The sequence below is a fragment of the Cognatishimia sp. F0-27 genome (assembly GCF_020667845.1).
Lineage (GTDB): Bacteria > Pseudomonadota > Alphaproteobacteria > Rhodobacterales > Rhodobacteraceae > JAFMPQ01.
In genome coordinates this window covers 55,788-113,458 of record NZ_JAFMPQ010000009.1, presented here as the reverse complement: position 1 = coordinate 113,458, position 57,671 = coordinate 55,788, and the positions used below count along the sequence as shown (strand labels likewise).

The following is a 57,671-nucleotide window of genomic DNA, read 5'->3' as shown; positions in this document are numbered from 1 at the left end:
CACGATGAGCCACATCATGTTGTTGAACATCGCTTCCCAGAATTTCGGGTCATCCGCCATCTGGGCGTAGTTCGCCAGCCCCACGAATTGATAGATGGTCGACCCGTCCGATTGGGTCACGCGCTCTGTCAGGGAGAGCCGGATCGTCTCGATCACCGGATAGGCGAGGTAGAGCGACAGCGCGAACAGGGCCGGGAAAAGAAAGAGCCACGGCCGGATCTGGTTGGCGCGGTTGATGTTGCGCCCGGCATTGGGCCCCCTTGCGGGAAAGAGCACTTTGTCGAGAAACTGGTTCGACAACCAGAAATAGGCAAGACAGCCACCCACTCCGATGACAATGGTCACAAGACCTGCGAACGCTGGATGCATTCTATTCCCTCCCCCCGGTTTGGCGGTGATACAGATGTCTATTGAAGGTCTTCTGTATTCAGACGCTCCCCGGGTCGTTGCCCGGAGAGCATCTTGGCTTTGGAACCGTCGCGCGTGATTACTTCAGCGCGTCCCAGCTTTCCTGGATGCTGGTGGCCACGGCCTCGGCATCCGCACCGCCGGTGTAGTCAACCATGCCGGTCCAGAAAGACCCCGCGCCCACGCCGCCGGGCATCAGGTCGGAGCCGTCAAACCGGAACGTGGTCGCACCCAGAAGGATGTCGTTCATCTTACGGGCCGCATCGGAGGAGAACTTGGAGGTGTCCACGCCCTTGTGCGGCGTCAGGAAGCCACCGGCCTCCATCCACATCTCGTGCGCCACGGGTGACTGGATGAACTCGATCAGCTCATGCGCTGCCTCGTTCTCGTTGGTGATCGCCCAGAGCGTGCCCGCACCCAGGACCGGCGCGCCAAGGTCCTGGCCCTCATAGGCCGGGAAGTAGAAGAAATCCGCATCGAGGCCGATTTCCGTGCCTTCGGGGAAGAACGCCGGGATGAACGATGCCTGCTTGTGCATCAAGCACTGTGCGGGCGTGTCGAAAAGCCCCTTTGGGCTGTCGCGGAAATCGGTCGTTGCGACCGCACCGGCACCACCGGCCACGTAATCGTCGTTGCGGGCGAAATACCCGAATTCCTCGATCGCGTTGATGATGGCGGGGTCATTGAACGGGCGCTCGTTGCTCACCCACTCGTCATAGACCGCCGGCGGCTGCGTGCGCAGCATCATGTCCTCGACCCAGTCTGTCGCAGGCCAGCCGGTCGCCGCCCCCGATCCCAGACCGATGCACCAAGGCGTCTCGCCATCGGCAACCATCTGGTCGGTCAGCGCCTTGAGCTCTTCCATGGTTTCGGGGATCTCATAACCGAAATCCTCGAAGTTCTCGGGCACATACCAGACCAGCGATTTCACATCGACGCGGAAGAACATGCCGTAAAGATCTTCTTCGCCATCCGGGCCGGCATAGGTCGCAAGATCCACCCAGGACTGACCGGCGGCGTAGTTCTCGCGGATCCAGTCGGCCGTGCCGTCACGCAGCGGCGTCAGGAAACCGCGTGCGGCCATGTCGGAGGCCAGACCCGGCTGCGGGAACACGGCGATGTTGGGCGCGGAGCCCGCTTCGGCATCCACGACAATCTGTTGTTCGAAACTGTCGGAGCCGACATAGCTCACATCGTGGCCGGACTGCTCTGCAAACACGGCCAGGATGCGCTCGACCGTGGCTTGCTCTTCTCCGAGCCAGGTGCCGAAGACGGTCAGCTGCTCTGCGTTTGCTGCCTGACCGGCGAGCGCCGCGACGGTCGCCGCACCAAGGATGTACGTTCTCTTCATAGGGGTGATCCTCCCGATCATGTGAATGTCTTGCGTGTTTCCGCATGCGCTATTTCAAAGCGCTTTGAACGGCGCGACATTTTCTGATGTCGCTAACACTGTCAATGAGTCGGACGGGTTTTGCCAATGAAAATTTATGCTGCGGCGCGGCATGTTGCGGGATTTGCGCGCCCTCTTTTCGACGCTTGCAAAAGATGTAACCCTGACACGATCCCGCGCCCTGTCCGATGAGTGATCCCGCCTGATGAACCTGAAGGAACTGTCCCACCATCTCAACCTCAGCCAGACCACCGTCAGCCGCGCGCTCAACGGCTACCCGGAGGTCAGCGAGGCCACCCGCAAACGTGTGCAGGAAGCCGCGCATGCGCTGCACTACAGCCCGAACGCGCGAGCAAAAGGGCTTGCGACGGGCCGCGCTCAGGCCATCGGGCATGTCCTGCCGGTCAAGACGCGGCTCGAAATGGTCAACCCCATCTTTGGCGATTTCATCGCCGGCGCCTCGGAGACCTATGCCGCTGCAGGCTACGAGATGTTGCTGAGCCTCGTCGAAGAAGGCTCGGAAGAGGCGCTTTACCGGTCGCTGCATGCCCGTGGCAGCGTTGACGGGATCTTGCTGCATGCGCCCAAGATGACCGACACCCGCATCCCGATTCTGCAGGATCTCGGCATGCCTTTTGTGGTCCATGGGCGGGCCTCGGATGTGACCACCCCCTATTGCTGGCTCGACACCGACAACCTGCGCGCCTTTCGGCGGGCCACGGAATACCTGCAATCGCTGGGCCACCGCCGGATCGCGCTGGTCAACGGCATCGAGACGCAGGATTTTGCCCACCGTCGGCGTGAAGGCTATCTCGCCGCGTTGCGCGCCGCCGGCGAGCGCCCGGACCCGGCGCTCATGCGCTCGGCGGAGATGACCGAGAGCTACGGCTTCGAGGCCGCCTCCGACATGCTCGACGCGGCCAACCCTCCGACGGCGATTCTCGTGGCGTCGCTCATCAGCGCGCTGGGTGTGCGGCGCGCGATCGAGGCGCGCGGCCTCACCATGGGGCGCGATGTGTCGGTGATCACCCATGACGACGATCTGAGCTACCTGCAAAACGGCACGGAGACACCGATCTTTACCGCAACACGCTCGTCCGTGCGCGAGGCGGGCAAGCGCGCCGCCGAGATGCTCCTGACGCTGATCCGCTGCCCCGACAGCGCGCCGATGACCGAACTCATCCCGGCCGAACTCGTGATCGGCGCGTCCACCGGTCCGGCCCCGCGGTGAGCTTTCCGCGCCGCGCCGCTTGAACCCGAACCCCCGATCGGCTTATCCAGTGTTAGCCCTAACGGCGTCCGGGTTTGATTCTGCTGCGACCGCGCAGCGCCGCGCTTTTCGGTTCGCACCCTGTCGCCTTCCCGACCGCAAGACACGCCTGCCCTCTTCTGACCCTGCCTGAAAAGGACCCCGGCCATGAAACATGTGCGCTCCGACTTCCCCAAAGGCTTCCAGTTTGGCGTTGCCACGTCCAGCTACCAGATCGAGGGCCACGCCTTCGGCGGCGCGGGCCGCACCCATTGGGATGATTTCGCGGCCACGCCCGGCAACGTGGTGCGCGCCGAAAACGGCGACCGCGCCTGCGATCACTACCACCGCTACGCCGAAGACCTCGACCTGATCGCCGCAGCGGGCTTCGACTGTTACCGCTTCTCCACGAGCTGGGCGCGGGTGATGCCCGATGGCGTGACGGTGAACCCCGACGGTCTCGATTTCTACGACCGGCTGACCGATGCGATGCTGGAACGCGGGCTGAAACCCTGCGCCACGCTCTACCATTGGGAAATGCCCTCGGCGCTGGCGGACAAGGGCGGCTGGCGCAACCGCGATGTTGCCGAGTGGTTTGCGGATTTCACCACGACGATCATGGGCCGCATCGGCGACCGGATGCATTCCGTCGCGCCGATCAACGAGCCGTGGTGCGTCGCCTTTTTGAGCCATTTCATGGGCCACCACGCGCCGGGGCTGCGCGATGTGCGGGCCACCGCGCGGGCCATGCATCATGTGCTGCTGGCGCATGGCCGCGCCATTCAGGCGATGCGCGCGCTCGGCATGGACAACCTCGGCGGCGTGTTCAACATGGAATGGGCCAGCCCCTCCGATGACAGCGACGCCGCCCGCGCCGCCGCCGCTCGCTATGACGGGCTCTACAACCACTGGTACATGTCAGGGGTGTTCAAGAAATCCTACCCGCAGATCGTGCTCGACGGCATCGAAGCGCATCTGCCCGACCGCTGGGACGAGGATTTCGACGTGATCGGAAGCCCCGTGGACTGGTGCGGCATCAATTATTACACCCGCAAGGTCATTGCGCCGGTGCCCGGGCCATGGCCGGGCCTCGAAGAGGTCGAGGGCCCGCTGCCCAAGACCTTCATGGATTGGGAAATCTTCCCGCAGGGGCTCTACAATTTCCTGACCCGCACCGCCAAGGAATACACCGGCAGCCTGCCGCTCTTCATCACCGAGAACGGCATGGCCGCGCCCGATCCGCTCCAGGACGGCGCGGTGCCGGATGCGGATCGCATCGCCTATATCGAGGCGCATATGGACATGGTGCTCCGGGCCATTGCCGAAGGCGTGCCGGTCAAGGGCTACTTCCTGTGGTCGCTGCTCGACAATTACGAATGGGCGCTCGGCTACGAGAAGCGCTTTGGCCTGGTGCATGTGGATTTTGACACGCTTGAACGCACGCCCAAAGCGTCTTACCACGCGCTCAAAGATGCCCTTACGTCCGGATCGGAAACCTGAGTCATGTCCCAAGAGACCACCCGTGCCCGGCCCCTCGCGGAACGCAGCCTTGCCGTGGTGGCCGATGTGGGCGGCACCAACACGCGCGTCGCCCTGAGCCGCGGCACCGCGGTCGAGCCCGGCTCGATCAAGCGCTACCGCAATGCGGACAATGCCTCGCTCGAAGCGGTTCTGTCGCGCTATCTCGATGAGGTCGATGCCCGGCCCGAAGCCGCCTGCGTGGCCATCGCCGGACCCGTGCGCGACGGGGTGGGACGGTTGACCAACCTTGACTGGGAGATGTCGCGCGACAGCATCGGCGCGGCTACCGGTGCTGCGACCGTGGCCATCCTCAACGATTTGCAGGCACAAGGACACGCCCTGCCCTTTGCATCCGCTGACAGTTTCGAAGAGATCCTGCCCGGCACGCACGGCGGCACCCAGGGCGGCGCCCATGCGGCCAAGCTGGTCATCGGCGTGGGCACCGGGCTGAACGCCGCGCTCGTTTACAGGCTTGGCGACCGGACGCTGGTGCCGCCGGCAGAGGCGGGCCATGTGTCCCTGCCCGTGCAATCCGAAGAAGAATTGCGATTGCTCGCCTGGCTGGCCCGCAAACATGGCACACCCGGTGTCGAAGAGGTGCTGTCCGGGCGCGGTTTTGCCAATCTGCACGCCTGGATCTGTCTCGAAGACGGGTCTGGCACGCCGCTCGCACCGGATGCCCTGATGCAGGCCTTTCACGCGGGCGATCCACAGGCCGCGCGCGCCGTCGCGCTTTTCGTGCGCCTGCTGGGCCGCTATGCCGGCAATCTGGCGCTGATTGCCCTGCCCTTCGGCGGGATCTATTTCTGCGGCGGCGTCGCGCGGCATTTCGGCCCCATGCTCTGCGCGCAGGGCTTTGCCGAAGCGTTTCGCGACAAGGGACGCTTCGGCCCGTTCATGGAGCAATTTGCGGTCAGCCTCGTGACGGATGATTACGCTGCGTTGTCGGGCTGCGCGGCCCATCTGGCGGAGCTGGAAACAGCGCAAGACGCGTGAGCGACCCGCTGCGCGAGGCGCTTGGCGCGGGCTGGCGCAACGCGCTCACCAAACCGGCCGGGTGGGCCAAGTTTGGCATGGACCACGGGGCGGTCCAGCGCGGCGGCTGGCCTCGCGGCCCCATGTTTCTCGGCTCCCCAAGCGGCAAAACCATGCACCGCAGCCCCGAGACGCATGGGCAACGGGTTCATCCCCCTGTGTGCCTGCCAGCGCCGCGGCGCGGCAGGATCTGTGGCCGTCGCGATAGCCATTGCGGCCCGGTCGGTCTTGCGGCCTCCCCAAACCCGGCCAGATGCGGTGCAAACCATCGCGCATCCCCCCGCCCGGACTCCCGTGCCCTCTTCGGCCCGGACACCGGGCCGCCTCGGCATTTCCCGGCTCCCTGTGACCCCGGCCACCTAGCCGTGCAGGCGCGCCAACGCGGGAGGCTCTGATGCAGACGCTGCGCGCCATCGGCCTGATGGTCTTTGCCATGGCCGTGCTGGCGGTCGGCGACATGTTCGTCAAACTCGCAAGCCGGCATATGCCCCTTGGACAGATCCTGCTCATGCTCGGCGTGGGGGGCTGGCTCATCTTCGTCGCGGTCTCGCGTCTGCGCGGCGCAGCCATCTACCGCCCGGAACTCTGGCATCCCATGGTGATGCTGCGCAACGCGCTCGAAGTGGTCGGGGCGATCGGCATGGTCATCGGTCTGGCCATGATCCCGCTTTCGATCATGGCCGCCATCCTGCAAAGCGCTCCGCTCATCGTGACGCTGGGCGCGGCTGTGGTGTTGCGCGAAAAGGTCGGTCCGCGCCGCTGGGCCGCCGTGATCGCCGGGCTGATCGGGATGCTCATGGTGATCCGGCCGTTCGGCGCCAGCTTTACCGGATGGGAGCTCTTCGCGGTCATGGGCGTGACCGGTCTTGCCGCGCGCGACGTGGTCACCCGGCTTGCCCCCGCCACCGTGCCCTCGCTCTTCCTGTCGCTCTGGGGCGTGTTGTCCATCGCAATCCCCGGAGGCTTCATGCTGCTGATCTCCGGCACGCCAATGGTTACGCACGCCGCCGCACTCTGGCCCATCCTCGGGGCCATCGTGCTGACGCCCATCGGCTACCTTTCCGTCACGGCGGCCATGCGCATGGCTCCGGCTTCCAGCGTTGCACCGTTTCGCTATTCGCGGCTCGTTTTCAACACGGGCCTCGGCATAGCGGTGTTTGGCGAGAACCTCGATCTGTGGACAATCCTCGGAGCGGGCCTCATCCTCGGATCGGGGCTGTATGTCTTTGCCCGCGAGGCCCAGATCGCCCGGGCCTCTGCGCGCGGATAGGCGCCGGGCATGTGCGGGACGCGCATAACGGCGCAAGGCCGGACCGCTGATCCCCGCAGCCCAGGGGCCAAGACAGGCGCATGCGCTCCTTCGTAAAACCTGCGGCGGCACGATCTGTCCAAGATGCATGATAGAAACACTCGTTAGCGCTACCAGTCACAGTTTACTTATCCGACCACCCTCGCTATTGAGCAGCCAACACGGAACAATCCGACATGAAGGGACCAGATACATGAGCACCATCATCGACATCCACGCCCGCGAAATCCTCGACAGCCGCGGCAATCCAACGGTCGAAGTGGACGTAACGCTCGAAGACGGCACCATGGGCCGCGCCGCCGTGCCGTCTGGCGCCTCTACCGGCGCCTATGAAGCCGTGGAACGCCGGGATGGCGACAAGACCCGTTACATGGGCAAGGGCGTGCTCGACGCCGTGGCCGCCGTCAACGGCGAGATTGCAGAAGCCCTGCTGGGCGCGGATGCGCTCGACCAGGTCGGGCTCGACATGAGCATGATCGAACTCGACGGGACCGACAACAAGGGTCGGCTTGGCGCCAACGCCATCCTTGGTGTCTCTCTCGCCACGGCGAAAGCGGCGGCCGACTTCACGGGCCAACCGCTGTTCCGCTATGTTGGTGGCACCTCTGCGCGTGTTTTGCCTGTTCCCATGATGAACATCATCAATGGGGGCGAACATGCGGACAACCCGATCGATATTCAGGAATTCATGATCATGCCGGTCGCGGCAGCGAATATCCGCGAAGCGGTCCGCATGGGCTCGGAAGTCTTTCACACCCTGAAGAAAGAACTGTCCTCCGCTGGCATGTCCACGGGCCTCGGCGACGAGGGTGGCTTCGCACCCGAGCTTGGCTCGACACGGGATGCGCTCGACTTCATTCTCAAGAGCATCGAAAAAGCCGGCTACACGCCCGGCGACGACATCTGCCTCGCGCTCGACTGCGCCGCGACCGAATATTTCAAGGACGGCAAATACGAGATGAAGGGTGAAGGCGCCTCGCTCAGTTCTGCGGAAAACGTCGACTACCTCGCGGCGCTTTGTGCAGACTATCCGATCATCTCCATCGAGGACGGCTGTGACGAGGACGACTGGGATGGTTGGAAACTTCTGACCGAACGACTCGGCGACAAGGTTCAACTGGTGGGTGACGACCTCTTCGTGACCAATCCTGCACGGCTCGCCATGGGGATCGAGAAAGGGTGCGCAAACTCCATGCTCGTCAAGGTCAACCAGATCGGGTCACTCACCGAAACGCTCAAGGCCGTCGATATGGCTCACCGGGCACGCATGACCAATGTCATGTCGCACCGGTCTGGCGAGACCGAAGATGCGACCATCGCCGATCTTGCTGTCGCCACCAATTGTGGCCAGATCAAAACCGGTTCGCTGGCACGATCGGACCGGTTGGCAAAATACAACCAACTGATCCGGATTGAGGAGATGTTGGGAGAGACAGCGCAATATGCCGGCCGGTCGATCCTGCGCTGACTGTCAGGACGGATTGGGGGCGCTGCCCCCGTCGCGGCAAGCCGCGCCTCCCCCGGGATATTTTGAGCCCAAAGAAGCACACCCGCCAGTCCTTGGTGGTAACGCGATATGAGCTGAGGCGATAACTCTGCGTTAACCTTAATGCACCACAATGGGCGTGCGGAACAGGCGGGGACGCCGATGACCGCGCCCGAAGAAGCCAAGCGCTTCCGGCCCGTATCGCTTTGGCGATGCGGGTCTTTTCTTTTCGGTCTCGTGGGCCGAGCAAAACCGGCCTGTGTTTCTTTGGGCCAGAAATATCCCGGGGGTGAGGCCAAAGGCCGAGGGGGCAGCGCCCCCTGCTACACCTGCCCCAAGGCCAGAACCGCGTTCAGTCCACCAAACGCAAACGCATTGGACAACGCGACCTCCACCTCTGCATCGCGGGCTTCGTTTGGCACCACATCAAGCGCGCATTCGGGGTCAGGCTCTTCATAACCGATGGTCGGCGCAATCACACCGTCCCGAAGCGCCATGATACACGCCAGAAGCTCCACCGCGCCGGTGCCCCCGATCAGATGTCCATGCATGGATTTCGTGGAAGACATCATCAGGTGATCCGCATGCGGTCCGAACACATCCGCGACGGCGGCACATTCGGTTTTGTCATTGGCTGCGGTTCCGGTCCCGTGCGCATTGATATAGCCCACGCGCGAGGGCGCGATACCCCCATCCTGGAGGGCCCCCAGGATCGCGCGGGCCGCACCCTGCTTGGATGGCATAACGATATCGGCAGCATCCGACGACATGGCAAACCCGATCACCTCACAAAGGATCTCGGCCCCGCGGGCGCGTGCATGCTCGTAGTCTTCAAAAACAAACACGCCAGCCCCCTCGCCCTGCACCATGCCGTTGCGCGTCGCAGAAAACGGTCGGCAGGCATCCTTGGACATCACGCGCAGCCCCTCCCATGCCTTTACGCCGCCAAAACAGAGCATGGATTCCGATCCACCGGTGATCATGGCGGTGCAGAGCCCAGACCGCACCATCTGGAACGCCTGACCCATCGCATGGTTCGATGACGCGCAGGCCGTGGCGACGGTAAAGCTGGGTCCGCGCAGGTTGAATTCCATCGAGACATGGCTGGCCGCCGCGTTGTTCATGAGCTTGGGCACAACAAAGGGATGCACCCTGTTCTTGCCCTCTTCATAAACCGCCCTGTAATTTTCGTCCTGTGTCGTCAACCCGCCGCCAGAGGTGCCAAGAACCACCCCCGAGCGATCCGCCAGGGCCCCGGAGAACTGCAGCCCCGCCTGCGCCATCGCCTGGCGCGCGGCGATCAGCGTGAACTGCGTGAACCGGTCATAGAGTGACAATTGCTGGCGGTTGAACACCGCTTCTGCGTCGTATCCCTTGACCTGCCCGCCAATCCGGATCGCCAGCCGCTCCACATCGCGGAACTCAAGCTCGGAAATGCCACAGCGCCCTTCGCGCATCGCCGCCAGCGTCGTCGGAACGTCATGGCCCAAGGCGTTGATCGTGCCCGCCCCGGTGATGACGACGCGCGTCATGCGCGCTGCTCGGCGATCAGGGCTTCGACCCCGGTCACGATATGCGCCACCGTCGAAATATCGAACTCCGAGCCCTGCGGCTCGTTGGCATTGAACGGCACGGAAATATCGAAGGCCTCCTCGATTGCAAAGATCGCTTCCACCAGCCCCATGCTGTCGATGCCAAGCGACTCCGGTGTGCTGTCCATGGCGATATCGCCCGGCTCAAGCATCGCCTGATCGGCAATGATCCCGATGACGGTCTGCTTGACGTCCTGCGTATTCATCGCTCCGGCCTCCTGTCTTCGGATTTGCCGGTGATTTAGTCATTCCCCGTGAGCTTTGAAACCGCTTTCTTGAGGTCGCCGACGTCACGGAAAAGCCGCGGCAGACGACGCAGACCCTTGTAGGTCTCGATATGCGTTTCCATCTTGACCGCCGGATAGCCTAGCATGACCCGCCCCTCGGGCACGTTCGACAGCACCACCGTCGCCCCGCCAAGGATCGCGCGATCACCGACGATCAGGTTGTCGGAGACGCCCGACTGTCCGCCAAGCACCACGTTGTTTCCAATCACGGTCGATCCCGCAACCCCCACCTGCGCACAGATCAGGCAATCACGGCCGATCTGAACATTGTGTCCGATCTGCACGAGGTTGTCGAACTTGCAGCCGGCACCGATCACCGTGTCGCGCACGGTGCCGCGGTCGATGCAGCTGTTGGCGCCGATCTCCACGTCGTCGCCGATATCCACGCCGCCCAACGAATGGATCCGCGACCATGGCTGTGCCGCGTCGGTGCCCGCCCCGCCAAGCGTCGCCCGCGCACGCTCGACGCCGGACGGCTCGGCCGTGACAAAGGAAAACCCGTCTGCGCCGATCGTGGCACCGGGATGCGCAATCACCCGCTCCCCGATCCGCACGCGGGCGCCGATCCGCACACCGCTGTGCAGCAATGCGTTGCACCCGATCCGCGCCTCCAAGCCGATATGGCATTGCGGCCCCACCACGCTGTGCGCGCCGATCTGCGCGCCCGGACCGATGACGCAGAGCGGCCCGATGGAGACCCCGGCGCCAATCTCCGCGCTCTCGTCAATCACGGCGGAGGGGTGGATCGCGCCGGTGCCGTAGCCCTGGCCGGGATCCATCATCTCCGTCAGGGCGGCCATGGTGAAGCGCGGACGCGGGGCAAGGATCGCCGCCGCAAGGCCGTAGCTCTGCCAATCGGCCCCCTCCCAGAGCATCGCCGCCCGAGCCTGTCCGCTGGCCAGCGCTTCGGCGTATTTCGGGCGCATCGCCAGCGCGATGTCTTCCGGTCCGGCCATGGCCGGTTCGGCCACCCGCACTATGGGCAAATCGGCCTGCCCCTGAACGGGCAGACCAAGCGCGCGCGCAATCTCACCAATCGTATGCGACATGAACTCTCCCGGCTTCAGGCTTTCGCCGGGACAGACTTAGCCTTGTCCCGTGCGCAGGGCCACCCCGGTATTCGCCAGAGCGTTCCAGATCTTGGCATCTCTGCCATACATGTCGCGCCGGAAATTCACCTGGCCCTTCGCGCGTGTGAAGGCGGTCCGATAAATCAGATGCACCGGGATCGGGGTATCGAGGTTGACGCGCGTGTTCTGACCCGACCGCAGGATGCGGTTGAAATAGCCCTCGGGATCGTCCTGCTGCTTGGCGAGCAAGGCATAGGCAAAGTCATGCGGGTCATTGAGCCGGACGCAGCCATGGCTGTAGGTGCGCACCTCGCGCGAGAACAGGCTCTTGGCCGGCGTGTCGTGCAGGTAAATGTTGTATTTGTTCGGGAACATGAACTTCACCGTGCCGAGCGCATTGCGCGGCCCCGGAGGCTGGCGCATCGAATACGGGAAGCTGCGTGCGGAGTATCCGGCAAAGCTCTGGCCCCGTCCCACGACGCGCCCACGGCTGTCGATGAGTTGCAGATGCCCCACCGCACCCGGATTGGCCCGCAGCTTCGGCAGGTATTCCCCGACGATGATCGAACGCGGCACGAACCAGTAGGGGTTGATGACCATATGGGTCATCTCGTCGGAAAACTCCGGCGTGCGGCGGTCGTAATCCTGATGCCCGATCACGGAGCGCGTCTGGAAGGTCAGCTTGTTGTCGTCAATGATCTCGGCATGGAAATCGGTCAGGTTCACCTTGATGTGGCGTTCGCCGAGCCCGTCGGGCAGGTTGATCCAGCGCTCCCGCTCCATCGCCACGATCACCGATTTGAGCCGTTCCTCGGGCGCGACGTTGATCTCCCGGATCGTGGACGCTCCCGCGACTCCGTCCTGCTCCAACCCATGGTCCGCCTGGAAACTGCGCACCGCTTCTGTCATGCGCGCATCGTAGGTGGCGCCAAGATGGGGTCGCAGATAGCCCATCGCCGTCAGCCGGTTGCGCAGCGCGACAACGGCGTTGCCCGCCTGCCCCGGCTCCAGCTTGCGTTCCGGCACGGCGGGGCCCCACCCGCCATGCGCGATCCGGTGTTCCAGCATCAGCTTGGCGCGCATGAGCCGCGAATATTCCGGGCTGGACGGGATCAGCGCCCGCATCGCGGCCTGCGGATCGCCAGAGATCAGCGTCGTGAGCAGCGTCTGCGCATCGCGCCGCGGCAAAACGCGCTTGATGTCACTGTCTATCTTGCCGGGATCGAGGATACCGGACTGCAGGTCATGCGCAAACCGCAGATAGGCCTGCGTCAGCGCCATTTCCGCCTCCGCACGCGCGCGGCCACTGCGTGCGCCGCGCATCTGCGCCATCAGCCCGGCCGCATCATACCGCGTGACCGGAAGACCGTGGTCGTCAGCCATGCGGATCGCTTCCAGCAAGGCCGCACGGCGGGCGCGATGGATATCGTCCGGGCCCGTCCAGACCGGCTCGAAATCCCGTGCGCGGTAAAACGCGGCAAGGGTTTCGTCCACGCCGATCGATTCCGCGATGGTCTGCTTGAAGGTGCTGAACGCGAATGAGAAGTCCGGGTCCGCGTTCTGCGCGGCAACCGGCGTCGCCGTCCAGGACGACATGAGCAGCGCCGTGCACCCCGCAGCCACGAGCGACCGCAGAACGGATGCAGAACCTCTGGAAAGAGACGGTTGAACCAAGCGGCGCATCATAATCTTCCTCGCAATCAAGTCATCGAATTCTACAACCGTTCTGAAGGATCGCAAACCGCTCTGTCCATTCACAAAACCGCCAGAACGGCCGCGATCGGGTTGCAATTTCGGATTTGACCGGAAAAGCGGCTTTTTCGCCACAGCTTTTCCAATTCGGCGAGAACCCGCGCATCGACTCTTGATCGTGACAATTTCTCCAAAACGACGCTTTAAGAAAATCTCAAATTGTGCAATGTAGATATGGCATCTGGGGAAGATGGCAGGCGCGCACAACGATGCGTGAAACAGGTAACAGCGACCACGGGACAGGCGCTTCAGACATGGCAGACATGAATTCAGGCAGCATTACGCGGCGTGGCCTTCTCGGTGCATTCGCCGCAACAGCAATCGTAGCAGCTCCAACCTATTCCAACGCGGCCGGCTTCCTGCGTGGTGGTGGCGACATTCGCCGCATCCGCATGCAATCGGGCCGGACCGGCGAGCGGATCGACATGATCTACTGGGTCGAGGGGCAGTATATTGCCGAAGCGGTGAAAGAGGTGAACTTCTTCATGCGCGACTGGCGCACCAACGATGTCAAATCCATCGATCTGCGCACCGTCGACCTCATGGCCGCCGCGCACAACCTGCTCGATGCGACCGAACCCTATCTCCTGATTTCCGGCTATCGCAGCCCGAAGACCAACGCGATGTTGCGCGCCCGCTCCAGCGGCGTGGCCAAGAATTCGCGCCATCTGCGCGGTGAAGCCGCCGATCTGCGGTTGTCGTCGCGCTCCGTAAGCCAGATCGCGCGCGCCGCGTCTGCCTGCAAAGCGGGCGGCGTGGGCCGCTATTCCAAGAGCAATTTTGTCCATATGGACTGCGGCCCGGTGCGCAGTTGGGGTCGCTAGAAACGGCACGGCCCTGCCCCGCATCACCGCCGCACCCTGCCCGTTTTACGACGGACAGAAGAGCGGTGCCGCGGTGGATGGCCCCCTTTGAACCCAAGCCCGGTCACGTCCCATGACCGAGCATAAGGCGCGTTTCGCAACGCGCCTTTTTTGTTGCGCTGTGCAGCCTGTCATTGCGCGGGACATGGGTTGGTATCAACAATCAAGGGGCCGCGCGTCTCTCCGGACGCTGCTCCACAGCCGCGGCTCCGTTGCCACCGTCAAAACCATCCAGATGTAAGGCACAGCCGGAAACCGCTTGGTGCGCAAACGGTTTTCCACGAGGCAAGGATCAAGCTTGGCCATGGCCCGAAGCCCCAAGACCCACGGCCTCCACGATCAAGACGGCCACAGGCAACACCTGCCTAACGCACTTCATCGATCAATCATGAAAGAAGAAAAGTGGCGCGGTTGACGGGGCTCGAACCCGCGACCCCCGGCGTGACAGGCCGGTACTCTAACCAACTGAGCTACAACCGCGCTTTTCATCCGGTCCGATCGTCCCAAGGCAGTGGTGGCGCGGTTGACGGGGCTCGAACCCGCGACCCCCGGCGTGACAGGCCGGTACTCTAACCAACTGAGCTACAACCGCTCACTGCCGTCGGGACCAGTCGGCCTCGGCGTGTGGGGTGTTTATGGCGCGACCTTATCCCCGTCAAGCGCTTTCCCACGCCAAAAGCAGGGAAATTTCAACTTCGCCGCCCCGACCCGAAACACACCGCCCGATCGCCCCGGTTTGCCGCCGGATCACACCCCGGTTGCGACCCTCGGCATACCACCCCACAAAGCGCGTTTGGCGGCACTGCGCCCGAGGCCACGCTGCAAGCCACGCATGGCCACCGCGCCACGCGGACAGACCCATGCGCAACACCGAGCCAGAAAATGCTTGCTTCACAACCAGATGCCGGATTTTATGTGTCGGTCTGCTCATGTTTGCTTGCCATTTCCGGCCTTGGTTTCAAGGATACTGCCTGTATGACTGCCCTCACCCGGCGGAGTTTTCTTTCCGCGAGCACGGCTGCCATCGTGCTCACACGCCCCGACCAGGCGCATGCCGCGCCGCGGATCGCCCTGCCATCCGATGTCGCCCAACGCGATGCCGCCACCGTCACCGCGATCCGCACGCGCTCTCCCGTGGTCGCCATGACATTCGACGATGGCCCGCACCCCAAGCTGACGCCGATCCTGCTCGACATGCTGAGAGCACGCAACATGCGCGCGACCTTCTACCTGATTGGCAATCGCGTGGTGAAATGGCCCGATATCGTGCGCCGTATCGCCGATGAAGGTCACGAAATCGGCAACCACAGCTGGTCGCACCCGGATCTTTCACGCCAATCCGAGTCTCGGGTCATTCAGGAGATTGACCGCACCAGCGATGCGATCTTCCGGGTCACCGGCCGCCCACCCGTGACCTTCCGCCCGCCTTACGGCGCCTTCAGCCGCCGCCAGCGCCTTATGCTCTATGAACAGCGGAACCTGCCGACAATCCTGTGGTCCGTCGATCCACAGGATTGGCGCAGACCGGGCGCCTCGGTGGTGGCAAGCCGGATCCTGAAAGGGTCGCGCCCGGGCGCCATCATCCTCAGCCACGACATCCAGTCAGGCACGGTCAACGCCATGCCCCGAACGCTGGACGGGCTGGCCGCGCGCGGGCTGAAATTCGGCACCATGAGCCAGATGATGGGATGGCCGCTCTGGCAGTCCCGGCGGTTCCGCCGCGTGTCCGCGGGCTGACCGGCACTCCCGGCTTCGCCTGTCTCCAGCAAGGCGCGGGCTCCACCGAATCCGGTCCCGCAGGCCGAATGCTCACCCCGCGAGGGGTGGCCCCGCCCGAGTCTCGCCACACCCAAACCGGCGTGCCACACGCTCACCCCGCGCGAGCTGGCCTCGCGCGAGTCTCGCCACACCCAACCCGGCGTGCCACACGCTCACCCCGCGCGGGCTGGCCCCGCGCGAGTCTCGCCACGTCCGGACGACACGGGAAGGCGCGCATAGCGCTCTCCGCCCCGCGCGCCCCGACGAACCAGGTCACCCGCCGAGGCTCGCTCCCGGCTCCCCGCATCCGCTTGGCACAGGCCGGGTCAACGCTCGGGCAGCGGGATAAATTCCTTGTCATCCCCCGCAGGCAGGGTGAACCGACCATGGGTCCAGTCTTCCCGGCGCCAGGCCTCCTTGGCCTCCTCGATACGCTCCTTCGACGACGCGACGAAGTTCCACCAGATGTAACGCGGTCCTTCCAGCGTCTCGCCACCGAGCAGCATCAATCGTGCGCCCTGCGCCCCGGCCTTGAGAGACACCTTGTCGCCGGGCCGGAACACCATCATCTGCCCCGCGTCAAACCGGTCTCCGGCCACCACAACGGACCCTTCGACCACATAAACGCCGCGGTCCTCGTGGTTGTCAGGCAGCGGGATCGCCGCGCCGGCCTGCAACACCACATCGGCATAGAACATCTCCGACGCGGTCTCCACCGGCGCGCGCGCGCCGTATGCGTTCCCGAGAATCAACCGTAATTCTTTGCCCTCGCCCTCGATCACCGGCAGCTCCCCTGCCCCCGCATGGATGAACTCCGCCGGACGGTCCTCGTGATCCTTCGGCAGCGCCACCCAGGTCTGGATTCCGAAAAAAGGCATCGGATCGGTCTGCGTCACGTCATCCGTGCGCTCGGAATGCGTGATGCCATGCCCCGCCACCATCCAGTTCACGGCCCCCGGCTCGATCCATTGATCCGTGCCAAGGCTGTCGCGATGGTGCATCCGCCCACGGTAAAGATAGCTGATCGTCGCCAGCCCGATATGGGGATGCGGCCGCACATCAAGCCCCCGTGTGGGCAGAAACTCCGCAGGCCCCATCTGGTCGAAGAAGATGAACGGCCCGACCATCTGGCGCTTCGGCGCGGGCAAGGCCCGGCGGACCTCCAGCGCGCCAAGATCACGGGCGCGCGGGACGATCACGGTGTCAATGGCATCCACCTCGTCCCCCGTAGGACAATGCGGATCAAGTGCCGGGTTCCAACTCATGCTCTTGGCCTCCCAAAAATACGGTGTTGCCCCAACATACCCATGCGCACGCTCACAGAAACCCTCAATATATGATAAATCATGTGCGATAACGCACAGATTACAGCGGTCCCATGATCTGTTGTGCCGGAGCGACACGCTTGATACCCCTTGGGTCAACAACGGGAGCGACACGATGTCAGACGAAAACGAACCCAAGCGGGACGAACCGCCCCTCACCGACGAGGGCCCGTCCGCCACGGAGGACACGCCCGCGATGCTGGAATTTGGCTGGGAGGAGTGGATCTCCCTGCCCGATCTCGGCCTGCCGGCGCTGCGCGCCAAGGTCGATACCGGCGCGCGCACCTCCGCCCTGCATGCCTCCGACATCGAAACCTTCGGGCCGGCCTCCGCACCCAAGGTGCGCTTTACCGTGCACCCCGTGCCCGGGCGCGACGATCTGATCATCCCCTGTTCGGCGCGGATCATCGATAGGCGCACCGTGACCTCGTCGAATGGCGAGAGCGAACAGCGCTACGTGATCGCCTCCTCGATCCGCGTCGGCGAGGAGAGCTGGCGCATCGAGATGACGCTGACCGACCGCTCGTCCATGGCCTCGCGCATGCTGCTGGGCCGCGAGGCGCTGAAGGACCACATCACCATCGTCGCCACCGAGCGCTTCCAGCAACCCAAGCTGAGCTACGACGTCTATACAAGCTCCCGGGTCCGCTCCGCCGCGCCCAACCGCAGCCTGCGCATCGCCGTGCTCAGCCGCGAGGACAATTACTCCACCCGCCGCCTTGTCGAGGAAGGCGAGGCGCGCGGCCACACGGTCGAGGTGATCGACACCACGCGCTGCTACATGGCGATCAACGCGCTCTCTCCGGAAGTGCATTACGACGGCAAGCGCCTGCCCCGCTACGACGCCGTGATCCCGCGCATCGGCGCCTCGATCACCAGCTACGGCACCGCCGTCATCCGCCAGTTCGAAACCATCGGCACCTTCTGCCTGAACGGCTCCGACGGCATCTCGTCGAGCCGCGACAAGCTCTACGCGCACCAGCTGATGGCGCGCCACAAGATCGGCATGCCCAACACCGCCTTTGCGGCCTCGCCCAAGGACACTGACAGCCTGATGCGCCTCGTCGGCACCGCGCCGCTGATCGTCAAACTGCTCGAATCGACGCAAGGAAAGGGCGTTGTGCTGGCCGAGACCAAAAAAGCCGCGCAATCGGTGATCGACGCGTTCCGCGGTCTCAAGGCCAATTTCCTCGTGCAGGATTTTGTCAAGGAAGCCGCCGGTGAAGACATCCGCTGCCTTGTTGTCGGCGGCAAGGTTGTGGCGGCGATGAAGCGCACCGGCGCGGAGGGCGATTTCCGCTCCAACCTGCATCGCGGCGGATCAGCCAAGGTTGTGCGCATCTCCAAGGAAGAGCGCGACGTCGCCGTGCGCGCCGCCAAGGCCTTCAAGCTGAGCCTTGCAGGCGTCGATCTGCTGCGCTCGGAATCGGGTCCGAAAGTGCTTGAGGTCAACTCGAGCCCCGGCCTTGAAGGCATTGAAACCGCAACAAAAAAGAACATCGCAGGCAAGGTGTTTGAGGCCATCGAAACCCAGGTCCGCCCGATGCCCACACGCTCGCGCAAACTGCTCGACAAAGGCTCGGAGTAACCCGCTCGCACCCCGCCGCCGCGCGCGCCCTCTGCGCCCCGCGCGCCCCAAGGTGCTGCCAGCCCCACAAGGTGCCGCCAGCCCCACCGTGCCCACGCCCACGTTTCTTTGGGCTCCAAATATCCCGGGGGTCCGGGGGCAGCGCCCCCGGCTGGCCCGCGCGTCAGGCACAGTTCCGGCCTATGCCGCCTTTTTCGCCGTGCCCATATACTGGATCCACGTCACCGGCACCGGCCCGAAGGTCAGGTCGCCACGCCGGGTGATCCCGCGCGGCCCCAGCCCGGTAAGCGTCTCTTCCGCTAGGCCCACGCGCGCCATGGCATCGCGCAGATCGCGCGGCTTTATGAACATCGCCGGATCATGCGTGCCCTTGGGCAGGATGCCCACCACGTCCTCCGCCATGGTCACCGCCACAAAGGACGCCAGCGCGTTGCGGTTGATCGTGTCATAGAAAAACCGCCCCCCCGGCTTGAGAACCCGCGCCACCTCCGCCAACGTCTGGTCGAGATCGGCCACATGTTCGAGCACATCGACGCAAACCACCGCGTCAAACACCCCATCCTCATAAGGCAAGGCCTCGCCCACACCTTTGTCATAGCGGATGTCCAGCCCTTCAGAGGCGGCATGCGCCCGCGCCGCCTCCAGCGCCTCAGCCGCCGGGTCGATCCCGGTCACCTGCGCGCCGCGCGCCGCCAGCGCCTCGGCCATGAAGCCACCCGCGCAGCCCAGATCGAGCACCCGCTTGCCGCTCCAATTGATCTGCTTGTCGAAGTGCCGGAACCGCCCCGGCACGAGGTTCTTCAGCGTCCGCACCCAGCGGATCTCGTCGGACCACCATTGCGCCGCCACCTTGTCGTAGATCGCAAGGTCATTGCGTGTTCTGTCAGCCATCCACCACATCCTTTTGTCCCGCGCCCGGCACCATATAGGGCGTGTGCGCCTTGTATCTGTGCCAATCGCTGCCATAACGCCGGGCGAAGCGGCGTTCCTTGAGCACCGGTGCGGCAAGGCAATAGGCGGTCAGCACAAGCGCCAGAACCAGCTGGTCCGGCGTCCAGATCGGCACCGTCCAGAGCGTCAACGCAAAGCTGAGATAGATCGGCTGCCGGATCACCCGGAACAGCCCCCGGCGCGGCATCGGCGGGTATTCGGGCCGCCGCCGTCCCGACAGCATCGTCAACCATCCCAGCGCGCCCGACTGCACTTCCGCGCCCGCATCCCAGCTCGCCTTGATGAGCAACAGCCACGCCGCCGCGTATGCCGCGCAGAGCAACCAGAACACCGCGCCTTCCGCGCGCCACCAGACCACGCCAGAGGGTGTCCACAGCAAGAACAGCGCGGCGAGTTGCAGACTGGCGATCACCGCAAAGCTCGACGTGGCCAGCACCGGCCCCCACGGCCCCGGCACCACCCGCGCCACGAGCCTTGCGCCCCGCCCGTTGAGCAATAGCGTGTGCAGCAGAGGGAATTGCAGCACCAGCAGCGCGTTCGCGAACCACGCCCAAGGGGGTGGCACGGTGCCGAAGCTCTGGCTCATGCCGTAGAACATGGCCCAGATCATCGCGATCACCGCCACGCCAAACACCGCATGGGTCACAAGACCGACCAGCAGCGCCGCGCCCATCCGCGCCCGCCCCGCCGCCGGGCGCAACGCGCCACCAAGCAACCGGCCCAGCCGTTCGAAATGATCCTCTGGCGGTGTCGCCATGCCTGCGCCCCTTTCTGACCCTGCTCGTTCCGACGCGGCCCGCAAAGCCCGCTCCACGCGGCCGCATCGCGCCCGCACCGTCGAGCTAGAGTGCCCCGCGCACCAATCCACCCCCCTCGTGGCCCTTTACCCTGCCCCGGCTTTTTCCTATATCTTTTGTCGACTATCCGACGGCCGTGATACGCCGTCGGTCCCGACCTGACACATTCGCCTGAAAGGGACCCGCCCATGAACGATGCCAGCCCCCCGCTCGAAGGCGCCCCGCTGATCGCCCCCTCGAGCACGGAGCATCCGCTTTACGACCAGATCGTCGAGGCATGCCGCAGCGTCTACGACCCTGAAATTCCTGTAAACATCTACGATCTTGGGCTCGTCTACACCATCGAGATCAACGACGCCGCAGAGGTGCGCGTGATCATGACCCTAACAGCGCCGGGCTGCCCGGTGGCCGGCGAGATGCCCGGCTGGCTGGCGGAAGCCATCGAGCCGATCCCCGGCGTCAAACAGGTCGATGTGGAGATCACCTGGGATCCGCCCTGGGGCATGGACATGATGTCTGACGAGGCGCGGCTCGAACTGGGTTTCATGTGAGCCAGAGCCGCCCGCGTCGTCCCGACGACGCAGAGCGCGTGGAGCCGGACGCCCCCGGCGCCGGGACCACATCGGCCAATCCCGCACCGCCGGACCGCTCCGAATACGAGAAGATGATCTCCGGGGCGTTCTACCGTCCCGGCGACCCGGATCTGGTGGCCGCGCGCCGCCGCGCCCAGAGCCTGATGCGCGACTACAATGCCACCGTCTATGGCGACACGGAGACCCGCGACGCGATCCTGTCCGAACTGATCGGAAGCGCGGGCCCGGATTGCGCGCTGCGCACGCCACTCTACGTGGATTACGGTAGCAACATCACCCTCGGCGCAGAGGTGTTCTGCAATTATGGATGCGTGCTGCTCGATGTCTGCCCGATCTCGATCGGCGACAAGACCCAGATCGGCCCCTATGTGCAGATCCTCACCGCCGACCACCCGCGCGACCCCGCTGGCCGCGATGCCGGGCTCGAATTTGGCCAGCCGGTGCATATCGGGCGCAATGTCTGGATTGGCGGCGGTGCGATCATCCTGCCCGGCGTCACCGTCGGCGACGACGCGGTGATCGGCGCCGGTGCGGTGGTGACGCGCGATGTCGCACCCGGCACGACCGTGGGTGGCAATCCCGCGCGCCCGCTTGCGAAATCACCGACGGCACCCTAACTTCAGGACAAAGGAGATCCCCGATGTTCGGCATTCCAGGCAAACAGGCCGTGACCATGACCCCGGCGGCAGTCCGCCAGATCACCAGGCTCATGGAGCGTGATGGCCGCCACGGCCTCAAGATCGGCATCAAGAAGGGCGGCTGCGCAGGCATGGAATACACCATGGACTATGTGGATGCTGCAGAGCCCAGCGATGAGGTCGTCGAGCAGGACGGCGCCCGCATCCTGATTGCGCCCATGGCCCAGATGTTCCTCTTCGGCACGGAAATCGACTACGAAACCTCCCTGCTGGAAAGCGGCTTCAAGTTCCGCAATCCCAACGTCACCGATGCCTGTGGATGCGGTGAGTCGATCAAGTTCAAGGATGTTGCCGAGCTCGAAGCCGAACGCAACGGCTGACCCGCCATGGGCGTCGCGCAATCCGATATCGACGCGACGCTCGAACTCTTCGCCCCTCTGGGAGAGCTTCGCACCCGCCGCATGATGGGCGGGCTGTGCCTCTATCACCGCGATACGATCTTCGCCATCCTGCGATCCGACGGGCAGATCCTGATCAAGGGCGGCGACGGCTTCGGCGCAACGCTCGAAGCGCGCGGCGGCACGCGGTGGGTCTACACACGCAAGACCGGCAAGGCCGGGGTGATGCCCTACTGGACCCTGCCAGACGACTGCCTCGACGACCCCGATGCCGCCGTGGCTTTGGCGCGCGAGGCGTTCGCCCATCTCTAGGGACCGGCCGTCTTGAGCAAGCACGCGGCACGGAAAACGGCCTGTGCTCCGTCGCCGGGATGTCGCGGATAATGCTGGATCCCTTTGCCAAGGCACCACGCGGCTGCCAGCCTGGCTTTCGCCGCGCCCAGACCGGTCTGCAGGATATTGCCCATCCTGCGCTACAGGCCGCCCCAATAGAAAACGGGTCCCGCGGGTATGCGCTTTGTCCGGAACAAAACCCGGCACCGCTCGCGTTGCACATCAACGGGTCCTGACCCGATGCGCGGCGGCTTGACCCCGCGGGTCCGGTTGACCTTGCGCCCCGTCTGGCGATGATGGGCCAAACAACGAAGGAACAGCATATGCGCCGCAAACTTGCCGCCGGAAACTGGAAGATGAACGGGCTCTCCGCCGCATTGGCCGAGCTTGACGCGCTTGGCGATCAGAGCGCCAGCGCCGCCGAGGTGCTGATCTGCCCGCCCGCAACGCTGATCGCCGCCGCCGCCTCCCGCGTATCGGGCATCGCCATCGGCGGGCAGGACTGTCATGCCGCGCAAAGCGGCGCGCATACCGGCGATATCGCCGCGTCCATGCTTGCCGATGCCGGGGCATCGCATGTCATCCTTGGACATTCCGAACGCCGCGCCGATCATGGCGAGGACGATTACACCGTCGCCACGAAGGCGATTGCCGCCTGGGAAGCCGGTCTCGTTGCGGTGATCTGTGTCGGCGAAACCCTCGATGACCGCGAGGCGGGCCGCACGCTCGACGTGGTTGGCACGCAGCTCTCTGGCTCCGTACCCGATGGCGCAAGCGCGGCCAACACCGTGATCGCCTATGAACCGGTCTGGGCCATTGGCACCGGCAAGGTGCCCACCACGGAGCAGATCGCCGAGGTGCATGACGATCTGCGTGCCCGGCTCGTGGGTCGGTTCGGCGCGGAGGGCGATGGGATGCGGCTGCTCTATGGCGGCTCGGTCAAGGCCAGCAACGCGGATGAGATCTTTGCCACCTCCAATGTCGACGGCGCGCTGGTGGGCGGCGCATCGCTCAAGGCCGCGGATTTCGGTCCGATCATCGACGCGCTCAACGCCAGCTGATCCACGCAACCCGGTCGGCACCGGCCGCAAAACCCGCGCATCCTGCGCCACCTCTGCGGCGCAAGGCGTGGTGCGGGTCCGCTCGCCGCGCAGAGCCCAACGGCGATCCTTTGAGCACCGACCCCTTCGGCACGGGCTTCACCGACCAAGCCGACAGGGCACGTGACCGAAAACGCCGCCTCACGCGCCCTGCCCGCCCCTCGCCGCCTATCCGCCAGAAGACGCACAGCCACCATCGGGCAGGCACCGCTGCGCGGCCTGCTTCACCGCCGCACGGCCTGTTTCAACGGGCGCGGAAACGCTCCTTTGGCGCACCGCCCGTCCCCGCGCCACCGCGCCCCGCGCCACTGGCCCACCTCGACACCACCGACCCACACCCGCGCCACCGGCCAGGCTGCACAGCACCAGCCCCCGTCTCATCCTGCCGCGCCCGGTTGCGGCGCCGATGCGCCCGCTTTTCTGCGCCCCTCCCGAAGCCAGCCCCCTTGCGCGCCCGATCAAGCCCGGCCACTCTGCGCTCACGATGCAGCGTTTCTCCCAATCTCCCACCGACCCCACCTTCGTGCAGAACCCCTACCCGGTCTACGCCGCGATGCGGGAAGCCGGACCGCTTGTCTGGTGGGAGGACTACGCGATGGTCTGTGCCACGCGCCACGACACTGTGCACAGCCTGCTGCGCGACCGCCGGTTCGGGCGCGAGATCCCGCCCGAGCAGGTCACAGCGCCCGCCGCGCACCTCGCGCCTTTTTACGCGGTCGAGGCTCATTCCATGCTGGAGCTGGAACCCCCGCGACACACCCGGTTGCGCGGCCTTGTGCTGCGCGCCTTCACCAGCCGCCGGATCAAGGCGCTCGGCCCCGAAATCACCGCCCTCGCCCATGATCGGATCGACCGCTTTCCCGCGCCAGGCACCCCGTTTGATCTGCTCGACGCGTTCTGCCGCCCCATCCCGGTCATCGTGATCTGCCGTCTGCTTGGCGTGCCCGAAAGCATGGGCGACCAGCTTCTGGCGTGGTCCGCGGACATGGTCGCGATGTATCAGGCCCGCCGCGACCGCGCCATCGAAGAGGCCGCCGCCCGGGCCGCAACCGCGTTTTCCGACTTTCTGCGCGACTACATCGCCAAACGCGAAACCGACCCGCGCGACGACCTGATCTCCCATCTCATCGCCGCGCGGGATGCGGGCGACCGGCTCAGCGCGGATGAGCTCATCACCACCTGCATCCTGCTGCTCAATGCCGGGCACGAGGCCACCGTGCACAGCATGGGCAACGGCATTGCGCGACTGCTCGACGCATCGCACACCGTCACGCCCGCCAATGCCGAAGCGAGTGTCGAGGAAATCCTCCGCATCGACCCGCCGCTGCACATGTTCACGCGCTATGCCTATGAGGAGGCCGAGATCGCCGGGCATGTCTTCAAACGCGGCGATCAGGTGGCGCTGCTGCTCGGATCCGCCGGGCGCGATGCGTCGGTCTGGCCCGATCCGGACCGGTTCGATGTAACCCGCCCTCTGAGGCCCGCGCATATTGCCTTTGGCGGCGGGCTGCATTTCTGCGTCGGAGCGCCGCTGGCGCGGCTCGAGCTCAGCGCCGCGCTGCCGGTTCTGTTCGCACGCTGCCCCGATCTGCGGCTCGCGGCGCCGCCGCGTTACGCCGACCTCTATCACTTCCACGGGCTGGACGCCCTCATGGTGACCCGCTGACCCGGCCCCCGACGCGCGCCACCCGAGCGGTCCGATCAGCCAGCCATCCGGACCGCCCCAACGCCCGCAGCCGCCACAGCGCGCCCCTGCTTCTTTGGGCCTCAAATATCCCGGGGGTCCGGGGGCAGCGCCCCCGGCACGCTGCGCACAGCATGCGCATGCGATGTGCATGGAGTGTGCATCGGTTGTGCATCGGGGTTTTGCCTCGCGGATCTGCTCCCTCCGCCGCGCCGCCTCAGAGCGGCAGCGCGTTGGTCGACTTGATCTCTTCCATCGACAGAAGCGCGGTGACGGTGTGCACCTTCACCTCGGAAATCAACGCCTGATAGAACGCATCATAGGCACGGGCATTGCGCACCCGCACCTTCAGGATATAGTCGATATCCCCTGCCAGCCGATGCGCTTCCTGCACCTCCGGCCGCTCCTTGAGAGCCGTCAAGAACCGGCGCTGCCACGCCGCCTCGTGCTCCGACGTCCGGATCAGCACGAAGAAACACGCCTCGAACCCCAGCGCCTCCGCATCCAGGCTCACGGTTTGCGCCCCGATGATGCCGGCTTCGCGCATCTTGCGAATCCGGTTCCACACGGGGGTCTTCGAACTGCCCACGGATTTCGCAATCTCATCAAGGGATTGTGAGGCATCGCTTTGCAGCTGGGAAAGGATTTTCCGGTCTGTCTCGTCGATCTTCATTTCTGTTCCTCTTTCCTGAGGGATCGCAAACGCTGGTTTCCCGATTGGGCTCAATCAGAACAATATTCCTTATTCGCCGCTGATACTAGCCAGACAACAGAACAAAATTCTATATCTAACCCATCACTTCCACGACCCACGGAGCCGCCCGATGCAGCATTTTCCCATCTTTGTCGCCCTTGCGGGTCGCCGTGTCGTCGTCTCCGGCGGTGGTGAAGCCGCCCTGGCAAAGCTTCGGCTGCTGCTCAAGACCGAAGCCCGTGTCACCGTCTTCGCGGCGGATCCCCATCCCGATCTCGCCGCTCTGGCCGAGGCGGGCAAGCTGACCCTGCATCGCCGCGCCATGCAACCGGGCGACGCGCTTTGTGCGGTGCTGTTTTACGCAGCCGACGAGGATGCCGCGCAGGACGCGCGGACCACGGCGCTGGCGCGGGCCGATGGCGCGCTGACCAACATCGTCGACAATCTCGCGCAGTCCCAGTTCATCACCCCCGCCATCGTGGATCGCGATCCGGTCACCGTCGCCATTGGAACCGAAGGCGCAGCCCCGGTGCTCGCGCGCGCGATCAAGGCCGATCTCGAAGCGCGCCTGCCTGCCACGCTGGGCCGTCTGGCGCGGATCGGGAAAGCCTTCCGCAAGATGGCAGAGGCCCTGCCCATGGGCCGCGCGCGCCGCGATTTCTGGCGCGACTATTACTTCCGGACCGGCCCCCGCATGGCCGACGCCCCCGACAGCACGGTCGAGGGCGCGCTCGACGGCCTTCTGGCCGAACATCTTGATCGCCAATCGCGCAAAGGCCATGTGGCCTTCGTCGGCGCGGGTCCCGGCGATCCCGAACTGCTGACGCTGAAGGCCCGCCGCGCGCTCGACGAGGCCGATGTGGTGATCTACGACCGGCTCGTCGGCAAAGGCGTGCTCGAATTAGCCCGGCGCGAAGCCATCATGGTCAATGCGGGCAAGGAAGGGTTCGGCCCGTCCATGCCACAGGCGCAGATCACCGCAACGATCATCGAACATGCCCGCGCCGGCGCGCAGGTAGTCCGGCTCAAGGGCGGCGATGCCACCATCTTCGGGCGGCTCGACGAAGAAACCGAGGCCGTCTCAGATGCCGGCATCGACTGGCACGTGGTGCCCGGCATCACCGCCGCCTCTGCCGCCGCCGCCGCGGTCGGGCAATCGCTGACCAGTCGCGGGCGCAATGACGAGACCCGCTTCGTCACGGGCCACGACATGAAGGGCTTTGCCGATCGCGATTGGGCCAGTCTCGCACAACCCGGAGAGGTTGCGGCGGTCTACATGGGCAAACGCGCCGCACGCTTCATCCAGGGCCGCCTGCTGATGCATGGTGCCGCCCCGGACACCCCGGTCAGCGTGATCGAGAACGCCTCGCGCGCCGATCAGCGCGTGCTCGCCTGCACGCTTGCGGACCTGCCGCAGCGTCTCGACACCGCCCGTCTCAGCGGCCCCGCCGTCCTGTTGCTCGGGCTGGCCCCGCACCCCGCCCTGCACGGCACCACTGCGCCAGCTCTGCCACAGGACACGCACGCCCCTGCCCCCAAACCCATCATGGAGCTCGTCCAATGACCCGTCGTTTCACACCCAAAGTTGTCACCGGCAATGCGCTGCTCGAAGGGGATGTGGTCTATTTGACCGTAGATGACCAATGGACCCGGGATCTCGCTGCTGCGGAGGTGCTCGATGACGAGGCCCATGCACAGCTGCGCCTTCTCGACGCGCAGGCCCGTCAGAACGAGATCGTGGGCGCCTATCTGGCCGATGTGAAGCCCGGTGCCGCCGGCCCCGAACCCGCGCATTTCCGCGAGGCATTCCGCATGCGCGGACCCTCCAATTACGCGCATGGCAAACAGGCCGACACGCGCTAACCCATTGATCCCAATACCAAGGCGTTAGACGCCGAGGAGAGAGCCATGTATCGCTACACCGAGTTCGACGCCGCCTTTGTGGCCGAGCGCAACCGCCAGTTTCGCGCGCAGGTCAACCGCCGCATCGATGGCAGCTTGACCGAGGACGAGTTCAAACCGCTGCGCCTGATGAACGGGCTCTACCTGCAACTGCACGCCTACATGCTGCGCGTCGCAATCCCGTATGGCACGCTCAACAGCGCCCAGATGCGCCAGCTCGCCATGATCGCGGAGCGCTGGGACAAGGGTTATGGCCATTTCACGACCCGTCAGAATATCCAGTATAACTGGCCCGCGCTGCGCGATGTCCCGGATATGCTCGATGCTCTGGCCGAGGTCGGGATGCACGCGATCCAGACTTCCGGCAACACGATCCGGAACGTCACCGCAGATCACTTCGCCGGGGCTGCCGCCGATGAGATCGCCGACCCGCGCCCGGTTGCCGAACTGATCCGGCAATGGTCCACCGACCATCCCGAGTTCCAGTTCCTGCCCCGGAAGTTCAAGATCGCCGTCACCGGCGCCGAGGCGGACCGTGCCGTGACACGCGCCCATGATATCGGCATTCGAACGGTGCAGCGTGACGGCGAAACAGGCTACGAGATCATCGTGGGTGGCGGCCTCGGTCGCACGCCGATGATCGGCAAGGTGCTGCGAAGCTTCCTGCCGGAAGCGGATCTGTTGCCCTATCTCGAAGCGACCGTTTCGGTCTGGAACCTGTTGGGACGGCGCGACAACAAATACAAGTCCCGCATCAAGATCACTGTGCATGAGCATGGAATTGAAGAGATTTCCCGACTTGTTGAGGACCGCTTCGCGATCCTGAAACCAAGCTTCACAGGCGTCGATCAAGCGCATCTCGCGCGGATCCGCGAGGATTTCGCGCCTCCTGCCTTTGTCACGCGCCCGGTGGATGCCTACACACGGGCCTATGACAGCGACCCGGTGTTCCGCGCCTGGGCCGATACCAATCTCAGCGCTCATCGCGCGCCCGGCTATGCCATTGCCCAGATCAGCCTGAAGGCGCATGGCGCCACACCCGGCGACGCCAGTGCCGACCAGATGCGCGTGATCGCCGATATTGCGGAGCAATTCGGGCATGACGAAATCCGGATCAGCCACGAACAGAACATCGTCCTGCCGCATGTGCACCGCGCCGACCTGCCAGAGATCCACGCCCGGCTCAAGGCACGCGGGCTGGCCACCGCCAATATCGGCAAGATCTCGGACATCATCGCCTGCCCCGGCATGGATTACTGCGCGCTGGCCACGGCGCGCTCGATCCCGATCGCACAAGACATCGCCACCCGTTTCGATGCGCTCAAGCTCGAACACGACATCGGCGATCTCAAGATCAAGATTTCCGGCTGCATCAACGCGTGCGGGCATCACCATCTCGGCCATATCGGCATACTCGGGCTGGATCGCGCCGGCGTGGAGAATTACCAGATCACCCTGGGCGGCGATCACACGGAACAGGCCGCCGTCGGCGAAAGGACCGGACCGGGGTTCTCTGCGGAGGCCATCTTGCCCGCGATCGAACGGCTGGTGGAGACCTATCTCGCCCAGAGAACCGGCCCGGAGGAGCCGTTTATCGACACCTATCGCCGCGTCGGCATGGCCCCGTTCAAGGAAGCGCTTTACGGGCCCGAAGCCCGGCGCTCACGGGCGGCGTGATCCCATGACCGTATCGTATTCTCCGACCGTGGACAGCGACGCCGAAGCGATCGCCGCCCTCGATGCAAAGGTTGCCACGCTCAACGCCCGGTTTCACCGACACGGGGCCACGGCGGTGCTTGAGGCCGTGCTACGGGACCGTCTGACAGGCGACACCGCTTTGGTGTCGTCTTACGGCGCGGAATCGGTGGTGCTGCTGCATCTCGCCGCGCTCATCGACCCCGGCGTGCCGGTGCTGTTTCTCGACACCGGACAGCATTTCGCAGAGACGTTGGTCTATGTGCAGGACCTCAGCGAGCGGCTCAAGCTTTGGAACGTGCGCCAGGTTGAACCGGATGCGGCGCGCCTCGCCCATGTGGACCCGGACGGCACGTTGCATGCGCGCGATCCCGATGCCTGCTGCGCCTTGCGCAAAACAGCGCCGCTCGAGGCCGCGCTTGGCCCGTTTGACGCATGGATCACGGGGCGCAAACGGTATCAGGGCGGGATGCGCGCCAAGCTTGCGTTCTTCGAGCGCGACGGTCTGCGGATCAAGGTCAACCCGCTGGCGCGCTGGTCGCCGGGAGACCTCCGGACCTACCGCGAAGAAAACCGCCTGCCGCTGCACCCGCTGGTGCGCGAGGGATTTGCGTCGATCGGCTGCGCGCCCTGCACCCGCGCCGTGCAGCCGGGCGAAGACCCGCGTGCCGGGCGGTGGGCCGGGCAGAAGAAAACCGAATGCGGCATTCATCTCGACGCCAGCGGTCGCCTGCGCCGCAACGAACAGTAAGGACAGACCATGACCAAGTCGCAGACCACGATTCTCGTCACCGACGCCGGTTTTGCACCGGAGGACTGGACCGGCCCGATCCTTGATCTCGCGTCGGATACGGATCCCGCCACGCTCGACCCCGGCACGCCGGCGCTGATCCGCATCGACTTTCCGAGCTTTGCCGACGGGCGAGGCTTCACGCTGGCGCGGCTGTTGCGGGCGCAGGGATTTCGCGGCCGGTTGCGGGCCCGCGGGCACGTGATCGCCGACCAATATGCCATGGCGCGCCGCGCCGGGTTTGACGAGGTGGAGATCGACGCGGCACTCGCCGCCCGCCAGCCGGAACCGGATTGGCAGGCGCGCGCCGATTGGCGCGCCCACGATTACCAGGCGCGGCTGCGCGCCTGAGCGCCGGGCCACGTCCGGCCAAAGACGATAGCCGCCGGACGACACCCACCCATAATTCACTTGTATACAAACAATTCCTCGCTAGGGTGGCGGGGCGTTTTGCCGCCGGGAAACCGGCGGCGCGCGCCTTTTCAACACCCGCCCGACATGCGAGGGTCCGGAGTGTAAACCCATGTTGACAGAGATGCCCGCCGTGACCGACGCCACAGCTACGAAATCCGCCAGGAAACTGGCCCAACCCGATACACAGACCGTCACCGCCGTGACCCACTGGACAGACCGGCTTTTCTCCTTTCGCGTCACGCGGCCCGCGAGCCTGCGCTTCCGCTCCGGTGAATTCGTGATGATCGGGCTGATGCAGACCGATCCCAAGACCGGACGCGAAAAGCCGCTGTTGCGCGCCTATTCCATTGCGTCGCCAAGCTGGGACGAAGAACTCGAATTCTATTCGATCAAGGTGCAGGACGGTCCGCTCACATCGCGGCTTCAGCATATCCAGCCCGGCGACGAGATCATCCTGCGCCCCAAGCCAGTCGGCACATTGGTGCATGACGCCTTGCTGCCCGGAAAGCGGATCTGGTTCTTTGCTACAGGCACCGGGATCGCCCCCTTTGCGTCGTTGCTGCGGGACCCGCAGACCTACGAAGACTATGATGAGGTCATCCTCACCCACACCTGCCGGGAAGTGGGCGAACTGACCTATGGCAAGGAGCTGATTGACGAGATCCGCTCAGACGAGATGCTGGCCGAGCTCATGGGCGAGGGCTTCCATGAAAAGCTGCGCTACTATCCGACCACCACGCGTGAGGAGAGCCCCAAGATGGGGCGGATCACAGACCTGATGCGGTCCGGCACGGTTTTCGAGGATCTGGGAGTGCCGCCCCTGACCCCGGAGACCGACCGCGCGATGATCTGCGGCAATCTCGCGTTCAACCTTGAGCTCAAGGAGTTGTTCGAGAACTACGGGCTTGAGGAAGGCGCCAACTCGGACCCCAAGCATTACGTCGTCGAGAAAGCCTTCCTCGATTGATCGCCGCGCTCTGAACCGTGGGGCATGTCGCCCCATCGAAAATTCTGGCATGACACGAAAAAACGCCGCGCGCCGTGGGCCCGCGGCGTTTTTTCGTTTGATGGGCTGGACCGGATCTCCCGGCCCACCCGGCAGATCCCTTATTCGCTGACGCTCAGCATCTCGCGCAGGCTGTCGAGCACACCGGAGAGCGCTTCGGGATTGTCGCGCACCTGTTGCAACATGGTTTGTGCGGCGGCTTTCTGGATCGCGTTCAACTCCGCACTGTCGATGTAATCGGCCACGGCGTCGTAATTGAACCCATCCGCCGTCAGCAGTTGATCGATGGAAAGCGCCTCGGACGCGTCCGCCGCGCTGTCTGCCGGAGCGGCGTCCTCGGCTGCAGTTTCGTCCACGGCCGGAGCGGCCTCGGCAGCCGTCTCCGCAGCGGCCTCCTCTGCCACGGCATCCGCCGCGCCCTCCACTGCGCCGGCGGCATCGTCGGCGGCCTCTTCGACGGTCTGAGCAGCCTCATCCGCCGCACCGGCCACCGCGTCAGCGGCCTCGTCGGCCCCCTCCGCAGCCGTCTGAGCGGCCTCGTCGGCCACGTCTGCGGCGCCCTCGGCGGCTTCGGCTGCCTCCTCTGCGGCGCCCTCAACGGCTTCGGAAGCTGCGTCCTGCGCATTCTCGGTCAGACCAAGGGCATCGGAAACCGCGCCTTCGACCTCTTCTGTCAGGGTGGTTACCGCGTTGCCGACCTCTTCGGCAGCACTGTCCGCGGCTGTCTGCGCGCCTTCGACGGCCTCTTCGACGAGAGCGCCCGCGCCTTCGGCGACGCTTTCCGCCGCGTTCACCGCGTCTTCGACGGCTTCGTCAACGGCGGCCTGCGCGTCTTCAACGGCCTCGGCTGCGGCCTGTGCCGCCTCTTCGGCGGCCTGTTCGACAGCATTCGCAGCGGCTTCCGCCTCGGCGGCCGCGGCTTCTGCTGCGGCGGCGGCCGCTTCTTCCGCAGCGGCGGCTTCGGCTTGCGCTTTTGCAGCCGCTTCGGCAGCCGCCGCTTCGGCAGCCTCCGCCGCAGCCGTTGCCGCCGCCTCGGCTTGCGCCGCAGCAGCCTCGGCTTCGGCTTTGGCCGCCTGTTGACCGGAATACCAAAGGTAGCCGCCCACCGCGATGACGATCGCGGCAATGGCAGGAATCAGTTTCTTCATCTCGTTCTCCTTTTCGGGCTCGCTTGCATCTTGTGCGACCCGAGAGTCCTAGTGAGTGATACCGCCTGACGTGACCCCGACCCTAGGCCAACGCAAGGGGAAACGGTTGAAAAAAGCGCCATTCGGCAGTGTTTTGCCGCTTGAACCGGCGCGCTGCCAAGTTTACCTTGCTACCTTGTTTAGACGGCAACAAACGGAGTGAACCCATAGCCCGCAGACCCCACAACGCGCCTCCACAGCGCGATACCGGCCCCCGCGTCAATGATCGCATCAGGGCTCCCGAAATCCGACTTATTGGCGCCGAAGGCGAAAATGTCGGTGTTGTTTCCCCGGCCCGCGCGATGGATCTTGCGGAGGAAGCCGGTTTGGACCTCGTGGAAATCTCGCCCAATGCCAATCCACCGGTCTGCAAGATCATGGATTACGGAAAGTTCAAGTACGAACAGCAAAAGCGAGAATCCGAGGCCCGCAAGAAGCAGAAAACCATCGAAGTCAAAGAGGTCAAGTTCCGGCCCGGTACGGATGTGCACGATTACGAGGTGAAGATGCGCAATGTCTTCAAGTTCCTCGAGAACGGCGACAAGGTGAAGGTCACTCTGCGGTTCCGTGGCCGTGAGATGGCGCACCAGGATCTCGGTCGTGACCTGCTTCACAGGGTTGCCGAAGACGTCAAGGAAATCGGCAAGGTTGAGAATATGCCGAAGATGGAAGGCCGCCAGATGGTCATGATGATTGGCCCAGCCCCGAAGTAAGGGCCATCTTGGTTTCTCTGCGGCGCTTGACGCCCCCAATTCCGAACCCTGCCGAGTTCCTTGGCGGGGTTTGTTTTTTGGATGCCACGGAACGCTCTGACCGGTTGCCCCCATGGGGGGCATGGCACAGACCCGCTCCATACGGGTGGCATGTCAAACCGCGCCCAAGGGCGCGCCGTGTGCCCTTCGTGTCGGCGCGCGAGCCTTCTGCTTCTTCAACCGCCTAGGCTTCGCGGGGACGTCCGCGCTGCGGGATCTCCTTGAGCAGGCCACCGACCCCCATCATCGCGATATCGCCCGGGCTGAGCGCGACACCGCAAAACAATCGCTCGATCACCCAATCCGCGCCGTTGAGAGCGGGAGACCGGGCGCAGCCCGGAAGACCGATCACCGGCCGCCCATCGAGATCGCCGTAGAACAACAGGTTTCCGGGATCGACCGGCATGCCGTAATGGGCCACCCGGCCACCGGCCTCGCGGACGGCTTGCGGTGCCACGTCGTGCACATCGGACGTGGCCGACCCTGTCAGGATAAGAACGGCCTGTGTCGACGCGGCGCGGATCGCGTCGGCAAGCGGCGCGATGGCGTGATCGACGAGCACGGGCGGCGCCAGCGACACCCCCAAACGCGCCAGCCGCGCAGCGGTGACGCGATGGCCTTTGTCGCCGCTGTCCCTCTGGTCCACGCGCGTCTGGATCAAAGTGGCATCGGACACCGTCACCCGGCGCAATCGCAAGCCGCCCTGCCCCGCAAGGCACGCCGCCTCAAGAGCCGCCTCCGGCACCGCGTAGGCGATGATCTTGACCGTGGCGGCAAGCCCGCCCGCTTCCAGCCGCTGCCAAGGCGCGACCGTGGCGACCGTGATCGACGGATGCAGCGCGTTCAGCGCATGGATGCGGTCCGCGAGAACCTCGACCACGCCGGGCGCATCCGCATGCAGGTTGACCCGGCCGGTCGTCGCCGCGCCGATGCGCAAACCGGCGCGGTCGGGATCGGGCACAAGCGCACGGGCCAGCCGCATGGCGGCATCATCTTCGCCCAGATCACCCGGCTCCAGCCGCGCCACGGTGACTGACTCTGCGCCATGGCGCAGCAGGCGGTCGATGTCTTCCTGCAAAAGCGCACTGCCCTTGCGCAGACGCCCGTCCGGCAGGGCCACGGAATGCGCGAGGATCGCCCCGAGAGCGGAGCGGGTTGGAACGGGGCCGAACTTCACGCGCCTTTCCTCAGCCGCAAGGTCATTTCGGCAAGGATCGCGACCGCGATTTCCGGGGGTCCCGACGCTCCGATATCAAGCCCGATGGGGCCATGGATCCGGGCAATGGCGGCATCATCGAACCCGGCCTCCCGCAAGCGGTCGACGCGTTTCGAGTGAGTGCGCGTGGACCCGAGCGCCCCGATGTAAAAGCACTCCGCCGCAAGCCCGCGCTGAAGGGCTGGATCATCGAGCTTCGGGTCGTGGGTCAACAGCACCAGTGCGGTGCGTTGATCGAGGCCAAGCGCGTCCACCGCCTCATCGGGCCAGTCATGCAAAAGCCGTGTGCCGGGAAAGCGGGCCTCGGATGCAAAGGTCTCGCGCGGGTCGATCACCGCCGGATCGTAGCCGGCGATCCGCGCCATCGGCACAAGCGCCTGCGCGATATGCACGGCACCCACCACCACAAGCCGCAGCGGCGGATTGTGGATTGCCACGAAGGTGCGGGTTTCTTCCTCGAACCCGGACCGGTCCATCCGAAACCGCGCTTTGAAGCCATCACGGGCAAGGTGCCGCACCCCGGCATCGAGATCGACGACATAGGCCACAGGCTCACGCGCCGCCCGCGCCACGCATAATTCGCGCAGCAGGCTGTCCGGCAAAACGGACCCGACCGGCTCCACCAGAACACGGATGGTGCCGCCGCATGCGAGCCCGACGGCAAAGGCATCCCCATCCGACACCCCGAATTCAAGTTCCCGCGCGGCCCCGTCCTCCAGCGCTTCCAGCGCCTCGACAATCACGGCCCCTTCCACGCAGCCGCCGGAGACCGATCCCGCGATCTCGCCAGCGCCGGAGATTGCCAATTGGCTGCCGATGCGGCGCGGTGCGGAACCCCAGGTCTCGATCACCGTGGCAAGCACCGCGCCTTCGCCCGCGTCATGCCAAGCCAGTGCAGTTTCGGGAATGTTGTCAAACCTGTCCATGGATCGCCCTCCCTTTGGCCTTTCCTATGTAGGGGGCCAGCATCCGCCTGTCTCCCCCTCCTATCGTGCCGAATCGTGCGATCCGGTCCCGCCTATGTGGCCCGCGCATGCCACCAGCGCCGCCGCGACCAACGCCGCCGCTACCGACGCCGCCGTCACCCACGCCACCCGCGCTGTCTGTGTGGATCAGACCCGCTCTTGCGTCACGTCGTAGCGATAGATCCAGTCGAATTGCGCCATCATCCCGCGCGGCGCAACACGCCCCGCAACCGCAAGCCCCAAATGCGCGGCCTTGCGCAAAAGCGGGTTGCGCAGGTGGTATTTCCAAGCGTTGCCATTTGCGGCCTTGATCACCCGCGATACGCGATCCCGGCGCAGCGCCTGATACCGCGCAAGTCCGTCTTCACGCGCATCATGCGCGTCAAGCATTGCCATCAGTGCCCACGCATCTTCCAGCGCCATCACAGCGCCTTGCGCCAGAAACGGCAGGGTCGGATGCGCGGCGTCTCCCACAAGTGCCGCACCCGGCGCGAACCAGCGCTCGGCCACCGGGTGTCGGAACAGCCCCCAGACCCCAACCGAGTCCACGTCCTGAAACAGCCGCGCCACATCGCCCCCAAAATCACCGAAGCGCTGCCGCAGCACATCGGGGTCGCCCGCATGGTGCCAGCCCTCCTCGACCCAGTCCTCGCGCTCTTCGACCGCCACAAGATTGACCACTTCCTTATCGCGCAGCGGATAGCTGACCACATGGCGACCCGGCGCCATGGTCACCCGCGCCTCGGGCGGATGGACGACGCTGTTCGGGGCAAGCGCGCGCCACGCAACCTGACCGGTAAAGAACGGGGCCGCCGCGCCGTTGAGCGCGGGGCGCACGACGGAATGAAGACCATCGGCACCGACAATCAGATCGCAGTCCTGGTGGCGCTGGGTATCCAGCGTGAAGGCCGGCCGGATGCCGGGCGCGACCGATGTGGCGCATTGCCCCAATCGAATCTCGACGCCTGCTTCGCGGCAGGCGGCTTCCAAGGCCGCAATCAGATCGGCGCGATGCACGAAATGATAGGCCTGATCGGCGCCAAGCTGCATCAGGTCGAGCCGCACGACCTCCCGCCCTTCCCGATAGTCGCGCAGCGACACGCCGGCACCACGCACCGCGCGGTCCGCAACGGCCTGCGCAACCCCCAGCGCCTGCAACACCCGTGCGCCGTTGGGGCTGATCTGAAGCCCGGCGCCCACTTCCGCAATTTCCGGCGCCTGCTCAAAGACGGTGACCCACGCACCACGCCGCGCGGCAGCAAGAGCCGTGGCCAATCCGCCGATGCCGCCTCCAAGCACCACCACCTGCATGCCCGACACTGCCATGATGTCCCCTCCTCACGCCAAACAGCGCTTCGTGGCAAATCCCATGTCCGGGAATGGCGCGCTTGGCCCGGTCCATCGGAAGCGCCGACATGAAAAAAGCGCCGAGGCCTGAGCCCCGGCGCTGCTGAACGCGACCGCGCGCCCGCGCAATGCGGTGGGTCGCTACGAAATCGCCCGGCTCCTCCCTCCGGACGACTTCGGATCAGTCCTTAATGGCTCAATCGTCGCGATGCACCTTTTCGCGACGTTCGTGACGCTCCTGCGCCTCAAGGCTCATGGTTGCAATCGGCCGGGCATCGAGCCGCTTGAGGCTGATCGGATCGCCGGTCACTTCGCAGTAGCCGTATTCCCCTTCATCAATCCGGCGCAACGCGCTGTCGATCTTGGCAACAAGCTTGCGCTGCCGATCCCGGGTGCGCAGTTCCAGCGCCCGGTCGGTCTCTTCGCTGGCCCGGTCGGTCACGTCGGGGATATTGCGCGTGTGGCGCTGCAGATCCTCGATCGTGTCGCGGCTGTCCGAAAGCAATTCCTGTTTCCAGTTGATGAGTTTACGGCGGAAATATTCCAATTGCCGCTCATTCATGAACGGCTCGTCTTCCGCCGGTCGATAGTCCTCTGGCAAAAAGGATTCGGCTTTCATAGGTTTCCCCTTATCTACGCCAATATCCGTCATGGTGTTCCCTCTAGATATCTGGCACCCCTTGGGCCAGCAATTAACCGAAGCACCCTCCCTTGTCACTACACAATAGCACCCCAATTCGGCTATTTGAGGGCGGACCTACCGAGCTTTGAGCGGAGAAAAACCATGCGCTTTGAAGGCACAGACACCTATGTGGCCACCGACGATCTGACAATGGCGGTCAATGCGGCCGTGACGCTGGAGCGCCCCTTGCTTGTGAAGGGCGAACCCGGAACCGGCAAGACCGAGCTTGCACGACAGGTCGCCGACGCGCTCGGTGTTCCGATGATTGAATGGTCGATCAAGTCGACCACCAAGGCGCAGCAGGGCCTGTATGAATATGACGCGGTCAGCCGGCTGCGTGACAGCCAGTTGGGCGACGAACGGGTGAACGATGTCTCCAACTACATCCGCAAGGGAAAGCTCTGGCAGGCGTTCGAAGCGGACGGCAAGGTGGTGCTGCTGATCGACGAGGTGGACAAGGCCGATATCGAGTTTCCCAATGACCTCCTGCAGGAACTGGATCGCATGGAGTTCCATGTCTACGAGACCGGCGAGACCATCCGCGCGCGCCACCGCCCCATCGTCATCATCACCTCGAATAACGAAAAGGAGCTGCCGGACGCGTTTCTGCGGCGCTGCTTTTTCCACTACATCCGCTTTCCCGATCCCGATACGCTCCGCGCGATCGTCAAGGTGCATCATCCCGGCCTAAAGGAGAGCCTTCTGAACACCGCTCTCACACAGTTCTACGAGCTGCGCGAGCAGCCCGGCCTCAAGAAGAAGCCATCGACATCCGAGGTGCTCGACTGGCTGAAGCTGCTCCTGGCCGAAGATCTCGATGCGGACGACCTGAAGCGCGACGGGGTCAATGCGCTGCCAAAACTGCATGGCGCGCTTCTCAAGAACGAGCAGGATGTGCATCTTTTCGAGCGGCTGGCCTTCATGGCGCGCTCCGGTCGCTGACCCCGCAAAACGGGTGCGACGGCCCGGATCCGCGGCATTTCAATCGGTATATATCACCGGCATCCGGCCCGTTTCGGGCCGACTGTTGCCAAGAGACCCACCCCTAAACCCTTGATATATAAGTCTGTGTCACTTTCTCGACTCAGGTGGCAAAAAATTATCAACAGGGTTTCCCATTGATGATCAGTTTCCTCGGTTTTGCCCTATAGTCCCCTCATAGAGGACAAATAGCACGCGGATGATGTGTCCATCCGAGTGACAAAAAACGAGCAGGCAGGCTTCAAAGGTGTCCCAGACCAAACCCGTGACCGTGCGCCCCGTGCGCATGGACGATGAACCCGTGTGGCGCGCGCTGTGGACGGCGTATCTCGCCTTTTACGAAACGACCGTGCCCGACGCGGTCTACCGGTCGACCTTTGCGCGGTTGCTCGGCGACGATCCACGGGATTTCAACGGCCTGCTCGCTGAAACCGCGGATGGCACCGCGGTCGGCCTGACCCATTACCTGTTTCATCGCCATGCGTGGAGAATCGAGGAGGTCTGCTACTTGCAGGACCTCTACGCCACGCCCGAAAGCCGCGGCACAGGGGTCGGACGCGCGCTGATCGAAGCGGTGTATGACCGCGCCGACGCGGCCGGTGCGCCAACCGTTTACTGGTTGACACAGGATTTCAACGCCACCGCCCGTCAGCTTTACGATCGGATCGGATCCGTCACTCCCTTCATCAAGTATCAGAGGTCGTGATGCACAGATCTGTCCGTCGCCTTGTCCTGCCGCTTTATCTCATGCTGGGCGCCTGCATGCCCGTCGCGCAGTCCGAAACCGCGACGCGCGCGGCCTTTGACACGAGCGCGGGCAACGGCCTGCCGGCCATGAAGATGTTTTCCGTGCCCCGCCCCGTGCGCCCCATCGCCTCCAACGCCGACATCGCGCGGGATTTCCTCGACCTCAGCTTCATGCTTGAATCGGGTCGCACGCTGCGCATGATGACCCGCTTCGAAGGGCCGATCTCGGTGCGTGTGACCGGCGCGCCGCCCGCCTCGCTCGGGGCCGATCTCACACGGCTGCTGCACCGTCTGCGGTCCGAAGCGGGGATCCGCATCGCACTCACGCCCGGTCCGCACGCCAATATCACCATTCAGGCCGTGCCACGCTCGGCGATCCGCAAGGCGATGCCGCAAGCCGCCTGCTTTGTCGTGCCCAATGTCTCGTCGCTGGCCGAGTATCAGGCCGCGCGCCGGAACGGGTCCCTGAACTGGTCGCGCCTGACCGCGCGGGAGAAAGTGGCGATCATCCTGCCGAATGATGCCAGCCCGCAGGAAATCCGCGATTGCCTGCACGAAGAACTGGCCCAGGCCCTCGGGCCGCTCAATGACCTCTACCGGCTGCCCGACAGTGTGTTCAACGACGACAACGTCCACACGGTGCTGACCGGATATGACATGATGATCTTGCGGATCACCTATGACAGCAGCCTGTCCAACGGGATGAGCCGTTCCGAGGTTGCAGACCGTTTGCCGGCCATTCTCGCGCGCATCAACCCCGCCGGCGCAACCATCGCACCGAGCCGGCTTTCGCGCACACCACGCCCCTGGATCATCGCCGTCCAGACCGCCTTGGGGCCGGTCTCCGGCGCGGCCGAGCGCCGCGTGGCTGCCGAAGCCGCACTGCGCATGGCCATGGCGCTTGGCTGGACGGATCACCGCCGCGCGTTTTCGCACTACGCCATGGGCCGCATCCTGCAAACCACCGATCCCACCGCCGCCGAAGCGCAGTTCCGCCTCTCGCAACGCTATTTTGGCAGCAGCCCGGACACCGCCCTGCACCGCGCCTATGTTGCCTCGCAGCTGGCCGCCTTTGCGCTGACCCAGGGCCGCGCCGAGGATGTGCTGCGCCTCGTGACCCCCCATCTGGACATCGCCGCCCGCCACGAGAACGCCGCGCTGCTGTCCATGTTGATGATGCTGCGTGCCGAGGCGCTTGACCTCTCCGGGCGTGTCGCCGAGGCGCAGGCCGTGCGTCTGGACTCCATGGGCTGGGCGCGATACGGGTTCGGCTCGGATTGGGCGGTGCGGGCCAAGCTGCGCGAGATAAGCGCGCTGAACCCGGCCAAGCGAGGAGCAGGCACTCTATGATTGTCATCGCAGCAGCGCTCTTTGGCGCGGTCTGGGGCGGTATGCTGGCGCGCAAGCGCAAGGGCAACAAGGCCGATATTGCGCAATATGCCGTGGTCTATGCCCTTGCCTATGGGCTGCTCGGTTTCATCGTGACCATCATCATCGAAAAAGCGATCACCTGAAGCCCACCTCCGGGCACGCTCAGGACCCGCTGCCGCCTTGCGCGGCACCACATGTCACACAGCTCCAGCCCTGCCTTGCGTGCTTGTCTCCCGCATGTGGGCCTCGCCGCGCCCCCTTGCGCCGGCACCACGGTGGCGCCCGCTCGCATCCCGCGTGCCGCGCTGCTTGAGAGCCGGACAGGGTTTCTTCTGTCTCGAAATACTCTGGGGGGAGGCCGAAGGCCGGGGGGGCAAGGCCCCCCATTTTCCTGCACAAACCAACCGTGGCGACATCGGCAAGCTTGCAGGCCACCACGATCCGGCCTACCTCTGAGCGCATGTTCGTGCCCTTCTTCGAGAACCTGCGCAAAGCCGCCCTCCCCGTCAGCCTGCGGGAATACCTGACCTTTCTCGAAGCCATGGGCGCGGGGTTGGCAACCTATGACGCAGAAGCCTTCTACTACCTCGCGCGCAGCGCCATGGTAAAGGATGAGCGCCATATCGACCGGTTCGACCGCGCTTTTGCCGCAACCTTCAAGGGCCTTGAGGCGATCTCTCCGGCGGAGATGATGGAGGCGGTCAACCTGCCCGAAGACTGGCTGCGCAAGCTTGCCGAAAAGACCCTGACCGAGGCGGAAAAGGCCGAGATCGACGCGCTTGGCGGCTTCGAAAAACTCATGGAAACCCTCAAGGAGCGGCTCAAGGAACAACAGGGCCGTCATCAGGGCGGAAACAAATGGATCGGAACCGCCGGCACGTCCCCGTTCGGCGCCTATGGCTACAATCCCGAAGGCGTGCGCATCGGTCAGGACGAAAGCCGCCACAAGCGGGCGGTCAAGGTCTGGGACCGGCGCGAGTTCCGCAACCTGGACGGCGACGTCGAGCTTGGCACCCGCAACATCAAGGTTGCGCTCAAGCGTCTGCGTCGCTGGGCGCGCGACGGGGCTGCCGAAGAGCTGGACCTCGATGGCACGATCCGCGCCACCGCCGATCATGGCTATCTCGATGTTGTCACGCGGCCCGAACGGCGCAACGCGGTAAAAGTCCTGCTCTTTCTCGACGCGGGCGGCTCGATGGACCCGTTTGTCCAGGTCGTCGAGGAGCTGTTCTCGGCCGCGCGCGCCGAGTTCAAGCATCTCGAACACTACTACTTTCACAATTGCCTCTATGAAGGGGTATGGCGCGACAACCGCCGCCGTTGGGATGCGCAGACGCCGACATGGGACGTGTTCAACACCTACGGCCCGGACTACAAATGCATCTTTGTCGGTGACGCATCCATGTCCCCTTACGAGATCGCGTATCCCGGTGGCGCCAACGAACACTGGAATGCCGAGGCCGGTCAGGTTTGGCTTCAACGCGCGCGAGACCAATGGGCAAGCAATCTCTGGATCAACCCGGTGCCCGAGAAACACTGGCGCTATACGCAATCCATCGGGATGATCCGCGAGATCTTCGAAGAGCGCATGGTTCCGATGACGCTGGACGGGATTGACAAGGGCATGCGCTTGCTCACGCGCTGACCTGCGTCAAGGGAGCGGACGAGCGCGGGGCGTATCCCGCGTCCGCCCCGCTCCTGATCACGGTGCGCTCAACCCGGCGCGGACGAGGCGCCCGGCGCGCACGAGGCCCGATGTCGCCGGACACCCGGCTCAAGGCCGCCCGCACGGTCCCCGCAGGAGGCCGGACGCGCCGCGGCCTCCCCGCTTCGAAACCCAATAATCGTGGAAGGACCGCGCCCCGGGTTCAGACGATGACCATGTCATCATAGAGCGTGTTGGGGTTGCTTCGCTCCGCGAAGGTCAGAACATCCCCACCGCCAAAATCGAGCACCACATTGCCATCCGCGTCGAACCCCTGGTAGTTGGCGATATCCGCGCGCTGCGGCTGTGCCTCATCAAACAAGGCCGCGTCGAGTTCGAGCCGGTCGATGTTGTTCTGGAAACGGATGATCCGGTCCGCTCCCGACCCGGCGGAGAACACGATCGTATCGGCACCGATGCCGCCCGTGATCGTGTCATTGCCGGGGCCCCCGTCCAGCCGGTCATTCCCCGCATTGCCTTCGAGCACATCATCGCCGGGGCCACCCATCAGCGTGTCAAAGCCATTGGCACCGTAAAGACTGTCGGAGCCATCGCCCCCCATCATGCTGTCAAAGCCAAGCCCGCCGTAAAGCGCGTCGTCCCCGGTCTGACCGTCGAGCGTGTCATTGCCGAAATTCCCGCGCAAATCGTCGGCCCCGCTTCCGCCAAGCAGGTTGTCGAACCCTTCCAGCGCAAGGAGCGTGTCATTGCCAAGACCACCATTCATCTGGTCAGAGCCCAGCCCGCCATTGAGCGCGTCATCATCCGCACCGCCATTCAGGGTGTCATTGCCGAAATTCCCATCGAGCCGGTCAGCACCGGCGCCACCGGACAGGCTGTCGAAACCGGACCGGCCCTGCAGCGTGTCATTGCCGCCGTCGCCCACCAACGTGTCAAAGCCGGAGCCCCCGTGAAGACGGTCGTCACCCCCGCCGCCATGAATGCTGTCGCTGCCCTCCCCGCCGGACAGAAGATCGTCGCCGCCGCCGCCGGAGAACCGATCATCGCCGCCCAACCCGAGGATGTAATCCGCCCGCGCGGAGCCATCGAGCTCCGAGCCATCATCGGCGTATCCCGGACCATAGCCGGTGTATTCGTCAAACAGGTCGATCCGGGTCCCGTCGAGATCCTCTACGCTGCGATAGGTGTCGATCCCGAAACTGATCTGCTGACCGCGGTGGAATTGCAAAAGCGGATCGTTGGCAAGCCCGCTCAGGGTCGACCAGTACAGCCCCTCGTCATGTTCGGCACCAAATCCGCCGGGCTTCGCATCGTTTTCAAGACCCGGTATATCGAGCGCAAACAGCCTGTCTTCGAAATTGATGTTGAAAAACAGCGGTATATTCAGCGCAATGGGGTTTTCCCAGGCAAAGGTGACCCTGTCCTGACTGTGGGCCAACCCCGTATACCAGGACGGCGCCTCCAACTCGACGGCAAAGACCGTCGGCGTCACGATGCTGCGGTCGTATTGTTCCAGATAGCCCTGATTGACCAACGGGTCGGTCAGCGTGTCCGGGTCCAGTCCGGCCGGCGCAACGGCGATGGCGTGCAGTTCGACATCCCCGTCCACATTCTGTCCATCCACGGCGGCAAACAGGTCCACCATGGCGCCGCCGAGGCTGTGGCCGGTGACGATGAACTTGTCGACCCCATTGGAATCGTCGTTCACATAGTCGATTGCCGCGCGCACAAGCGGACGAAGCCCTTCGTAATACTCATACTGGCCATTGCCGGAAAAGGCCTGGCCGTCGAGCGATTGAAGAGTGTTGTCCGTGCCCCGGAACGCGAGCACCACGGTCTGGTCTCCCTGCTCGTCAACCCCCTCGAACAGGATCGCCTGCGCCTCGTAGAAGAGGCTCGACGCCGCCCGCCCCTCATACAGCCCGCCGTCGGTGAAGCGATAGCCCGAGAGCAAGTTGCCCGCGGAAATCGTCAGATCGTTTTCCTTGAGCACCGTGAAACCGAGCGCGGCATAGTAATCGTCATATTGGTCATCGAGGCCATTGTCGTCATCATCCGCCCCGCGATAGCCGGTCACCGCGCCCTGCGCGTCGCGCACCACGGGCACAAGCTGGTCACCATAGACGCTGCGCAGCGCGTGAGCGGCCAGTTCGAGCTCCGGTCCAAGCTGCGAGAGGTTTCCGCCGAAAACCTCGGTGCGGGAGTTGTTGCCATAGCGCGCATCTTGCGCGATGCCTTCGATCCGTGCCGTGACGCGCAGGGTTCCGTCATAATCATCCGGCACGCGGTAATCGATGGTCTGCGGCCATGACAGCCCTTCGAGCAGACCCAGATCATAGGTCTCCCGCCCGATCTCGGCCCCCTCTACCTCAAACACGATATCGAACGCATCGAGCGTGGAGTCGTCGCCGATATTGGTAACCGTTGCCTCGATCTCGAGTTCTTCACCGGCCACCGGCACGTCAGATAACCGGATATCGGTGACGGTCAGATCGTGTTGCGACGGCACAAAACTCGCGAACCCACTGTTGTTCGAGCGGTCCTCGCCAGCGATCGTGTCAACGATCCGCACTTCGACATCATTTGTGCCGCCTTGCTCGACCCGATAGGTGAAGCGTTCCGTCCATGTGTCGCCCTGCCCCAGACCGAAGGACAGGACAGAAACCGCATCCGGTTCCGTGGCGCCATTCACATAGAGATGAACGGTGGTGAATTCGCTGTAATCGCCCGTCCCGATGTTCTCGATCTCGGCCAGGACCGTCATCAATTCGCCGAGTGAGGGATTGCCGGAGAAGGAAATATCCGAAACGGTCAGATCGCCAATCGCCGGCGTGAACGTCTCCGTGCGGGAGTTGTTCGACGTGTTGATCTCGGCACTGACCCCGGTCAACCGGACTTCGGCGCTGACGGTTCCGGATTCAGTCAGCTCGAAGCTGAATCGCTCGGTCCAGTATGTGTTGGCGAACAACCCGGCCGTGAGGACCGAATTCTCGATGAATTCGCCGTTGATATAGAGGCTTGCCGTGAAGGGATCGGCATAGCGCTCCCCGACATTGGCGATGTCGGCCACCACGGTCATGAACTCGCCGACCGTCGGATTGCCGGTGAACTGCAGGTCGGTCACAATCACGTCCGGCGCCGGCGGAATGTCGTAATCGACTTCCAGAGCGAAATCGCGCAGGACAACGCTTTCGTCCGTGCGGTTGTTGATGGCGATCTGCCAGGTGCCGTTCACGGGGTCGTTGTTGAACCCACCTTCCGTCGAAGCCGGGTCGTTGCCGCTAAAGCTGATGTCGTGATCATCGGCGTTGTCGCTGTCGTTGTCATTGTCGGTATCGTTGAAAAAATCAGTGGCATCGAAGATCTTCTGCCGCTCGCCATCCGGCGATATGAGGTAGACCTCGACCTTGCCGAGATCCACGTCGCCACCATCGGCCGCGTTGATGTAGAGGTCGTAACGAACGTCCCCATCCACCTCTGCCCCCGGCGGATCATTCGGCACGTTGAAAGAAAGTGTTCTGTAGCCCGGCGCAAAGGTCACGTCGGCTGTGCGGGAATAGGTGACTGTCGGCAAAATATAATCCTCAAAATCTGCGAGCCGAGGATGGCACACCGTGCACCTTCCGTCACGTAAAAGATGCAAACCGAATCTGATATTTGTCTCCGGCCGGGTCAGTCAGTGCCAGTCTGCGCCGATGTCCGGAAACGCGCCTTCCAGCCGCAGACTTTCGCGCACTGGATGGATGACGTCCCTTCTTGATCCGCGGAACCGGGCGCGCGCCGCGCAAACCCGGCTTGGAGTGGTGCGAACCCAGGCGTCCTGACGCCACCGCCTTGAAACCGCAGGCCTGCGAGCCGCATTCCGGGCGCAGAAGGCCCGGGACAGACCAAAACCTGTGATGCTGGCACAGAGGCGTTCGAATGACGACGGCGCGGGCCAAGTTCGACCCGATGCTTGGCACTGCATTGTCACTCGAAGGCGCAGGCCGCAGATCTCAGCCGATAGTCTTGGGGCGGCCATTGGTGGTGGATGGTGGGTGATGAGAGACTCGAACTCCCGACATCTTCGGTGTAAACGAAGCGCTCTACCAACTGAGCTAATCACCCGACAGCAGCCGTTTACGCAAGCTCTCGCGCCGTATCAAGAGCGTTTTCACACCCACGACCCGAGCCGCCTCCGATGCGCCTGTCACCGGGCCTCTCACTGCGGGATCGTCTTGGCACTCTGCCCGGGCGGTTGCACACCGGCCGCCGATGCGGCTCAACGGCTGGCAAAGAGCGCCGCTTGCCAACGACACTTGCCGAAAGCCCGCCGCCTCACCGCGATCGGTTTCGCACTGGGTCGCGCCTTGCACCCATGAATTCGAGCGCTTGGCGGGCCACCACGCGCAGCCTACGCGACACAAAAAAACCAGCCACACGCGCGGTGTGGCTGGCTCTTGTCTTGAACGGTTCCGGCGTCCGTTACTGGGTCACGCCAAGATTGTTGGCCGCCCCCGTCTGGGTAAACCCAACCATGTTGGAATTTCCGTTCTGCAACACGGCGAATTCATTCGAACTGCCCGCCACCATGCCGTTTACCGAGTTGAAGTCGCCGGCTTGCGATGTCGCGAATTTGTTGAAGTCACCCACAATCATCGTGTCCATCAGGTTACCGTTGCCAATCTGGCTTATGGTGCCATTGTCGAGGCCGATCGACGCTGCATCCGTGCCAATTCCAAAGACACCGGTCCCGTTGAAATCACCGGTGATGGTCAGCAAGACGCCGAAGCCATCGATGCCGTCGCCATTTGCGCCGTCTTGTGAAATGGACAAGGCATTGGACGATCCGTCAATTTCGACATCCGAGAAATTGGTGCCATTCTGATTGATTCCGACATTGTTGAAATCGCCTGACAACACCGCGAGATCCACGCCATTGCCGGCGCCGTCCTGATAGATGCCAAGCTCATTGCTGTTGCCGGAAATGCTCAGCGTGCCGACGGTGTTGTTGATGCCCAGTTGTGTCACACCGAAATCATTGTCGTCGCCGGTGATCACGAGGTTGATGAGGTTGCCGCCATCATCGGGTGACGCCCCAAGCGCGCCCTGAAGCAATTCGCTGGCCGTTGCCCCGGAAAGCGCCGCAAATCCACCCGGCGTGAATTCTGCGAAAGACTGTCCGAACTTGAACTCACCATTGCGGTCGCCGGTAATGTCCACCGTGATGGTGTTGTCGCCGACCTCGGCAAATTGCCGCACGCGCCTGATGTCGTTGCCGGTTCCGGTCTGCGACACATCCGCGAGGTTGCTGTGACCGGCATTTGACCGCTGGCTGACGCCGCTGAGCTTGTTGTCGCTGTCCGTGGCACTGCCTTGCAAGACCAGAAGCGTGTTGCCGCCCGCGCCAGACGTGCCGCCCGTGCGTTGGTCGACACCACCAACCACGTTGTCGTCGCCCTGTTGTTCGATATCCGCGAGGTTTGCCACCCCGTCGCGACCGTCTTGCGAGAACAGAACAGAGCCCACCTTGTTGCCGTCGCCAACCTGCAACACGTCGAGATTGTTGCCGTCACTACCAGCGCGACTGCGTTGCTTGGCCTGCTGCGTGGCGCTGCGGCCAACCTGGTTGCCCGTGCCGTCCTGCTCGATCAGAGCGGTGTTGCCCGCCCCGTCGGCAACCTGTTCAAGATATGCTGCGTTGTCGTCGGCCCAAGCCGCAGACAGGGACAGTGTCAACGCTGTCGATGAAATAATAAGCGTCCGGATACGCATTGAATCCTCCATACAATCAAACCTTTACCAAGATCCTATTCAGATCCTGAAGGAGGCCTCCCCTTTGGGGACAAAGCAGAACCGCCCCACAAAAGCAAAACACCACAGCAAGTGTTAATACTTTTTAACTAAATTGGCTATTGATTCTTTATCAAATGGAAAGAAACGCGCCGAGGCAGAAACAATTATCGATTTGGACGTGCATCGTCCGTCACCGAGCGCATGACAGGGTTGATCACTCGGCGTTTTTATATCCCCACCACTTGAAAAAGGTGCTTCGACACCATCGATTTCGCCTTCTTCGTGGCACATCTCCTCGTGACGCTTGTTGGAGCCCGGACATGATCCAGCGAGATGCGAACCTTGAGGGCGCCGGATTGGCGCGCACCGACCGGTTTCGTTAGTAGCGGGCAATCAGAAGTTCTGCCGATGACAGTGCTTTCCGATCCGTGTCGTCCAGAGCCATTGCGGCGTCTCCTTGCCTCGATAGGCTCCGGTCTCATCGCTTGGCGGATTGGTTGGGCCAGAACCGGAGGCGCTTCACCATCACACCCACCGCGATCCGCAAGGTAGGGCGCTTTCTGCATAAAGGCGCCCCCTGCCCCGAGGGGGCTTGCCGCACTCAGCGACACTTCGGCTCTCTCCGCAAATGTGACTCGCTCGAACAAGCGCGCCCGGTGCCCCCGGATTGACCAAATGCGCGGTCGATTTGGGGCGCGGATCACGGCTTTCGTGCGATATCGGTGAGTGTTTTGCACGGCACCTCGGCTTTGCGTCAACGACGCGAAGGCTTTCTGAGCGCGGCGCGCGACACAAAGAGGGATCTCGCCTGATGCGGGTCGGCGGTCCGGCGCCGGGCGCAGAGCACCATGTCCACTCATTGAAGACAACGCGACCGCGTCCAGAGCTTGCAGAGGCAGCGTTCAGACCAAGGAAGGCGTGGTGGGTGATGAGAGATTTGAACTCCCGACATCTTCGATGTGAACGAAGCGCTCTACCACTGAGCTAATCACCCGCTGGGCGGTGAATTAGCGTCGTCTGAGGCCGAACGCAAGAGGGTTCGCGAAGGTTTTCGGAACCGGCGCGGAAGAGCGTTTTTGCCAAGGGTGGTGTCGGTTTTCGGCAAGCGTCACACGGTCATGAGCCACGTGGCAAAGTGCCGGCCCGTCATGCCCGAACAAGCCGGTTGATTGACGAAAACGCCAAAATTTGCGATAGTGTAATCATTCCTTACGAAAGGAGTATATTTGATGACAAGCCTTACAAGAGCATTGAGTGTCGCCGCGTTTTTGGCGCTTCCCACACAGACCCTCGCCGAAGAAGATCAATCTGTGACCGTCTCGGAACAGCAAGCAAGCGGGTCTTCCACTGGCGTTGCACTTCCGTTGATACTGCTGGTTCTGCTTGCCGCGGCGGCCGCCGCGTCCGACTGAACTTCGGATAAAGCGACCGGACATCAGAGGCTTCCGGCGCACGGGCCGTTTGACACCCGCTCCGCCCCGCTGGCGCAGAGTTCCCGCTGCGCGGCTTTGTTGTGCGTATCCATCTTTGCGCTCCGGTGGTTTCCGGCAAACAAAAAAAAGCCCCGCGCAAGCGGGGCTTTTCTCGTTCAGGTCACGTCCGTGTCGCTTCAATGGGCGACAGCGGTGGTAGACCCGTCATTTTTGGCAGCCGCCGCCGCGGCAGCGGCCTCTTCGGCGGCCTCGTCCCACTCGATCGGTTCAGGCTCGGACACAAGGGCCAGTTTGAGCACCTCGGACACGTGGCTGACGGGAATGATCTCCAAACCGTCCTTCACGTTGTCGGGCAGTTCCGCAAGGTCCTTCTCGTTTTCCTCGGGAATGAGCACCGTCTTGATCCCGCCCCTCAGGGCCGCAAGCAGCTTCTCCTTCAGACCGCCGATGGCCGTCGCGTTGCCGCGCAAGGTCACCTCGCCAGTCATGGCGATGTCCTTGCGCACAGGGATACCCGTCAGCACCGAGACGATCCCGGTCACCATGGCAAGCCCCGCCGATGGGCCATCTTTCGGTGTCGCGCCATCGGGCACGTGCACGTGGATGTCCCATTTGTCGAACCGCGGAGGCTTGACCCCGATTTGCGGAGCGATGGAGCGCACGTAGCTCGACGCCGCATCGATTGACTCTTTCATGACATCACCAAGCTTGCCGGTCGTCTTCATGCGCCCCTTGCCGGGCAGCCGGAGCGCCTCGATCTGAAGCAGATCGCCGCCCACCGAGGTATAGGCCAAACCGGTCACGACCCCGATCTGGTTCTCGTCTTCGGCCAGACCGTAGCGGAATTTCCGAACGCCAAGGAATTCATCAAGATTATCGGACGTGACCTGCACCTGGGTCTCTTCCTTCTTGACGATCTTTGTGACCGCCTTGCGCGCCAGCTTCGCCAATTCCCGCTCAAGGTTCCGCACGCCGGCCTCGCGCGTGTAGTAGCGCACGATATCGGTCAACGCCGCATCCGCGACCTCGAATTCCACTTTCTTGAGCCCATGGCTTTTCACCTGCTTGGAAAGCAGATGCCGCTTGGCGATCTCGATCTTCTCGTCCTCGGTGTAGCCCGACAACGGGATGATCTCCATCCGGTCAAGCAAGGGCCCGGGCATGTTGTAACTGTTCGACGTGGTCACAAACATGACATTGGACAGGTCATACTCGACCTCAAGATAGTGATCGACGAAGGTCGAGTTCTGTTCGGGATCGAGCACTTCAAGCATCGCCGATGCCGGATCACCCCGGAAATCCTGACCCATCTTGTCGATCTCGTCGAGCAGGATAAGCGGGTTGGTCGTCTTGGCCTTCTTGAGCGCCTGGATGATCTTGCCCGGCATGGAGCCGATATAAGTCCTGCGGTGACCGCGGATCTCGGATTCATCGCGCACGCCACCGAGCGAGATGCGAATGAACTCGCGCCCCGTGGCCTTCGCCATCGATTTGCCCAGAGACGTCTTGCCGACACCCGGAGGGCCAACGAGACACATGATCGGCCCGCGCAGCTTCTTGGAGCGCGCCTGCACCGCGAGATACTCGACGATGCGTTCCTTGACCTTGTCGAGGCTGTAATGATCCGCGTCCAGAATGTCCTGAGCCCGGTTGAGATCCTTTTTCACGCGCGACTTCGTGCCCCACGGGATGGACAGCATCCAGTCAAGGTAATTGCGCACAACCGTGGCTTCCGCAGACATCGGAGACATGTTCTTGAGCTTTTTCAGCTCCGTCTCGGCTTTCTCGCGGGCCTCCTTGGAGAGCTTCGTCTCGGCAATCTTCGCTTCGAGTTCGGCGACCTCGTTCTGGCCGTCCTCCCCGTCACCAAGCTCCTTCTGGATCGCCTTCATCTGCTCGTTGAGATAATACTCGCGCTGCGTTTTCTCCATTTGGGATTTGACGCGCGTCTTGATCTTCTTCTCGACCTGCAGCACCGAAAGCTCGCCCTGCATCAGGCCATAGACCTTCTCGAGCCGCTCGGACACGGCGAGGGTTTCGAGAAGGTCCTGCTTTTGCGGAACCTCGACACCAAGATGGCCCGCCACCAGATCGGCAAGCTTGTCCGCTTCGGTCGCTTCACCAGCGGCAGACAGCGCTTCCTCGGGGATGTTCTTCTTGACCTTGGCGTAGCGCTCGAACTCCGTCGCGACGGTTGGGGTCAACGCCTCGATCACAGCCGGATCACCGGGCATCTCCGTGAGATACTCGGCCTTGGCCTCAAAGAATTTCTCATTGTCCGTGTATTCGACGATGCGCACCCGGCTCTGGCCCTCGACGAGGACCTTGACAGTGCCGTCGGGCAGCTTGAGCAACTGGAGCACATTGGCCAGAACGCCCGCCTTGTAGATGCCATCGGTGGCTGGGTCGTCATCGGCCGGGTCAACCTGGCTGGCAAGCAGGATCTGCTTGTCGTCATTCATCACCTCTTCCAGCGCGCGCACGGATTTCTCGCGTCCGACGAAGAGCGGCACGATCATGTGCGGGAACACCACGATGTCCCGCAAAGGCAGCACCGGATAAGAGGCATTGAGGGGATGTTGCATGCTCGTTTCCTGTTCTTGGCAAGACAGCTCTGCCCCGACTTTCGGCAGCTTGGGCCATCTCCGTTTCTGGAGGGTAAACGTGGGGTCGAATTGTTCGAAATCAACCCGCACCTCACGGATCCCACCCTCAGCATGTCGCTGCAACGCGGCGGGTGCAAGCGCCGTTTTCCATGGATTTTCCGCGTCCGGAAAAACAAATTCCAGATCAGATGGTTACCAGAGTGCTGCCGTGACGCGGGATTTGGGCCTCACAGCGGCGCAATGTCGCCCTGCGCCCGGTCGGCATGAAAACCGCGTTCCCATTGCTCGAACGCACCGGCGCCGATGGCCGCGCGCATCTCGCCCATCAGCACCTGATAATAGTGGAGATTGTGCCAGGTCAGCAACATGCCCGCGATCATTTCCTTGGCGCGGATCACGTGATGCAGGTAGGCGCGGCTGTAGCCTTCGCAGGCCGGGCAACCACAGGACTCGTCAAGCGGACGCGGATCGTCGGCGTGCCGCGCGTTGCGCAGGTTCACGACCCCGCGCCGGGTAAACGCCTGCCCCGTGCGCCCGGAGCGCGACGGCAAAACGCAATCCATCATGTCGATGCCGCGCTTGACCGCGCCGACGATATCGTCCGGCTTGCCCACCCCCATGAGATAGCGCGGCTTGTCCTCGGGCAGCATGTCAGGTGCGTAATCAAGACACCCGAACATCGCCTCCTGACCCTCGCCAACCGCCAGACCGCCCACCGCGTAGCCGTCGAACCCGATTGACCGGAGCGCTTCGGCGCTTTGTCCACGCAGATCCTCTTCCAACCCGCCTTGCTGAATGCCGAAAAGCATGTGGCCGGGCCGATCGCCGAACGCCTCTCGTGATCGTGCGGCCCACCGCATCGACAGCGCCATGCTCTCCGCGATCCGGTCGCGGTCCGCGGGCAAGGCGGGGCATTCGTCAAAAGCCATCACGATGTCGGACCCCAGAAGCTTCTGGATCTCCATCGACCGTTCCGGGCTGAGCATGTGCCGCGAGCCGTCGATATGGCTCTTGAAGGTGACACCGTCCTCGGTCAGCTTGCGCAGCCCTGCAAGGCTCATGACCTGAAATCCGCCCGAATCCGTGAGGATCGGCCTCTCCCAATTCATGAACCGGTGCAGCCCGCCGAGCCGGTCTATGCGCTCCGCGCCAGGGCGCAGCATGAGGTGATAGGTGTTGCCAAGCAGCACGTCCGCGCCCGTCGCCGCAACGCTTTCGGGCATCATGCCCTTGACCGTTGCCGCCGTTCCGACCGGCATGAAGGCCGGGGTCCGGATCGTGCCGCGGGTGGTTGTGATCTCGCCAAGCCGCGCCTTGCCGTCCTGCGCGAGGCGGGTGAATCCGGTGCTTGCCATGTGCTGTCGCCCTGCCGCTCTTGTCATGCCGTTCGAGGCTCCCCCTTTGCCCAATGCGGCGCGCAATGAAAAGCCTGAACTTGCCCATATGGAGCGGCGCAGGAGGTGCCGAACGGGTGCAAAGCCCGCCCAGATCGAAACGAATTGTTTTGGTTTTTGTGGCACAGACCCGTCATGTCCGATCACTCGCGCCCACTCTTTCTCCGCTCCCTTGTCATCCATGCCGCCTCGGGCACCCCCGGGTCATGACGCATCGGAAAACCGCCTACCCCGGTGGGGTGCCGGCCCTTCTCGAGCAATACGAGTCCCGACGCGCACCGCTTGATTTTGCACCGGGCGAGACGGTTCCGGCCGCCGATATCGCGCTTTCCCCGCTGCGCGACCGCATCGTGGATGATCCGGATCACGATCCGCAAGAAGCGCCGCCCTTCCGCTCGGGCCATCACCGCAAGCGGCACGCGTTGCGCAAGGAGCTGACCGGCGCATCGGAGCTTTGTTTTCTCAATGCACTGCTGATCGCCCACTTGCGCAAACGTGCTTGGCCGGAGCACGCGCCTGTGCTGTTTCAAAGGCTGTGGCGGGAGGAAGCGGCGCATCTGATCGACAGGCTCGACCCACGCTGGCTCATTTCCTCGGTCACGACATTTGGCGACCATGGCGTCACCCCCGCGCAACGGGCCACCGGGCTCGCCCTCGCAACCCTGTTCGGCAGCATCAAGCTCCACGAGAGCGAACGGCTCTATTCCGGCCACGCCCCCGAACAGCCCTTTCCCCTCGGGCGCTGGCGCAAGGCCCGGCTTCCGCTGGGCATGGATGGCTTTGCGGTCATGAAGGGCGGGCTCGACGTCAATCTGATCGCGCGTCTGTGGACAGAAGCCGGTGACGACCCGGTGATCCGACCGCTCGCGCGTCATCTTCTGGAGCGGCTCATTGATGATCCCGGCACCGTGTTCCAACGCTTGAAGGCGATCAGGCGCGCCAAGCGGGCCCGCCGTCCCGAGAAACAGCCCGATCCGGCACCGCGCCCCGCCAGAGCCGCCCAAGCGCCTCGATGGGGCATCGCCGCGACGGTCCACGGGCCTGCCGATCGCATCCTCGATTTCGCGGCCTGGCACCTCGATCAAGGCGCGCATGCGCTCTGGATATATCTCGACAGCCCCTGCCCCGAAGCGCAGCACGCGCTCTCAAAGATCCGCGCAATCCGGGTCCGTCACACCTCTGAGGCTTGGTGGGCGGCACGCGGCGGGCGGCCCGACCGACACCAGATACGGCAGGTGCGTAACCTGCGCCACGCCTATCGGGTTGCGGGCGCGCATGTGGACTGGCTCGCGCATATCGACGCAGACGAGCTGCTCCTGCCGCAAGACAGCGTGCAGAGCGCGCTTGCCGCGTTGCCGCCCGATTGCCTCACCGCGCGGATGCGCCCGATCGAGGCCCTCGGTCCCGGCGATGCTCTGCAACCGGGTGAAACCCTTTTCAAGGCATTGCCGCGCGACCCGGCCACACGGCATCAGGTCACGGAACGGGTCTTTCCCGGTTGGGCGGACCACCTTGCCGGCGGGTTCATCGGTCACATCGCCGGGAAACTCTTCGTGCGCACCGGGTTGCAAGGCATGCAGATCCGCATTCACAACGCTTACCGTGACGGTGTCGCCAACCCCGGCGAACGGATCCTTGAAACCGTCGATCTGGGCCATTTCCACGCCCCCGATCTCGACAGCTTTCTGGCGGCTTACCGCTTTCGCGCAAGCCACGGCTCCTACCGGGCGGAGCTTTCGTCCACCGCCAAACGTCCCGGCGCGCTGTCGCTGCATGATCTCTTCGCAGGGATCGAATCGCGCGAAGGGCATGCCGGGCTCTGCCGCTTCTACGACGCGGTTTGCGCCGCCCATACGCCGCTTTGCGCCCGGCTTGAGGCCGAGGGGCTGCTGCGGCGGCGCCGATTGGGGCTCAAGACGCTGAGAAACCGCTATTTCGGAGCGCCCATATCGGCTGAGCCCCCCCATAGCAGGCACTCCCCCCTCCCAAGAGCGCAGGATGTCCGAATAGACGCAGGAAACCGCATATGCAAAAGGGCCGCAATTGACCTTTCAGCCCGATTTCCTTAAGGCAACGCAAGGGATTGAGATGCGCATACCGCGCCAGGCTGCACGGGCCCGATCCGAAGACTAGACGTGCGGGCCAAGTCAGCGTCCGCAATAAACGGACAAACATGATTAAATTTTCAGAACTGAACCTCAATCCAAAGGTGCTCAAGGCCATCGAAGAGGCCGGCTACGAAACGCCGACGCCGATCCAGGCCGGCGCGATCCCGCCAGCGCTCGAAGGCCGCGATGTGCTTGGCATCGCCCAGACCGGCACGGGCAAGACGGCGAGCTTCACACTGCCCATGATCACCGCGCTGGCCCGCGGCCGCGCCCGCGCCCGGATGCCGCGCAGCCTTGTGCTGTGCCCCACGCGCGAACTGGCGGCACAGGTGGCCGAGAACTTCGACACCTACTCGCAATACGTAAAACTGACCAAGGCGCTGCTCATCGGTGGCGTGTCCTTCAAGGAACAGGAATCCCTGATCGACAAGGGCGTGGACGTGCTCATCGCCACCCCCGGTCGCCTGCTTGACCATTTCGAGCGCGGCAAGCTGCTCTTGACCGGTGTGCAGATCATGGTCGTGGACGAAGCCGACCGCATGCTCGACATGGGCTTTATCCCCGATATCGAACGGATCTTTTCGCTTACGCCCTTCACGCGGCAGACGCTGTTTTTCTCCGCCACCATGGCGCCGGAAATCGAACGGATCACCAACACCTTCCTCTCTGCCCCCGCACGGGTCGAGGTGGCGCGGCAGGCGACCGCATCGGAGACCATCGAACAGGCCGCCGTCTTCGTCAAACCCTCGCGCAGAGACCGGGAAGCCAGCGAGAAGCGCAAGGCGCTACGCGCGATCATCGACGCCGAGGGCGAGGCCTGTTCGAACGCGATCATCTTCTGCAACCGCAAGGTCGATGTGGATATCGTTGCGAAATCGCTCAAGAAATACGGCTATGATGCCGCGCCGATCCATGGCGATCTCGACCAGTCTCAGCGCACCCGCACGCTCGAAGGGTTCCGCAACGGCGAGCTGCGGTTCCTCATCGCCTCGGATGTGGCCGCGCGCGGCCTTGACGTGCCCGCGGTGAGCCATGTGTTCAATTTTGACGTGCCCTCCCATGCAGAGGACTACGTGCACCGCATCGGCCGCACCGGACGCGCGGGGCGCGATGGCAAGGCGTTCACGATCGTCGTTCCGAAAGACGAAAAGAACTTCGACGCGGTTGAAAAATTGATCCAGAAAGAGATCCCCCGCGTCGACAACCCGGCTCAGAGCAAGACTGAGATACCCGCGTCGACAGCCGAGGACAGCCCGGCGGAAGAAAAACCGCGTCGCACCCGCAGCCGTCGCACCGAAAAGCGCAGCACCGACGCCGCTCCGGCAGAGACCGCGCAGGCCGCTCCGGACGCACCCGCAGCTGCCGCCACCCCGGCCGAGAAGCCGCGCGAAGAGACCCCGCGCCGCGAGGACAAGCCGCGCCGTGGGCATCAGCGCGGCGCACGCGGATCCGACAACACGGTTGTCGGGATGGGCGACCACATGCCGGAATTCATCGCTCTGAGCTTTGACGAGCGCCGCGCGGGCTGATCCCCGCCAACGCGCCTCACACGCGAAAGGCCGCCAGACATTGGCGGCCTTTTTCTTTTCAGATGGGTCGGCGCAGGATGGGTCGGCTCAAACGAGTCGCCTCAGCGAGGGCGTTTCAAGCGGCGCAAGGCGCGTCGGACGGGCCGCGCGCGCCTGCGCCTCGTAACATCCTGCCTCAGTTCAAGGAGGCGTCCATCGTGATTTCCGCGTTCAGCAATTTGGAGATCGGACAGTTTTCCTTGGCCACGGTTGCAGCTTTGTGAAAATCCTCTGCCCCCGCGCCG

At 64.0% G+C, this 57,671-nt stretch carries 49 protein-coding genes and 4 tRNA genes (2 of these 53 cut by a window edge); 29 read left to right on the top strand and 24 right to left on the bottom strand.

Annotated features, from left to right (window positions below; genetic code table 11):
* Together J1C49_RS07130 and J1C49_RS07125 are read right to left on the bottom strand one after the other, a co-directional pair.
* Positions 1-369, bottom strand: partial view of a carbohydrate ABC transporter permease gene (locus J1C49_RS07130; RefSeq protein WP_227445116.1) — the 5' portion only. It extends 654 nt beyond the left edge of the window; 369 of the gene's 1,023 nt are visible here — the first part of the coding sequence; it begins with the start codon at positions 367-369; its stop codon lies off the left edge, out of view.
* 118 nt (positions 370-487) lie between these two features.
* The gene (locus tag J1C49_RS07125; RefSeq protein ID WP_227445115.1) at positions 488-1,759 is read right to left on the bottom strand and encodes an ABC transporter substrate-binding protein; all 1,272 of its coding nucleotides are present in this window, start codon (positions 1,757-1,759) and stop codon (positions 488-490) included.
* Positions 1,760-2,003: 244 nt separating this feature from the next.
* Between J1C49_RS07125 and J1C49_RS07120 the strand changes: the two genes are divergently transcribed.
* The 5 genes from J1C49_RS07120 to eno all read left to right on the top strand — a co-directional run bounded on the left by J1C49_RS07120 (position 2,004) and on the right by eno (position 8,380).
* Positions 2,004-3,029 (top strand): LacI family DNA-binding transcriptional regulator, encoded by a 1,026-nt coding sequence (locus tag J1C49_RS07120; RefSeq protein ID WP_227445114.1) that lies wholly within the window; start codon positions 2,004-2,006, stop codon positions 3,027-3,029.
* A gap of 186 nt (positions 3,030-3,215) precedes the next feature.
* Positions 3,216-4,547 carry a GH1 family beta-glucosidase gene (locus tag J1C49_RS07115; protein ID WP_227445113.1) on the top strand — a complete coding sequence of 444 codons (1,332 nt, stop codon included), beginning with the start codon at positions 3,216-3,218 and terminating at the stop codon, positions 4,545-4,547.
* Between the two features lie 3 nt (positions 4,548-4,550).
* Complete coding sequence (locus tag J1C49_RS07110; RefSeq protein ID WP_227445112.1) at positions 4,551-5,564, top strand: glucokinase; 1,014 nt, start codon at positions 4,551-4,553, stop codon at positions 5,562-5,564.
* 433 nt (positions 5,565-5,997) lie between these two features.
* Entirely contained in the window at positions 5,998-6,873 is an 876-nt protein-coding gene (locus tag J1C49_RS07105) for a DMT family transporter (RefSeq protein WP_227445111.1), read from the top strand.
* Between the two features lie 232 nt (positions 6,874-7,105).
* Positions 7,106-8,380, top strand: coding sequence for a phosphopyruvate hydratase (eno, locus tag J1C49_RS07100; RefSeq protein ID WP_227445110.1), 1,275 nt, complete (start codon positions 7,106-7,108; stop codon positions 8,378-8,380).
* 341 nt (positions 8,381-8,721) lie between these two features.
* On the opposite strand, the gene J1C49_RS07095 is transcribed toward eno, so the two are convergent.
* Genes J1C49_RS07095 through J1C49_RS07080 form a run of 4 tightly spaced genes read right to left on the bottom strand, consistent with a single transcriptional unit; the run spans position 8,722 to position 12,943 of the window.
* Complete coding sequence (locus J1C49_RS07095) at positions 8,722-9,930, bottom strand: beta-ketoacyl synthase (protein ID WP_227445109.1); 1,209 nt, start codon at positions 9,928-9,930, stop codon at positions 8,722-8,724.
* The gene (locus J1C49_RS07090) at positions 9,927-10,196 is read right to left on the bottom strand and encodes an acyl carrier protein (RefSeq protein WP_227445108.1); all 270 of its coding nucleotides are present in this window, start codon (positions 10,194-10,196) and stop codon (positions 9,927-9,929) included. The genes J1C49_RS07095 and J1C49_RS07090 overlap by 4 nt, the downstream gene beginning before the upstream one ends.
* Positions 10,197-10,231: 35 nt before the next feature.
* Positions 10,232-11,326 (bottom strand): UDP-3-O-(3-hydroxymyristoyl)glucosamine N-acyltransferase, encoded by a 1,095-nt coding sequence (gene lpxD, locus J1C49_RS07085; protein ID WP_227445107.1) that lies wholly within the window; start codon positions 11,324-11,326, stop codon positions 10,232-10,234.
* A gap of 36 nt (positions 11,327-11,362) precedes the next feature.
* Positions 11,363-12,943 (bottom strand): murein L,D-transpeptidase, encoded by a 1,581-nt coding sequence (locus tag J1C49_RS07080; RefSeq protein WP_227445106.1) that lies wholly within the window; start codon positions 12,941-12,943, stop codon positions 11,363-11,365.
* 410 nt (positions 12,944-13,353) lie between these two features.
* On the opposite strand from J1C49_RS07080, the gene J1C49_RS07075 reads away from it, so the two are divergent.
* Complete coding sequence (locus J1C49_RS07075) at positions 13,354-13,923, top strand: DUF882 domain-containing protein (protein ID WP_227445105.1); 570 nt, start codon at positions 13,354-13,356, stop codon at positions 13,921-13,923.
* 442 nt (positions 13,924-14,365) lie between these two features.
* Here the strand turns inward: J1C49_RS07075 and J1C49_RS07070 are convergent.
* Both J1C49_RS07070 and J1C49_RS07065 read right to left on the bottom strand, forming a co-directional pair.
* Positions 14,366-14,442 (bottom strand) — tRNA-Asp (locus tag J1C49_RS07070).
* Between the two features lie 35 nt (positions 14,443-14,477).
* A tRNA-Asp gene (locus tag J1C49_RS07065) sits at positions 14,478-14,554 on the bottom strand.
* 383 nt (positions 14,555-14,937) lie between these two features.
* Here J1C49_RS07065 and J1C49_RS07060 point away from each other — a divergent pair.
* A complete protein-coding gene (locus J1C49_RS07060) occupies positions 14,938-15,699 on the top strand; it encodes a polysaccharide deacetylase family protein (protein WP_227445104.1) in 762 nt (253 codons plus the stop codon).
* A 347-nt stretch (positions 15,700-16,046) separates the two neighbouring features.
* On the opposite strand, the gene J1C49_RS07055 is transcribed toward J1C49_RS07060, so the two are convergent.
* A complete protein-coding gene (locus tag J1C49_RS07055; protein ID WP_227445103.1) occupies positions 16,047-16,985 on the bottom strand; it encodes a pirin family protein in 939 nt (312 codons plus the stop codon).
* Positions 16,986-17,241: 256 nt separating this feature from the next.
* Between J1C49_RS07055 and rimK the strand changes: the two genes are divergently transcribed.
* Complete coding sequence (rimK, locus tag J1C49_RS07050; protein ID WP_227445132.1) at positions 17,242-18,633, top strand: 30S ribosomal protein S6--L-glutamate ligase; 1,392 nt, start codon at positions 17,242-17,244, stop codon at positions 18,631-18,633.
* Positions 18,634-18,813: 180 nt separating this feature from the next.
* Here rimK and ubiG read toward each other — a convergent pair whose 3' ends face one another.
* The gene (gene ubiG, locus J1C49_RS07045) at positions 18,814-19,524 is read right to left on the bottom strand and encodes a bifunctional 2-polyprenyl-6-hydroxyphenol methylase/3-demethylubiquinol 3-O-methyltransferase UbiG (protein ID WP_227445102.1); all 711 of its coding nucleotides are present in this window, start codon (positions 19,522-19,524) and stop codon (positions 18,814-18,816) included.
* On the bottom strand, positions 19,517-20,341 hold the full coding sequence (locus J1C49_RS07040) for an isoprenylcysteine carboxylmethyltransferase family protein (RefSeq protein WP_227445101.1): 825 nt from the start codon (positions 20,339-20,341) through the stop codon (positions 19,517-19,519). Before J1C49_RS07040 ends, ubiG begins: the two co-directional genes overlap by 8 nt.
* A gap of 228 nt (positions 20,342-20,569) precedes the next feature.
* On the opposite strand from J1C49_RS07040, the gene J1C49_RS07035 reads away from it, so the two are divergent.
* The 6 genes from J1C49_RS07035 (at position 20,570) to J1C49_RS07010 (ending at position 25,109) form a co-directional block, all read left to right on the top strand.
* A complete protein-coding gene (locus tag J1C49_RS07035) occupies positions 20,570-20,932 on the top strand; it encodes an SUF system Fe-S cluster assembly protein (protein ID WP_227445100.1) in 363 nt (120 codons plus the stop codon).
* A 113-nt stretch (positions 20,933-21,045) separates the two neighbouring features.
* Positions 21,046-21,591: a sugar O-acetyltransferase gene (locus J1C49_RS07030; protein WP_227445131.1), complete on the top strand. Its 546-nt coding sequence runs from the start codon at positions 21,046-21,048 to the stop codon at positions 21,589-21,591.
* 23 nt (positions 21,592-21,614) lie between these two features.
* Positions 21,615-21,992 (top strand): iron-sulfur cluster assembly accessory protein, encoded by a 378-nt coding sequence (locus tag J1C49_RS07025; protein WP_227445099.1) that lies wholly within the window; start codon positions 21,615-21,617, stop codon positions 21,990-21,992.
* 6 nt (positions 21,993-21,998) lie between these two features.
* Complete coding sequence (locus tag J1C49_RS07020) at positions 21,999-22,322, top strand: TfoX/Sxy family protein (RefSeq protein ID WP_227445098.1); 324 nt, start codon at positions 21,999-22,001, stop codon at positions 22,320-22,322.
* 344 nt (positions 22,323-22,666) lie between these two features.
* Entirely contained in the window at positions 22,667-23,404 is a 738-nt protein-coding gene (gene tpiA, locus J1C49_RS07015) for a triose-phosphate isomerase (RefSeq protein WP_227445097.1), read from the top strand.
* A gap of 523 nt (positions 23,405-23,927) precedes the next feature.
* Positions 23,928-25,109 (top strand): cytochrome P450, encoded by a 1,182-nt coding sequence (locus J1C49_RS07010; protein WP_227445096.1) that lies wholly within the window; start codon positions 23,928-23,930, stop codon positions 25,107-25,109.
* A 235-nt stretch (positions 25,110-25,344) separates the two neighbouring features.
* Here the strand turns inward: J1C49_RS07010 and J1C49_RS07005 are convergent, their stop codons facing one another.
* Positions 25,345-25,800: an Lrp/AsnC family transcriptional regulator gene (locus tag J1C49_RS07005; RefSeq protein ID WP_227445095.1), complete on the bottom strand. Its 456-nt coding sequence runs from the start codon at positions 25,798-25,800 to the stop codon at positions 25,345-25,347.
* 151 nt (positions 25,801-25,951) lie between these two features.
* Between J1C49_RS07005 and cysG the strand changes: the two genes are divergently transcribed.
* From cysG to J1C49_RS06975, 6 genes are all read left to right on the top strand, one after another.
* A complete protein-coding gene (gene cysG / locus J1C49_RS07000; protein ID WP_227445094.1) occupies positions 25,952-27,385 on the top strand; it encodes a siroheme synthase CysG in 1,434 nt (477 codons plus the stop codon).
* Positions 27,382-27,684 (top strand): DUF2849 domain-containing protein, encoded by a 303-nt coding sequence (locus tag J1C49_RS06995; RefSeq protein ID WP_227445093.1) that lies wholly within the window; start codon positions 27,382-27,384, stop codon positions 27,682-27,684. The genes cysG and J1C49_RS06995 overlap by 4 nt, the downstream gene beginning before the upstream one ends.
* Before the next feature lie 45 nt (positions 27,685-27,729).
* On the top strand, positions 27,730-29,400 hold the full coding sequence (locus J1C49_RS06990) for a nitrite/sulfite reductase (protein WP_227445092.1): 1,671 nt from the start codon (positions 27,730-27,732) through the stop codon (positions 29,398-29,400).
* 4 nt (positions 29,401-29,404) lie between these two features.
* Positions 29,405-30,169, top strand: coding sequence for a phosphoadenylyl-sulfate reductase (locus J1C49_RS06985; protein ID WP_227445091.1), 765 nt, complete (start codon positions 29,405-29,407; stop codon positions 30,167-30,169).
* Positions 30,170-30,178: 9 nt separating this feature from the next.
* The gene (locus J1C49_RS06980; protein ID WP_227445090.1) at positions 30,179-30,559 is read left to right on the top strand and encodes a DUF934 domain-containing protein; all 381 of its coding nucleotides are present in this window, start codon (positions 30,179-30,181) and stop codon (positions 30,557-30,559) included.
* A gap of 175 nt (positions 30,560-30,734) precedes the next feature.
* On the top strand, positions 30,735-31,589 hold the full coding sequence (locus J1C49_RS06975; RefSeq protein ID WP_304522420.1) for a ferredoxin--NADP reductase: 855 nt from the start codon (positions 30,735-30,737) through the stop codon (positions 31,587-31,589).
* Between the two features lie 140 nt (positions 31,590-31,729).
* Here the strand turns inward: J1C49_RS06975 and J1C49_RS06970 are convergent, their stop codons facing one another.
* Positions 31,730-32,776 (bottom strand): hypothetical protein, encoded by a 1,047-nt coding sequence (locus tag J1C49_RS06970; protein ID WP_227445089.1) that lies wholly within the window; start codon positions 32,774-32,776, stop codon positions 31,730-31,732.
* A 206-nt stretch (positions 32,777-32,982) separates the two neighbouring features.
* Between J1C49_RS06970 and infC the strand changes: the two genes are divergently transcribed.
* Positions 32,983-33,528, top strand: a complete 546-nt coding sequence (infC, locus tag J1C49_RS06965; RefSeq protein ID WP_227445129.1) for a translation initiation factor IF-3 — start codon at positions 32,983-32,985, stop codon at positions 33,526-33,528.
* A gap of 223 nt (positions 33,529-33,751) precedes the next feature.
* Here the strand turns inward: infC and J1C49_RS06960 are convergent, their stop codons facing one another.
* From J1C49_RS06960 to dksA, 4 genes are all read right to left on the bottom strand, one after another.
* Positions 33,752-34,744: a molybdopterin-binding protein gene (locus J1C49_RS06960; RefSeq protein WP_227445088.1), complete on the bottom strand. Its 993-nt coding sequence runs from the start codon at positions 34,742-34,744 to the stop codon at positions 33,752-33,754.
* Positions 34,741-35,709 (bottom strand): XdhC family protein, encoded by a 969-nt coding sequence (locus J1C49_RS06955; protein WP_227445087.1) that lies wholly within the window; start codon positions 35,707-35,709, stop codon positions 34,741-34,743. The genes J1C49_RS06960 and J1C49_RS06955 overlap by 4 nt, the downstream gene beginning before the upstream one ends.
* Positions 35,710-35,895: 186 nt before the next feature.
* Complete coding sequence (locus tag J1C49_RS06950; RefSeq protein ID WP_227445086.1) at positions 35,896-37,074, bottom strand: FAD-dependent monooxygenase; 1,179 nt, start codon at positions 37,072-37,074, stop codon at positions 35,896-35,898.
* 217 nt (positions 37,075-37,291) lie between these two features.
* Positions 37,292-37,714, bottom strand: coding sequence for an RNA polymerase-binding protein DksA (gene dksA, locus J1C49_RS06945; RefSeq protein ID WP_227445085.1), 423 nt, complete (start codon positions 37,712-37,714; stop codon positions 37,292-37,294).
* A gap of 165 nt (positions 37,715-37,879) precedes the next feature.
* Between dksA and J1C49_RS06940 the strand changes: the two genes are divergently transcribed.
* From J1C49_RS06940 to J1C49_RS06920, 5 genes are all read left to right on the top strand, one after another.
* Entirely contained in the window at positions 37,880-38,719 is an 840-nt protein-coding gene (locus J1C49_RS06940) for a MoxR family ATPase (protein WP_227445084.1), read from the top strand.
* 325 nt (positions 38,720-39,044) lie between these two features.
* Complete coding sequence (locus J1C49_RS06935; protein WP_227445128.1) at positions 39,045-39,464, top strand: GNAT family N-acetyltransferase; 420 nt, start codon at positions 39,045-39,047, stop codon at positions 39,462-39,464.
* The gene (locus J1C49_RS06930; RefSeq protein ID WP_227445083.1) at positions 39,464-40,855 is read left to right on the top strand and encodes a DUF2927 domain-containing protein; all 1,392 of its coding nucleotides are present in this window, start codon (positions 39,464-39,466) and stop codon (positions 40,853-40,855) included. Before J1C49_RS06935 ends, J1C49_RS06930 begins: the two co-directional genes overlap by 1 nt.
* A complete protein-coding gene (locus tag J1C49_RS06925; protein ID WP_227445082.1) occupies positions 40,852-41,019 on the top strand; it encodes an apolipoprotein acyltransferase in 168 nt (55 codons plus the stop codon). Before J1C49_RS06930 ends, J1C49_RS06925 begins: the two co-directional genes overlap by 4 nt.
* Positions 41,020-41,336: 317 nt before the next feature.
* A complete protein-coding gene (locus J1C49_RS06920; protein WP_227445127.1) occupies positions 41,337-42,521 on the top strand; it encodes a VWA domain-containing protein in 1,185 nt (394 codons plus the stop codon).
* A 223-nt stretch (positions 42,522-42,744) separates the two neighbouring features.
* On the opposite strand, the gene J1C49_RS06915 is transcribed toward J1C49_RS06920, so the two are convergent.
* From J1C49_RS06915 to J1C49_RS06900, 4 genes are all read right to left on the bottom strand, one after another.
* Positions 42,745-46,116 (bottom strand): CARDB domain-containing protein, encoded by a 3,372-nt coding sequence (locus J1C49_RS06915; protein WP_227445081.1) that lies wholly within the window; start codon positions 46,114-46,116, stop codon positions 42,745-42,747.
* Between the two features lie 457 nt (positions 46,117-46,573).
* Positions 46,574-46,649 (bottom strand) — tRNA-Val (locus tag J1C49_RS06910).
* A gap of 357 nt (positions 46,650-47,006) precedes the next feature.
* Positions 47,007-48,296, bottom strand: coding sequence for a hypothetical protein (locus J1C49_RS06905; protein ID WP_227445080.1), 1,290 nt, complete (start codon positions 48,294-48,296; stop codon positions 47,007-47,009).
* A 940-nt stretch (positions 48,297-49,236) separates the two neighbouring features.
* Positions 49,237-49,311 (bottom strand) — tRNA-Val (locus J1C49_RS06900).
* A 235-nt stretch (positions 49,312-49,546) separates the two neighbouring features.
* On the opposite strand from J1C49_RS06900, the gene J1C49_RS06895 reads away from it, so the two are divergent.
* Complete coding sequence (locus J1C49_RS06895) at positions 49,547-49,729, top strand: hypothetical protein (protein ID WP_227445079.1); 183 nt, start codon at positions 49,547-49,549, stop codon at positions 49,727-49,729.
* Positions 49,730-49,926: 197 nt separating this feature from the next.
* Here the strand turns inward: J1C49_RS06895 and lon are convergent, their stop codons facing one another.
* Both lon and tgt read right to left on the bottom strand, forming a co-directional pair.
* The gene (lon, locus tag J1C49_RS06890; RefSeq protein ID WP_227445078.1) at positions 49,927-52,335 is read right to left on the bottom strand and encodes an endopeptidase La; all 2,409 of its coding nucleotides are present in this window, start codon (positions 52,333-52,335) and stop codon (positions 49,927-49,929) included.
* Between the two features lie 248 nt (positions 52,336-52,583).
* Positions 52,584-53,711: a tRNA guanosine(34) transglycosylase Tgt gene (gene tgt / locus J1C49_RS06885; RefSeq protein ID WP_227445077.1), complete on the bottom strand. Its 1,128-nt coding sequence runs from the start codon at positions 53,709-53,711 to the stop codon at positions 52,584-52,586.
* A gap of 245 nt (positions 53,712-53,956) precedes the next feature.
* On the opposite strand from tgt, the gene J1C49_RS06880 reads away from it, so the two are divergent.
* Together J1C49_RS06880 and J1C49_RS06875 are read left to right on the top strand one after the other, a co-directional pair.
* Positions 53,957-55,819 (top strand): glycosyltransferase family 2 protein, encoded by a 1,863-nt coding sequence (locus J1C49_RS06880; RefSeq protein WP_227445076.1) that lies wholly within the window; start codon positions 53,957-53,959, stop codon positions 55,817-55,819.
* A 104-nt stretch (positions 55,820-55,923) separates the two neighbouring features.
* Positions 55,924-57,387 carry a DEAD/DEAH box helicase gene (locus J1C49_RS06875; protein ID WP_227445075.1) on the top strand — a complete coding sequence of 488 codons (1,464 nt, stop codon included), beginning with the start codon at positions 55,924-55,926 and terminating at the stop codon, positions 57,385-57,387.
* A gap of 175 nt (positions 57,388-57,562) precedes the next feature.
* Here J1C49_RS06875 and J1C49_RS06870 read toward each other — a convergent pair whose 3' ends face one another.
* Positions 57,563-57,671, bottom strand: the 3' end of a protein-coding gene (locus tag J1C49_RS06870; protein ID WP_227445074.1) for an OsmC family protein. 317 nt of this gene lie beyond the right edge of the window; 109 of the gene's 426 nt are visible here — the last part of the coding sequence; its start codon lies off the right edge, out of view; the stop codon is at positions 57,563-57,565.

Excerpts from the sequence above, each read along its gene's own strand:
- J1C49_RS06930 (WP_227445083.1), top strand. The coding sequence starts at position 39,464 with ATGCACAGATCTGTCCGTCGCCTTGTCCTGCCGCTTTATCTCATGCTG.
- rimK (WP_227445132.1), top strand. The coding sequence starts at position 17,242 with ATGCTGGAATTTGGCTGGGAGGAGTGGATCTCCCTGCCCGATCTCGGC.
- J1C49_RS07105 (WP_227445111.1), top strand. The coding sequence starts at position 5,998 with ATGCAGACGCTGCGCGCCATCGGCCTGATGGTCTTTGCCATGGCCGTG.
- lon (WP_227445078.1), bottom strand. The coding sequence starts at position 52,335 with ATGCAACATCCCCTCAATGCCTCTTATCCGGTGCTGCCTTTGCGGGAC.
- J1C49_RS07110 (WP_227445112.1), top strand. The coding sequence starts at position 4,551 with ATGTCCCAAGAGACCACCCGTGCCCGGCCCCTCGCGGAACGCAGCCTT.
- J1C49_RS07020 (WP_227445098.1), top strand. The coding sequence starts at position 21,999 with ATGGGCGTCGCGCAATCCGATATCGACGCGACGCTCGAACTCTTCGCC.
- J1C49_RS06940 (WP_227445084.1), top strand. The coding sequence starts at position 37,880 with ATGCGCTTTGAAGGCACAGACACCTATGTGGCCACCGACGATCTGACA.
- J1C49_RS06875 (WP_227445075.1), top strand. The coding sequence starts at position 55,924 with ATGATTAAATTTTCAGAACTGAACCTCAATCCAAAGGTGCTCAAGGCC.
- J1C49_RS06905 (WP_227445080.1), bottom strand. The coding sequence starts at position 48,296 with ATGCGTATCCGGACGCTTATTATTTCATCGACAGCGTTGACACTGTCC.
- J1C49_RS06955 (WP_227445087.1), bottom strand. The coding sequence starts at position 35,709 with ATGGACAGGTTTGACAACATTCCCGAAACTGCACTGGCTTGGCATGAC.
- J1C49_RS06980 (WP_227445090.1), top strand. The coding sequence starts at position 30,179 with ATGACCAAGTCGCAGACCACGATTCTCGTCACCGACGCCGGTTTTGCA.
- J1C49_RS06985 (WP_227445091.1), top strand. The coding sequence starts at position 29,405 with ATGACCGTATCGTATTCTCCGACCGTGGACAGCGACGCCGAAGCGATC.
- J1C49_RS06950 (WP_227445086.1), bottom strand. The coding sequence starts at position 37,074 with ATGGCAGTGTCGGGCATGCAGGTGGTGGTGCTTGGAGGCGGCATCGGC.
- J1C49_RS07090 (WP_227445108.1), bottom strand. The coding sequence starts at position 10,196 with ATGAATACGCAGGACGTCAAGCAGACCGTCATCGGGATCATTGCCGAT.
- J1C49_RS07095 (WP_227445109.1), bottom strand. The coding sequence starts at position 9,930 with ATGACGCGCGTCGTCATCACCGGGGCGGGCACGATCAACGCCTTGGGC.
- J1C49_RS07120 (WP_227445114.1), top strand. The coding sequence starts at position 2,004 with ATGAACCTGAAGGAACTGTCCCACCATCTCAACCTCAGCCAGACCACC.
- cysG (WP_227445094.1), top strand. The coding sequence starts at position 25,952 with ATGCAGCATTTTCCCATCTTTGTCGCCCTTGCGGGTCGCCGTGTCGTC.
- ubiG (WP_227445102.1), bottom strand. The coding sequence starts at position 19,524 with ATGGCTGACAGAACACGCAATGACCTTGCGATCTACGACAAGGTGGCG.
- tgt (WP_227445077.1), bottom strand. The coding sequence starts at position 53,711 with ATGGCAAGCACCGGATTCACCCGCCTCGCGCAGGACGGCAAGGCGCGG.
- J1C49_RS07035 (WP_227445100.1), top strand. The coding sequence starts at position 20,570 with ATGAACGATGCCAGCCCCCCGCTCGAAGGCGCCCCGCTGATCGCCCCC.
- J1C49_RS06925 (WP_227445082.1), top strand. The coding sequence starts at position 40,852 with ATGATTGTCATCGCAGCAGCGCTCTTTGGCGCGGTCTGGGGCGGTATG.
- lpxD (WP_227445107.1), bottom strand. The coding sequence starts at position 11,326 with ATGTCGCATACGATTGGTGAGATTGCGCGCGCGCTTGGTCTGCCCGTT.
- J1C49_RS07080 (WP_227445106.1), bottom strand. The coding sequence starts at position 12,943 with ATGTCGTCCTGGACGGCGACGCCGGTTGCCGCGCAGAACGCGGACCCG.
- J1C49_RS06895 (WP_227445079.1), top strand. The coding sequence starts at position 49,547 with ATGACAAGCCTTACAAGAGCATTGAGTGTCGCCGCGTTTTTGGCGCTT.
- J1C49_RS06880 (WP_227445076.1), top strand. The coding sequence starts at position 53,957 with ATGACGCATCGGAAAACCGCCTACCCCGGTGGGGTGCCGGCCCTTCTC.
- J1C49_RS06995 (WP_227445093.1), top strand. The coding sequence starts at position 27,382 with ATGACCCGTCGTTTCACACCCAAAGTTGTCACCGGCAATGCGCTGCTC.
- J1C49_RS07055 (WP_227445103.1), bottom strand. The coding sequence starts at position 16,985 with ATGAGTTGGAACCCGGCACTTGATCCGCATTGTCCTACGGGGGACGAG.
- J1C49_RS07075 (WP_227445105.1), top strand. The coding sequence starts at position 13,354 with ATGGCAGACATGAATTCAGGCAGCATTACGCGGCGTGGCCTTCTCGGT.
- J1C49_RS06990 (WP_227445092.1), top strand. The coding sequence starts at position 27,730 with ATGTATCGCTACACCGAGTTCGACGCCGCCTTTGTGGCCGAGCGCAAC.
- J1C49_RS06970 (WP_227445089.1), bottom strand. The coding sequence starts at position 32,776 with ATGAAGAAACTGATTCCTGCCATTGCCGCGATCGTCATCGCGGTGGGC.
- J1C49_RS07005 (WP_227445095.1), bottom strand. The coding sequence starts at position 25,800 with ATGAAGATCGACGAGACAGACCGGAAAATCCTTTCCCAGCTGCAAAGC.
- J1C49_RS06935 (WP_227445128.1), top strand. The coding sequence starts at position 39,045 with ATGGACGATGAACCCGTGTGGCGCGCGCTGTGGACGGCGTATCTCGCC.
- J1C49_RS06920 (WP_227445127.1), top strand. The coding sequence starts at position 41,337 with ATGTTCGTGCCCTTCTTCGAGAACCTGCGCAAAGCCGCCCTCCCCGTC.
- eno (WP_227445110.1), top strand. The coding sequence starts at position 7,106 with ATGAGCACCATCATCGACATCCACGCCCGCGAAATCCTCGACAGCCGC.
- J1C49_RS07030 (WP_227445131.1), top strand. The coding sequence starts at position 21,046 with ATGATCTCCGGGGCGTTCTACCGTCCCGGCGACCCGGATCTGGTGGCC.
- J1C49_RS07025 (WP_227445099.1), top strand. The coding sequence starts at position 21,615 with ATGTTCGGCATTCCAGGCAAACAGGCCGTGACCATGACCCCGGCGGCA.
- J1C49_RS07010 (WP_227445096.1), top strand. The coding sequence starts at position 23,928 with ATGCAGCGTTTCTCCCAATCTCCCACCGACCCCACCTTCGTGCAGAAC.
- J1C49_RS07115 (WP_227445113.1), top strand. The coding sequence starts at position 3,216 with ATGAAACATGTGCGCTCCGACTTCCCCAAAGGCTTCCAGTTTGGCGTT.
- tpiA (WP_227445097.1), top strand. The coding sequence starts at position 22,667 with ATGCGCCGCAAACTTGCCGCCGGAAACTGGAAGATGAACGGGCTCTCC.
- dksA (WP_227445085.1), bottom strand. The coding sequence starts at position 37,714 with ATGAAAGCCGAATCCTTTTTGCCAGAGGACTATCGACCGGCGGAAGAC.
- J1C49_RS07040 (WP_227445101.1), bottom strand. The coding sequence starts at position 20,341 with ATGGCGACACCGCCAGAGGATCATTTCGAACGGCTGGGCCGGTTGCTT.
- J1C49_RS07060 (WP_227445104.1), top strand. The coding sequence starts at position 14,938 with ATGACTGCCCTCACCCGGCGGAGTTTTCTTTCCGCGAGCACGGCTGCC.
- J1C49_RS07125 (WP_227445115.1), bottom strand. The coding sequence starts at position 1,759 with ATGAAGAGAACGTACATCCTTGGTGCGGCGACCGTCGCGGCGCTCGCC.